The organism is Acetoanaerobium sticklandii (assembly GCF_000196455.1).
In the GTDB taxonomy this organism is placed as follows: Bacteria; Bacillota; Clostridia; order Peptostreptococcales; family Filifactoraceae; genus Acetoanaerobium; species Acetoanaerobium sticklandii.
Genome location: NC_014614.1, coordinates 248,186 through 305,856, shown reverse-complemented (window position 1 = coordinate 305,856; position 57,671 = coordinate 248,186). Strand labels below are relative to the sequence as shown.

The following is a 57,671-nucleotide window of genomic DNA, read 5'->3' as shown; positions in this document are numbered from 1 at the left end:
CTGTATGTTAAAACAAATGGATAAGATTCTTAATAATTTTAAAAAAGCGCTTGCCAAAGTTTTTTTGCAGGAGATGGCATTATTGCTACATCAACTAGCAAGCCTTTTTCCATAGCCATTACTTTTCCTGCTTCTACTGCTTCATTTACAGCCGCAACGTCACCTGTGAATGTAAAATACGCCTTTCCTCCAAGTCCACTGCCAAGTCTAAGCTCAAGCGCTTGTATTTCAGCTGTTTTAAGCGCAGCGTCTGCCGCCATAATCATAGAAGCCATAGAAAAGGATTCCATAACCCCTAGGGCTCCGCTTCCATCTGGAAGTGTAGTTGCTGTTATGGCTGGAAATACAGCCGGATGAACATTTGCTAATATAAAGCTATCTACTAAGTATTCCTCAGAAGCTCTTACTCCAGCATTTATCGAGCTTTCAACTGCTGCTACATCGCCTTGAATTATCGCTATATATTTTCCTGGGCATACTGGAGTTGCACTTACGACTTCAATATTTGCCGCCTTAATCATCATATCAGTTGCATATATGCCTTTCGCAATGCTGGTAAGCTCTATCATTCCAATTGAGTTACTCATAATCTCCCACCTTTATCGCTATAGATTTTTCATCTACCTTTACTACCACCCCGTCTATACTAGCATGAATAGCTGCCCCTAGTGAATTTTCTGGAATCACAGCTATCAGCTGTCCTTTTTTCACTTGCTCTCCAGCGCTTACTATAGGCTGTGATGGCCTTCCTATATGCTGACTCATAGGTATTTCAACGTATGACGATTTGTATTCATCAAAATCAAGAGGTGCTGGTCTGTCATAATCATGAAGCCCTAGTTTGAAAATGAGGCGTTTTGTAGGTATCAATCTAAAATCCCTTGCCACCCTCGGAGTAAATTCAGTTTTAATAGGCTCATATCTTATTCCCTGTTCCTGAAGCTTCTTTTTATATATTACGTTTACAGCTCTTGGGTGGATGTTTACTGGGCAAGCAAATAGTTCGCATACGTTGCACTCACAGCATAGCTGAGAAATATCCTGCTCACTTATATCCTTTAGCTGATAGCCAAGAGTTCTCATCATCTTATGAGGCTGCATATTATGTCCCAAAAGATACCTAGGACATAAATCCGTACACATTCTGCACTGCTCACAAGCAGTTCTGCTAACAACGCTAGCTCTTTCTAAACTCACTGTTTTTCTTTTAATTAGAAAATGGTCTTTCTTCAAAAGAATATAGCCCTTGCTTTTTTTATTTACAAAGCCATCTATATTTTCCATCACAGGTCCCATCATAGGACCACCATCTATTACTGCGTAGCTATCTATATCCTTTATGCCTGCTTTTTCAAATAAGGCTCTAATTGGCGTGCCTACTGGAACCTTGAGCGTCACAGGATTTTCTATGTCCCCAGCTATAGTCAAATAGGTATCTGTTACTGGAAGCTGATTTATGGCATTGTAAATATTTAATGCAGTTTCTGAATTTATAACTACGCACCCTACTCTAAGTGGTATTCCTAGCTCTGGCACTATTTTTTTTGTAAACTCATATACTAGGACATGCTCATCTCCAGCTGGATATACATCCTCAAGAGGAGTTACCTTTACATACTCAGTTAAGTTCAAAGCTTCTATTGCTTCATTTAAAATTTTTATTACTTTTTTATGCTTATTCTTAATTCCTATGATTGCTTGTGACGCCCCTACTTGTTTTCCTGCTGCTTCAAAGCCCAATATGATTTCCTTTGGGTAAATCTCCATAAGCTGCTGATCCACTCTTAGTAGCGGCTCGCATTCAGCTGCGTTTAGAAGGATGTACTCAGCTTTTTCTGTGAGCTTTGCATGAGTTGGAAAGCCAGCTCCTCCTGCTCCTACTATCCCTGCATCTTTTACTATTTGCTGTAAGTCCACTTTTTTCACCTCTGCTTTTTTACCTTGCTAAAAAATGCAATCCTCATCTATAATCCCAACTATGACAGCATCTACTGGCACATCGTCTTTGCCTAGCATCTTTCTTGCTGAGCTTCCACCACAAATCAACACTCTCTCTCCTATACCAGCTCCTATAGTATCTGCAGCTATGATATACTTGCCAGATTCCTTGCCCCCTATAGCTTCTATGAGCATGAATTTAAGGCCTTTTAGAGAATCCGATTTTCTCGTAGCCCAAATATTATCAATTACTTTTCCGGCTATCATCTTACCAGCTCCTTTTATTCCATTATTTCCTGAGTACAATTAAGTGCAATTCCAAGTGGTGTTACGAATAAAGGATTTTTAGGTTTTATTGTAGGTATCTTAATATAATTCTCAATCATTTCTTCTATATTATTAAAGCAGCATGTTCCTCCAACAAGATATACTTCACTTACATCGTGGTTTTTAATATGGGTATTTATTATGGATGAGACCTTGTCAACCACTGGCTTAATTACAGGAGTGAGCTCTTTGTGATTTTTCTCATCTCTTTTGTAGGTGTCAGCTTCTTCAAAAGGCATTTTATATGCCCCTGCTATTACTAGGGAAAAATGCGTGCCTCCTGTAGGCTCATCAGCCACATATATAACCTTTGAATCCTTAAGTATAGAAATCCCTGTAGTTCCGCCGCCCACATCAACTATTGCTCCATCGCTTATTTTAAGCACTGCATTTGCAGCTGTAGGCTCATCTAAAAGTGCAGTAAGTTCGAATCCCGCTCCCTGAACTACATGCTTTATCGCTCCAGAGTCAAGACTCGTGGTCCCTGGTGGAAGCGCTGCTGCTGCATAAACAAGCTTCGCATCTAGCTTTTCTTCTATTTCATTTTTTAATTCTCTTACTATTTTTATTGCTCCCATGTAATCCACTACCATTCCATCTTTGACTACGGAAGCTCTTCTATAGGCTCCAGCAACTGGTTTTTTATTTTCATCGAGCACTGCAAGCACTACATATGCCGTACCCAAATCCACCCCTGTGTAGTATACAGAGGATTTTTCTTTTTTAGGACAGCTTATCACTTTTTCAAATTCATCTACTAGCTCGTCGCAATAGGAAAATATTTCAAGGCAAGAGCTCATAAGCCCTCCTCCTTCCTGATAGGATTTATGAGAAAAAGGCAGGATATTATCCTTTTAATTAGCTAAACGCCAAACCTTTTACTCTATAAATTTTTAAGCTTTACTGCTCACTCCAATTTGCCGGATATGTTACATACATAAACCTAACAGTGGAAGGAGTAGCAAATACTATCTCTGAATCCTTTGGAATAAAAATAATATCGCCCTTTTCCCCTCTTATGGTTTTATCCTTTAACCTGATTTCAAGAACCCCATCTATCACATAATCTATTTCATCGTATTTAAGCGTCCATTCAAAAGCAGAGTTATCCATTTCCATCATGCCACAGCCTAGTCTTGGACTTTCGTCAAGGCTTAGTACATCCTTTAAATAAACCTTGTCATTTATATGACCTGTGTCAAACTTCTCACACACTACCTTTTCTGCTTTAATAGACATTATGCCAGTCTTAGGATCAATATCCTTTTCAAGCTCTGGCATTTTGGCTGCCATAAGCTCTCCTACTACCTTTCTAACTAAAGACTCTAGTACCTTTTCATCTAGATTCATAATACCCTCCTGACAGAGTTTACTCTGAAATCACATTTGGCTGCTCTATTGCAGGCTCTTCTATTTTATTTTTAGGAGTAATAAAGCTAGCTAGAATTACAGCTGTTATACCAGCTACTAATTTTCCTGCTACCATAGGGAAAATCATATCCTTGTTAACTCCAGCAGTAAAGCCCAAGTGATCTCCAAATACAAAAGCCGCACTTACTGCAAAGGCAACGTTTAAAACCTTACCTCTTTCATCCATATCCTTCATAAGTCCAAACATAGGTATATTGTTTGCAAGAGTAGCAACCATACCCGCTGCTGCTACATCTCCCATGCCAAGAAGCTTTCCAACTTGCATTAGAGGCTTATTGAACACCTTGGTGATAAAATGCACCAGAGGAAAAGCTCCAGCAAGTGTAATCGCAATTGAACCAACAATTAAAATACCATCTTGAATAGGCGCCATTCCAGGGATAAGCACTAGCTTTCCTCCTGTCAAGGTCTCAACTATAATCGCTGCAGTACCAATGGTTATAACTACTACTACGCCCTGTCCAAATACAGTAAAGCCTTTTATCATTTTTTCTGGTATAAACCACAGTCCAACAGCAAGCAGTGCTGAAACTATGATGATTGGAACTAGATTTTTAAGTATCATAGTCAAATCAAAGCCTGCAACTAGTCCTCCAACAAAGCATCCTATAGGTATAGTAATCATACCTGCAAGAACACCCTTTGCTAGATATTTATGATCTTCCTTTTTAATTATTCCTAGAGCTACCGGTATTGTAAATACTATTGTAGGTCCCATCATAGCTCCTAAAATCAGCCCTGCAAACAGACCTGCTTCTTCCGTCTTTGCAAGCTGCATAGCTAGAGGATAGCCTCCCATGTCGTTTGCAAGAAGCGTAGTTGCAAACATCGCTGGGTCAGCTCCCAAAAATACATACACTGGCTCTACTATAGGTCTTAGTACATTTGCAAGCACAGGAGCAAGAGAAACTACCCCTACCATTGCAATAGCAAGTGAGCCCATAGCCATAAAGCCTTCGTCAAATTTTTCCCCATAACCAAATTTATTTCCAAAAATCTTATCTACTGCTCCTACTACCATGAAAACAATCATGATATACAGGATGATTTCATTAATGCTTGGCATTGCAAAACCTCCCTTACTCATCCGTTTTTATATCTGGTGTTGAGTTTATTTTGCTCCAATTTTTTTAACCAGTAGCTTTAGTAATGCTTCATCTTCTACGTTATAGTCATTTTTTAGTATACATTTTATTCTGTCTTCTAACGATATTTCGTCTGAAGATTCAGAAATTTCTTTGTAGACTATAGCGTAATTTCTTTCTCTGACCTCATCCTTTGCTCCAGGAGTCAGTATCATATCTGGCCCCATCACTAGGCTACAGGTTTTTGCATCTAGGTACTCATTTATGTTTTTCTTAGTAATGAGTATTTTTTTCATTTCATCACTCCTTTGCAGTGCCTTAGGAGACTTTATTACACTCTTTTTAGCTCTATCCTTTTTTCTTTAATAAAATCTACAGCTAGAGGAGTCAATATGCTAGCTTTAGGTATATTGACTATCTTAGACTCTGATTTTACTAGCTCCTTAATCATTTCCTCAGATATAAGCTTTTTTTCTATAAAGCACTCTTTAAGCTCACTGCTAGTTTCCTCTTTAACTAGAGGCTTATTTTCCAGCTTGATTCTTTCAGAATAAAACACTATTCTTCCTCTGCTATCTGGTCTATGGCCAACAGCATTTGCCTCATCAAAATCTATATGCATAGCAAGGCTGTATTTATCACTGACTCTCACCAGTACATCATCAAATATCAGAGGTCTATCTCCTTCAACTCTTACCTTTACTAAATCCTTGTCCTTCACTCCTCTTAAGACTGCATCTTTAGGAGTCATATGAATATGCCTCTTAGCAATTATAACTCCTTCAGTAAGCTCAATAGCTCTGCCATTGGCACTGATTATAACTCCTGCACTTCCCTTTGTGTCTCCAGAATCACGAACAGGAGGATTAATCCCAAGAACTCTAGCATCTGTAAGAGACAGCTCTATTTGAGTATTATTTCTAGACGGCCCAAGAACAGCTATATTTTGAAGCACTCCCTTTGGCCCTATTAGAGTTACCCTAATATCAGCCTGATACTGTCCTGGCTGAGAAAGCTCCTTTTTTATTCCTATTTCCTGATCCTTGAAAAGTGCCTCAAGATGTTCCTTACTAAGGTGGATATGCCTTGCTGAGACTTCTACTTGAAACGAATCATCAAAAGCTCCAGTTTGGACCTTTTCATCAGGTGAGGCTTCAAGAATAGAAGAATCTTTATTAAAATCTAGCTCTTTCATGATTTTTAATATGAGCTCCTTCATCATTTCTTCATTCATCGCTTATCACCTAGCTTTCATTTCTCATAGGTTGCTTTTAGCATTAATACATACACAGCACTGCTAAGTCTATTGAGATTCATCATTATATCTTTTCTATCTACGGTATTTTCCTTTCTAAACGCTCTTAGTCCCTCTATCTCAAGCTCTCTTAGCCTAGTTCTTAGAATATTTAAAAGCAGTACATCTTTATCCTCTTCTCCTGTTAAAATAAAATGGCCATTTCCAAAATATTTCTTAGGATTATGAGATAGCTCCCTTAACTGGGCCTGATCCATCGAGAGCATAGAGAATTCTTCTAAATGCTCTCCTAAAACCTCTGCACGCATCATTTTTCTAAGATGCAGATATATTTCCTTTAGACCTGCCTTAATCTGCTTTTTTGAATCATCTATAAGGCTAAGTGTGTAGAGCGCCTGAGCTTCAGTTGAATCCAGCTTACCTCTAAAAGCGATTCTTTGGTGATCTTTGTATACCAGTTTGTTTCCTTCAATTTGAGTCATAAATTCTGGTTTTTCAGAAAACCAAGCCCCTGTATAATAACAGACATATTTTTTGGATATTTTATTTTCATCTGCACTTTTTACAGGAGCTTCATCCCATTTAGAGGCTACTTTATCATTCACTGCTTTTTCATCATCGGAGTAGATTAATTCTATTCCTTTGGTTTTGAGATATTCTGAAGCTGAGGGAGTGAGTTTATCACCTTTATTTACGGCATAGACCGTAGCAGTTTTACTTTTTAACTGAGTCCTTAAGGCAGATTCTGTAATTACTGCCATAAATCCACACCTCCCTTTATGCTTACCTTATTAAAAGCTATTCAGCTTGAGGTTTAGTCTGAGGAAGGATAGACTCTACTTCCATATGTGGTCTTGGTATTACGTGTACTGATAGTAGCTCTCCTACTCTATCAGCCGCTGCTGCTCCTGCATCTGTAGCTGCCTTTACAGCTCCTACATCTCCTCTTACCATAACTGTAACTAGTCCTCCACCAACAAGCTCTTTTCCTACCAAGGTAACGTTAGCTGCTTTTACCATTGCATCTGCTGCCTCTATTGCTCCAATAAGACCTTTAGTTTCTATCATTCCTAATGCGTTAGCGTTTGCCATTTTAATTTCCTCCTCATCAATTTAAATATAAAATTAGTGACTAAGCTGTTTCATCAACAAATCCACAACTGTCTTAACAAGCTTTTCAGTATCATTTATTTGGCTTATATTTGGTGTCTGGCATGAGCTATTAACAAGCTCTCTTGGCTTTAGATCCTCTGCTTCACTTTTGCCATATGCTAGGCGCCTTATATTTATTAAGTTCATAGGGCTCACATTGTCTGAGGTAGCACTTCCTCCTACAGCACCGCATCCTAGGGTAAGAGCTGGCGCAAGGTTAGTGGTTGCTCCTATTGCTCCGTGAGTAGTAGGAGAGTTTACAATTATTCTAGATGCTGGCTTTCTAAGTGCAAACTCCATGATTATATCCTTGTCGTTTGAATGGATTCCAAGAGTATGTCCCATTCCTCCATAATCAAGTAGCTCTATGCACTTATCACAGCCTTTTTTCCAATCATCCTCTACATAAAAAGCAAGGATAGGCGATAGCTTTTCTCTAGAAAATGGATAGCCCTTTCCTACTCCAGTTTCTTCAGCAATTATTATTTTTGTATTCTCTGGCACTTCTATTTTTGCCATATCTGCGAGCTGGCTTGCAGTTTTACCTACTATCTTTGCATTCAGACTTCCATATGGCGTATCTATTATTTTTTCCATTTTGAGCTTTTCTTCTTCGTTTACGAAGTAACAGCCTTGATTTATAAATTCTTTCTTAACTTCCTTGTAAATTTCTCTTTCAACTACTACAGCTTGCTCTGAAGCACATATTACTCCGTTGTCAAAGATTTTTCCAGCTATTATTCTGCTAACAGCCATTTTGATATCAGCAGTTTTTTCAATAAAGGCAGGTACGTTTCCAGGACCTACTCCAAGCGCTGGAGTCCCTGAGCTGTAAGCTGCTCTTACCATAGCTGAGCCTCCTGTAGCGAGTATAAGAGATACATCCTGATGCTTCATAAGTGCATCTGTCGCCTCCATAGTCGGAACAGATATACAGGATATCAAATCCTCAGGAAATCCATTTTTCTTAAGAGTCTCTCTTAAAATATCTACCACCTCCATAATGCAGCAAAGCGCTGCTGGATGTGGGCTAAAAATAATGGCATTTCCTGCTTTTAGCGATATCAAAGCCTTGTATATAGCTGTAGAGGTTGGATTAGTGGATGGCACGAGTCCTGCAATTACTCCAAAAGGCACACCTATTTCCACAATACCATGCTGCTCATCTTCATGAATCACGCCTATGGTCTTCATATTTTTGATGTATTCATGTAGTATTCTGCTGGCGAAAACATTTTTTGTAGTTTTATCCTTTACGTTTCCATAGCCAGTTTCAGATACTGCCATTTCTGCTAATTTCACTGAATTTTTTTCAGCTGATTTTGCAAGCTCATCCACTATGAAATCCACATGAATCTGATCATATTCACGAAACATCTTTTGAGCGATTTTTGCTTTTTTTACGAGGTCTCTTACAATCTGCAAAGAACGTAAATCCTTGTCCATTTCATATTCCAAATGATTGTCCTCCTCTCTTTAGCAATTACTATTCTTTTGTCATAGGTTTGGTTTTATAATATTCTATCAATCCGTCAATCAGCTGTTGCTTATTAGCAAATTTGATTTTTTTATTAGGTATTGGAAAATTATCCAGCTTTCTAACATAGTTTCTAAGCAGTACCACCTTCATTGTGTAAAAATGTTTCGGAAGCTTAAATTCTGGTTCTGAAGTTTCAAGCTTGTCAGCTTCCTTTATAGTTTCTATAGCCTCATCAGAATTTAGCTTAGGAACTATTTTGTAAAGCTCACTATCTGGTCGAGCTATTACATGAGAAGATACATAGACTCCCAGAGCCTTGCACTTTTGGACTCCTGCATCAACTGCAGCCTTTACCGCACCTACATCTCCTAGAAGCTGAACAGTCACTAGGCCTCCTTTGACCTTTTCAACTGCACTCAGCTCTACATAGGCTGCTTTTACTGCTGTATCCGCAGCTTCTATAGCTCCTATATATCCATAGGTTTCTATCAGTCCTAAGGCTTTATTTTTCATGGGCCTTCACCGCCTTAAGTTCTTATTAGAACTTTGTAGGATTCTCAGCTACAAACTTCACAGCCTCTGCAAAAGCATCACAAGCAGCTTTACAAGCAGATTGGCTTCCAGTTAACAGTCCTCCTCCAAAGTTAGTTTCAGATGGCGGTCCATAAAAGGCAGCCATTCTTACATCTGCAGCCTTTAGCGCTGCATCAAGAGCGTACATAGCCTCAAGTGGTGGTGCAATAAGATAAGCTATTGCTTCGCCTTCTTGTATACCTGCCACTTCAGAAAGGTAGCTTCCTGTTCTTGATATGCAATAAGCATAATAAGCTATGGAATCATCGTCATTTGCACTTGTGAAGGATACTCCACTTTCTATAAAATCCACTATGGCATTAAGTCCGCTTTTTACTTCAGCTGGGTTAGGACCTGAAATTATTCCTATTACTTCTCCAGCTAGCTTAGTGTTGGCATTTGCAGCCCCTCCATAGAATGATTTTGCATACACTACCTTTACATCAGCTTTTTTAGTAGCTTCATCCAAAGCAGTATAAGACACATCGTCGCAGTCAGCTGTAAACATACCTATACTTTTATGCCCCTGAGGAAGAGTGAATTCTCTTACCATTGATTCATCTACATTTGATATAACTTTCATGCTCAGTATAGTCGTCTTTAGAGCATCATTTTTCATGGTCTTAGCCTCCTTTTACAATTTTAAATCTACACCACTGGCTTTGTTTTCTAATATTTTTTTCAAAATATCAGCTATATGTGCTCCAGCCTCAGAAGATGGCGTTCCACTTTTGTGAATATTTGAAACTACTGTTCTCTTTGCCTCTGGTATACCTGGGTATGCTTTATAGGTCATATAGCAGCTCATACTTTCTCCTGTTGCAAGACCAGGTCTTTCTCCTATAAGCACGCAGGTTAATTCTGCTCCTACTGCCTCAGAGATAGCATCCATAGCTCCTACTCTGCCGTATTTTACAAAGAATGGAGTTCCTACATCTATGCCGTAATCTTTAAGCCCTGCCATAATAGCTGGAAGAGTGTTCTTCACATTGGCTTCTATAGCTGTAGAGCTCAGTCCATCTGATACATAAACCTGAACCTTAGGATTTTTCTTACATTTTTCTTTGATGATATTTATATTTTCTTCATCAAATACTCTTCCTAAATCAGGTCTTGTAAGATATTCATCCTTATCCTTGCATTTGGTCTTTACAGAAAACAATCCAAGCTCTGCTGGAAAATCCTCTGGAACATCGTTAAACACTGCATCCATAGCCACAGCATGGTCAGCTCTGAATCTGAGCATGGTTTCTGTTGTGTATCTACATCCCGCTCTCCAAACTCCCACTCTAGCAGGAGTCTTTGCTTTTAATTTCATATATTCTTCTTTGTTTTCTGGGTTTGGTACATAAAATATCTCTTGGATAGGCTTTGCTGTTATATCCTTAATATCTGAATCGTCTATATTATCTTCTATCTTTGGAGAAGCAGAAGACATATCATTCAGGTTAGAATTTTCCTTTGCATATTCAGTCATAACCTTTTCAATCAAGCATTTTAAATCTTTTTCTGAAATCATAGTTCCACCTCCTATTTTTTCAAGAATATCGAAGCATCCCCAGCTCTACTGCTGAGTTTTCCATTTTCAGTGATTCCCATCTTTTCCATCCATGCTGCGAATTCCTTTGTAGGAGAAAGATCGAAAAGTTCTCTAAGACTAGGCGCTTCATGGTAACCTGTACACTGATAATTCAGCATGATATCATCGCCAGCAGGTATTCCCATGAAATAGTTACAGCCTGCAGCTGTCAAAAGCACAGAAAGACTTTCAATATCGTTTTGATCTGCTTTCATGTGATTTGTATAGCAAGCGTCTACTCCCATTGATATTCCTGTAAGCTTGCCCATGAAATGGTCCTCAAGTCCAGCTCTAGTAACCTGCTTACTGTCATAAAGGTATTCAGGGCCTATAAATCCAACAACTGTATTTACTAAAAATGGCTTAAATCTTTTAGCAAGTCCGTAGCATCTAGCTTCCATAGTAACCTGGTCTGCTCCATGATGAGCTTCAGATGAAAGCTCAGAGCCTTGACCTGTTTCAAAATACATCACATTTTCACCTGATGCAGTTCCATATTTAAGCGCCAATTCTCTTGCTTCTTGAAGCATATCTGCTGTGATTCCAAAAGCTTCATTTCCCTTTTGAGATCCTGCTATACTTTGGAAGATAAGGTCAGTAGGCGCACCTTTTTTTACACTTTCCATAACAGTAGTAACATGGGCCAAAACACATATTTGAGTTGGAATTTCCCATTTATTTTTTATATCATTAAAGAGATTGAGTATTCTCGATACATTATCCACAGTGTCGTCAACTGGATTTAGACCTATAACCGCATCCCCAGCTCCATAGCTCAAGCCCTCATAAGTAGAGATTGCTATCCCATCTAGGTTGTCAGTTGTGTGGTTAGGCTGAAGCCTAATTGATAATGTGCCTGGAAGTCCTATAGTGGTGTTACAGTGTGCACTTACTCTTATTTTTTTAGCTCCTAAAACGAGGTCCATATTTGACATAAGCTTTGCTACAGCTGCTACAACTTCGCTTGTTAAGCCCTTGCTGATTCGCTTTATCTGCTCTCCTGTAGTGTTATTATCGAGGATCCACTCTCTAAGCTCGCTAATCGTCCAGTTTTGGATTTCCTTGTAAATGCTTTCATTTACATCATCTTGGATGATTCTCGTAACTTCGTCCTCTTCATAAGGAACCACAGGATTATTTCTGATGTCAGACACCAGAAGATTGGAAAGTACTTCTTTTGCTGCGACTCTCTCAAGATGATCTGCTGCAGCTACTCCTGCCAGAACGTCGCCTGACTTTTCTTCATTAGCTTTAGCCAGAACCTCTTTGATAGAGGCAAACTGATATACGCTTCCAAACAGCTTGGTTTTTAATCTCATGCTTTTCACCTCTCATTAATAGTTAAAAACTAAGGTTTTTATAACAACGGGCAGTACAGAACCATTTCCAATGGGCTTACCTATATCTATGTAATCTCCACTAGAAACTTTGATTCCATCTATACATACTACCTCACGCTGTTTGTTACTAAGCTTTCTCGATATGGATTGACCAAGCACCTTTGCCATGTCATTTTCGATGACCACTATCACTTCTTCGCCATGAGGATAAAACTCCTCCCAAACCTTGGCAATTACTTTTGAAATTGAAGTCACCTTTTCGAAACTCACATTCCTCTCGCCTTTGAGAAAAAGTGCCACCTTTTGTTTTTGTGTCTCAAGACAGTACCATTGCAGTTTTGCCATGATAGCCTTTTCCAGTTCTTCCTCGTTTACTCTCTCCTCCTTTTCAGTGATTTCTATGATAGGTATATTTTTTAGCGGCAATGCTGCTGATTGTGAATAGCTTATTGTACTGCCGCTTATGTCCATAGTCTGTGTGCCTGCTCCAACTACTGTAGCCATTATAGTTTCCTCAGGCATTATTACCTTTGAAGCAAACTCATTTAAAATAGCTTTTATCTCATAGCCAAGCAGGATTCCAATATCTCCAAATTTATATAAATCTGTTTCGGCTTGGTTGTTGTAAATGTAATCCGCAACTCCACCTGTAAAGCTCACTCTATCTATCTTGTAATCCAGTCTGAGAGCCGTGCTCTTTGGACTTAAGGTGAGCTCAAGTAGTCTCGACCTAGGCCTAACTCCTGAAACTTCGAGTAAAATTTCAGCCATGTATCTGCATATCTTTCTAATTACTTCATCTGGATATTTTTTACCTTTTTCTATGTTTATATTTACTTCTTTGCAAATATCAGCAAGCTTTGGACTTATATACTCTACAAGTCCAGATTTATCAAATCTAAGCAGTCTTCCTCCTAAATCTAGGCAAGTAGTGTCAATAGGCTCCCCTTGGCTAAACACAGCTATATTTGTAGTGCCTCCTCCTATATCGAAGTTTGCAACTATATCGTTGTTTTCATAGGATAGCTTTGCTGCTCCTGAGCCTTTTCCAGCTATTATTCCTTCTAAATCCGGACCTGCTGTTGCAACTACAAACTCTCCTGCATATCCAGAAAGCACCTTGCTTATATTTTGAGCATTTTCTTTTCTAGCTGTTTCTCCTGTTATTATTACTGCTCCACTATCTATATCATCTGGATTTATTCCAGCGTTTTTATATTCTCTTTCTATTATTTCCTTTAAAGCCGTTTCATCTATTTCTGTATTTGAGCGAAGAGGAGTGAAATGAATCTTGCCTTTGTAGAAAATTTCTTTTCCTACAATTTTGAATTCAGGTACTCTAGCTCCTGATGACATATTTTCTATGGTTATATTAGAAAAAATCACCTGAGTAGTCGTAGTTCCTACATCTATTCCCACACTGATTAAGGTCTCCTTCATAACTCCCCTCCTGCTTTATTATCTACATTTATTGATTATTTCTATTTCAACCTGAGTTCCAAAAGGCGAAGATGAAATTTCAAAGCTTCCATCTAGCTTTTCAACCACTAACCCCTCTACTATATTTAGCCCTAGCGACCCTGCAGGTCTTTCAGTTTTGTCAAATCCTACGCCATCATCAGCTACTATAATTTTCGAATACAGCTCATCCTTTTCTATATGTATTCTGATATTTCCTTCTTTTCTGTTTGGGAAAGCGTATTCCATACAGTTTTGAACGAGCTCATTTACAGCTAGAGCTATTGATGTAGCTTTATCTGAATCTATGCTGAAATTATCTCCAGTAATTTCTACTTTTATATTGGTAGAGGGCTTGGAATTATAATAAATTGTATTTTGAACTAGATTTGTAAGAATATCCTTAATATCTACGTCATCTACACCATTTTGAGCTAAAAGCTCGTGAGTAACAGCAATACTTAAGACTCTATTTATACTCTCTGAGAAAGCTTTTTTTGCTTGGTCATCGGTGATTCTTCTAGACTGCATCCTCAGAAGCGAGGCTATAGTTTGAAGATTATTTTTTACTCTATGATGAATTTCTCTTATTGCCACTGATTTTAATATCAGCTCTTTTTCTCTATTTCTAAGCTCTGTCATATCTCTAATAAGAACCACTAGGCGCTGGTCATCATCCTTGTTTTTTAAAACTGAGTACTGAACATTCAAGTTTAGCTTCCCAATATGGATTTCAGGCACTTCCATATAGGTAGTCTCAGTGACGTCCTTAAAGGTTTTTTCATCTAGGGCAACATTGTCAAAATGCATTCCTATGATGTCATCCTTATAGCCTATCTTTTTATAAATGGATATAGCCATAGGATTGGCATAGATTACTACTCCCTCTTTATCAAAAATCATAATTCCATCAGTTACGTAGTTTGTAATATAGTCTATCTTGTGCTCTTCTCCTCTATTGTGAAACATAAGAGCTTGAGTAAGCTGCTGAGCTGTCTCAGATAGAATTTCTATATTTCTTCTTTCCGCAAAATCCTTTGTGGCATCTTTTTCCACAATCAAGGTTCCAACTACCTTATCCCCGTTTTTAATAGCAGTTACGCTTTGCTCTATAGGTATGTTTTCCTGACTTATACCCTTTAGCTCTCTTGTGGTGAGTCCCGTATCCATAGTTCTAAGTACAGCAGGCTCGTTTTCTCTCAAAGCAAATTCGCCTACTACGTTTTTCTTGTATAATGATTTTTTCTTTTTCGCTTCAGCCACAACTATAGCTGTATCAGGCTCTCTCGTCATACAGTCTATAAATACATCTCCATTTGTAACCTGAGATATAAGAGGCAGAAATTCATTTACATTGTAAAGCAGCTGTATGTCGCTTTCGTTAAGGGTTGTGAATTTTTCGCATAATTTTCTTATCAAGTCTCATCATCTCTTTTCATCGAATATAGAAGCTATATGACTGCTAAACTGCAACTGTCTCAGTTTTTACAATAATTTCTGCTAGCGTCCTTAGACTACAGCGTTTTTTCATGCTCATATTTCTGAGCATACAGTAAGCTTCTTCTTCAGAGATTTTTTCTCTATGCATTATTATGCCCTTTGCTTTTTCTATGATTTTTCTATCTTCTAGCTTTTTCTCCAGTTTCTCTACTTCACTTTTCATAGCTCTCATTTCTTCATTTCTGCTAAGCGCTACTTCAATAGCCGGGATTATAGATTTTTCATCAATAGGCTTTATAAGATAATTCATAACCCCTACTTTTTTTGCCTCCTCTACGTATTCCTTGTCGTTATAAGCAGTCAGCAGCACTATGCAGCCTGCGATATTCTCTTCCATAATTATCTTTGAAGCCTTTATTCCATCTAGTATAGGCATCTTAATATCCATGATTACGAGATCTGGTCTATGCTTTCTACATAACTCAATACAGTCAAACCCATCTGAAGCTTCTCCCACTACATTGTGCTGTGCTTCCTTGATAATTTCTGCTATGTCCATTCTGGTAATAAGCTCATCTTCGGCGATGAGGATATTTTTGGATATCATTTCAGAACTTTCTTTCATGAGTTACACCCCTTCTTCAAGTAAGTAGTTTTTTAACTCTTCAATTGTCGTAAGATTCTTTGAGCTTGTATAGTAGATTTTCTTAACTCCTGCTTTTTCAAGAAATTCCACTGCTCTACAAAAATCCTTCTTTTTGTCTATCTTTGTTACTACCCCAATTACCTCTCTGTTAAAAGCACTTGCGAATTCAGGTGGAAAAATAGATGAATCCTCTTCTGAATCTATGACGAGCACTACAGAGTCAACATCGTAGGAAGTAAGCAAAATAGCTCTATATAGTCTAGGATTTTCTATATATTCTCCTGGAGTATCGATTAAGTTATGTAGTCTTTCTATAGATTGAGTTTTTTTTGCGTTGCTTTTTCCATATAAAATATTATGAATAAGCGTTGTCTTTCCGCTTCCGCTTCGTCCTATTATCATTACTTTTTTCAATTTTAAACAACCCTTCCCATATAAATTACGTTCTGGTTATCGTTGTAGGCGCAAAGCTTAAAATATTAAAAAGACCATTTATAATCTCACTAAGTGCTGATTCCACGCTTGCTACATCACCAGTGATTAGCAGTGCTCCACTGAATCTATCTATGAATCCAATATCTATTGATGCTGCCTTACTTGCTATATCAGCAGCTATTATCGTTCCTTCGGCTGGAGTTATGGTAAGGATGCCTATAGCTCCTTTTTGATGCTCATCTAGTCCTAATTTTTTATATACCTCTGGTTTGGGATTTGCTATAACGTGAGCTATAGTTATCTGCTTGCCCGGAACATATTCTTGTATTATTCTCGCTTTATCCTGCATGAAAGCCCTCCCGCCTTGTTAAATCACAATAAAAAAAGAGACATAAAAACATAAGCTGTTTTTAGCCTCTTTGCTAGTAAACATTGACTTCATGTGCTACACGCCTATGTGGAGCACTCACAAAATTTTACTTACCTAATTTTACCATCACAAAGTCAATTCATCAATACTTAAAAGAAAAGTTTTTTGAATATTTTGATTTATCTTATATTATTCTGTAACTGCTGGTATTATAACTGTTACAGTGGTTCCTTCTCCTAGCTTACTATCTATATAGAATTTTGCATCGTGAAGCTTTAGTATCTCGTCTACTATAGAAAGTCCCAGCCCACTTCCTGCCATGGTTTGATTTCCTTTATAGAATTTTTGAGTTACATTTGGAAGATCTTCTTTTGAAATACCTAGCCCTGTGTCTATAAATCTTATTATGATTTGCTCATCCTGACCTTCTGCTTCTATCTGAACACTTCCGCCAGCTGGAGTAAACTTAATTGCGTTTGCTAGAAGATTTATAAAGACCTGTCTTAATCTATTTTCATCTCCCATAATCATTGTATCTTTACCTATTTTATTGCAGCTTAATGTTATATGGGCAGCTCTTGGCTGCAGCTGTCTATATACTTGCTCGAGCACGTGTTTTGGATTAATTTTTCTTTTTACTACTTTCATCCTGCTGGATTCTAGTCTAGAAAAATCCAAGAGCTCTTCAACCATATCCTTTAGTCTATCTGCTTCTCCAGATATGATTCCAAGTCCCATGCCTAGAGCTTCATTTTGAGATACAGACTCCTCCATCATCAAGGTCTCACTCCATCCTTTTATAGATGTAAGTGGTGTTCGTAGCTCATGTGATATAGATGAAATGAAATCCTTTTTAATTTTATCTGTTTTTAGTATTTCTTCAGCCATATAGTTCATAGTTTCTGTAAGCTGACCTATTTCGTCATCGTAGATTTTCTTGGCTTTTTGGTCGAAATTACCTTCTGCCATGCTCTTTGCTACTACATTTAGTTTCATTATAGGGTTTACTATAGATTTTGAAATAATCAAAGCTAAAAGCATGAAAAATATTATAACCGTTGCGCCGAGCGCTAGTCCACCGAGAATGTAGTTTTTTACTTCCCTATCGACCTTTTCCATAGATACAGTATAGCGTATCACTCCATCTATCTGGTTGTATTTTAGAAGAGGTCTAGATGCAGAGAGCATCCTTTCTCCTGTCATTTCGCTGTAGCTTTCATATATAGTTATTTTGTTGTTAAAGGCATCATTTATATCATCAGTTTCTAAAACTGAAAACTCAGACAAGCCATTTGAATCCATAACTACTATTTTTTCTTTATTTAAAATTTGAACTAAAAATTTATTGTCATAAGAGGATATATTATTTTCAAATAGGAATTTAGCTTTTTCTTCTACTGATGAATAAGTGAAGTATCTGTTTAAAAATTCTGCAGATATATTAACTCTATCCTTTAGAATCTGCTCCACACCTCCATAATAGTAGTTTTGGACAAAGGCAACAAATAATACCTCTAAAACCACTACCGTAGCAATTACTATCGCTCCAAAATTTATAATTATCCTGCTTCTGATACTGGATTTAAATCCCATCCTCTTCCCACCTATATCCATATCCCCACACTGTCTTTAAAAACCTAGGCTCAGCTGGGTCATCTTCTATTTTCTTTCTGATTCGTCTCATATTTACATCGACTACCTTTAAATCTCCAAAATAGTTTTTTCCCCAGATTTCGTTTAATATCTGGTCTCTGCTTAGAGATTTCTTTGCATTCTTTAAAAATAGCTCTAATATTTCAAACTCCTTAGGAGTCAGCTCAATTTCTTCATCACCTTTGTAAAATTTTCTATCAGATAGATTAAGAGTAAAAGGTCCGCTTTTTAATACATCTTGTTTTTCTTCTATGTGATTGCTTGTAAGCCTTCTAATCAGAGACCTTATTCTAGCAACTAGCTCTGTAGGGCTAAAAGGCTTGCTAATATAATCATCTGCTCCATACTCAAGTCCTAGCACCTTATCCTGCTCATGAGTTCTCGCCGTAAGCATAATTACGCCCATCTGAGGATTTTTTTCTCTAAGATACTTAAGCACCTCAAATCCATCTATTCCAGGAAGCATAACGTCAAGAATAGCCACCTTAATATCTGGATTGGCATTATACAGCTCTATAGCCTGCTCTCCAGATTCTGCTTCTATAACTTCATAGCCTTCTCTTTTTAAGTTAAGAGTAACAAAACTCCTTATTGCATATTCATCCTCTAATACCATTAATTTCATACTCTATATCCTCCTAAATTCCGCTTGGTTTAGTAACATTCGAAAGATTTAAAATATCTGACCTCATCTTGATATACTGCTCTTTATCTTTTCCAGTGAGCTGATTTGAAAGGTCTTCTACCTTGCCTCCAGTAATATCGTCATTTGTTTCAGAAATTATTTGAAGCACCTCGTCAGTTTCCTGCCATTTTGTCTTGTTTATCATTTTAATTTCAGCCAATTTATAAGCTTTTTTATCACTAGCTATAAAATTAATTTCAATCTTATCAGAGGTTTCATTGCCAGTGATGCTGTAGTTGTTTTCAAAGCTGTCTGGAATTTCAAACAAAAAGCTCATCTTGTAATCTTCGTATATCTGCTTGACAAGGCTCATAGTAGAATCCTTATTTATCTTATAATAGCTCTTCACCCATGGTTTTAGAGGATCATATAGCTGGTCGTTGTCAGGAGGAGAAAAAGGTATACCAACCTCCATTATTCCATCAGAGTCTACATCCTTAGTCTGAACTGGAAATGACTTATCACTAAGCTTAAACCCTTTATAATCTTCGATGTCTTTTATTTTTTTATCCTTAAAGAAGAAAATATCTGTACGCCCTTCATAAATTCCTGAAAAAGAATCTACAAAGATTACTTCCTCATCATCATAGATATTTCCTATCGCTATAGAGTAGGGATCTACTCCTTGAGGAAATATTTTCTCATCTATTCTAGATACTTTGTTTCCCGCCACTCTCATCATTCTAAGTCTATTTTCTATCATTTCTTCATTTTGATATAAAATGGCTATCTCATAGCTATCGTCCTTATCTAAATCTCCTAGCGCCATCCCAGCATAAGGCATTTCCAATATAGGAGTGACCTTATTATCTTTAAAGCTCAGTATTGTGAGCTTTTTCCCATAGCTAATGGACTCATCAGAGTAGGTTCCCAGCACTATTTCTTTATTCTTGTCATTATCTAAATCTAGTACCTTAAACTGAAGTATATCAAAAGAGTTTAGCTTGATATCTGAAATTTTTTCCCATTTATCTCTTTTATTAGATAAAATTAGCATTCCCATAAGCTTAGTATTTTTATCCTTATAAAAAGCTATCATCTCTAATTGACCATCATCGTTTAAATCTATAGGTGAAAATGCCATCTCCTTGTCTACTCCATCTAGATTTGGAAGAGCTGTAGTAGTACTATCCTCAGGCAAGAATTTTTCAAGAGCTTCCTTCATGGATTGTTTTTCCAGATTCAGTTCAGGTGGCTCTATCAATTCCTCTGGCGTGGCTATATTTGTACAGCCAGTGAACACTAGCGCAACTGCCATTGCCAGTAATACGGGCTTTATTTTTTTCACATTCTTTCCTCCATAACATTCGGGGATTGTTTTATCACTTATACCACTATAAGGTTTTTACAAAAAAATGTATTTACAAAAAAATTAAGTCTAAAATCAGACTTAATTTTGAGTTTACTTTTTTGAATTTACACCTAAAGCAACAAGACCGCAAAAAATAACTGGTCTTAATATTGCTTGTTCTAAAGAAAAATTAGTGCCTTGAAGCAAATATATCACTGGAATAAGAGCAGAGGCTCCTAGAAATATATAGTAGCCCGTCCTAAAGCCTCTGAGCATCATACCTATGGATATTAAAATCATAAGATAGCAGATAAAAAAGACTGTACCATAAATTCCTAAATGATAAGCAATAGAATTCCAAGCCGTAATATAAGGTATCAATGTCACAGTATACATAATGAACATAATGCAAAGAACTATTTTAAACCACAATGGGTTAGCTAGCTTCATAATTTAATTATCCTGCCTTTCTAATATTTTCAGGAAATAGCAATTACTAGGTTACCTTGTCTGGACAAGGTGATTTTTTTATAAACTCACTCTGATATAATTTTATGAATAATACAGTGGCAACTAAATAAAGAGCTACTGTGAAATAATAAGGCGTGTTGTAATCATATCTATGCATTATGTAGCCTCCTATTGCGATTCCTATAGCTCTTGTAAGGTTGCTCGAAAGAGACATAAGGCTAGAAAGGTTGGCTCTATCTAGTGGATGCACTAGGTTCATACCTAGATTTTGGATTATGGGTGTTCCCATATTCATAAGAGACGAGCGCATAAAGAAGGAAATCGCAACAAACATTATGCCTTGAGGAAATGCTATGGATATCAAAAATGGTATGGAAAACAGCTGGCATACCACTACTGACTTATGCTCTCCTAGTTTCTTTGCCATCAACGGTATGAGCATGCCACCTAAAACACATCCAAATTGAGAAAAGGACAGTATCCCACCTACTACTGCATCTTGAATATCTAGAGCATATTTAAGATAGATGCTGAAAAAAGGAACTACCATTCCAGCTCCCATTCCTATTACTGCATTAAATATTAGAAAATCTAAAGCACTGCGATTTGCTAAAATATTTTTATATCCGACTAGGTACTGACCTAGGTTTCTTCGCTTTGTTATCTGGTTTTGTTTTATTGTTAAAATCGGAATGAAGGACACTATTGCAAATGCTCCACCTAGTGCTATAACTGCTAAAATCGCTTCTATATACGGTATCTTTATAGAAAGGTAATTCGCCAGTAGTCCTCCAAGAAAATTTGCACTTGTGAAACCCGCATTCATAACAGTAAAGTTAAGACTAAAAACAAGCACCCTTTGAGATGCAGAAGAGTTTTCGCTCAGAAACATAGCCTCTCCAGTGCTCTTCATCGAAAATCCTAGTCCACTTAGTATGCCTGAAAATATAAGCAGATATGGATTCACTGTATTTCCCATAAGCGCAAAACCCAAAAACACAGCTAAAGAGCCTAGCATGAAGCTTTTTTTGCTTCCAATTTGTCCTATCAGAAAAGCTCCTACCAGAGAAAATAGTGCTGTTGATAAAGTATGCACTGAAAGCATATTCCCTACAAAGTCCTCTGCATATCCACTTTCTTTTAGAAAAATCCCCACGTACATGCTGAATACTCCAGCAGAAAATGAAAGCAAAAAATTGGCTGTCAAATAACTTTTTATGTTACTGCTGAGTTTTTCCTTCATCACCGATGTCCCCCGTTTTGTACTAGAACCTTTATAGTCTAGTTATCATCATCAGGCAAAATTTTCATATCAAATTCATCTGCTGGCATTACTTCCTGCGGTACTTCCTCTTCAGGTAATATCTCATCTTCCTCTTTATCTTCTTCTTTTTCATCGTCCTCTAAAATAGGCTGATTTTCATTGTTGCTTTTATCATCAAGTATTTCCTCAGCGGCTTTTTCATCAGCAAACCCAGCTTCAGGACTGAGAAGCTTGGCACTTTCTATCAGCGATGGCAAAAATAGCACAAATGCAATTACTAGAGTTGCTATAATAAAAATTTTTACATTTTCATTCATGTGCATCATCCTTCTATCTTATTTATATTGTAAGATTCATTAGTCCTGCTGATCATCTGTTATAGGCTTTATCCCTAGATAAAGGTTTCGAATTAGCTCCTTGGTGGCCTTTGCATCATGCTTAAAATACCATATTCCGTCTATTATTTCATCTTCTCCTAACACGCTGTAGGCATTTATATTTTCATCCTTAAGTCCAGCTAGCTTTGTTCCAAAATACATAGCTTCTTTCAAATCCATACTCGTCTTCGTATTTTTAAGCCCTATAGTAATAGCCTTGGTCAAGTTCGAAGGCTGAATCCCTTTTTTTATTGCAGATATAACAAATTCCTGCTGTCTTTTAATCCTGCCTATATCGCCCTCTGCTCCTAGAGTTCCACTGTTATTTTTTCTCCATCTTAAAAACTGAATTGCTTTTTCTCCATCTAGTAGCTGCTCGCCTTTTTTAAGATTAATATGAAGCGGTGGCTCTGCGTAAGGGTCATCATATCTCATATTAAATGGAATATCTACCTCTACTCCTCCTATAGCATCGACAACGTCCTCTACCCCATCGTAATCGACAGTAATATACTCGTGAATAGGTACTGATAAAACCTTCGATACTACATTTGCAGTCGCTTTGATTCCACCCTTGGCGCCTGGATATCCATATACTGCATTTATTTTTCTTCTTCCTGCGTCTTCGTAGCCATAATCTACATAGGTATCTCTTGGAACCGATATTATATCTATTATGTTGGCTTCTTTGTCGTAGCTGAACACCATCAAGGTATCTGTTCTTTCGCCTTCTATTCCAGCTACCAAAATATTAACTCTCTTTAGCTTTCCATATTTCTCATCTAATTCGCTTTGTTCTTTTTCCTCTTCTGACTGCTCAGTAGTGTCTACTGCTTCAAATTCTTCATATGAAGTATTGTGGTAATATTGCTGGAACGCAAAAAATCCAGCTGCTGCTATTACAATTAAAATGGTCAAAATAATTATTAGGTATTTCAAGATTTTTTTCAAATTATCACCTTTAAAATTTATTTTATATATTCAGTTATATTCTACCCCTTAGTAAAATATACGTAAAGATAAATAATGATTACAGTAATATAACAAAGCAATGAAAATCTAGCTTATTAATGTAATCAAATCTATTTCACAAGCAATAGAGGCTTGTTTTAATAACAATAGAGGCGGTTTCTGACTATATATATTAGTCAAAACCGCCTCTCACATTTTATCCTCTTTACTTTCTCCAACCCTTAAGAAATATTTCTTTATCTAAGAAAACTTACTGTCCGAAAATGTTTCTTCACTAAATTTAATTACAAAGGATTTATTGAATTTTGAAATGAGAAAGTTTTTCCATAAGCTCAGCAGCAAGGGAACTAAGTCCAGATGCGCTCTGCGCAACTTGCTCTACAGCATCTGACTGTTGTTGCATAGAAGCAGTTACTTCCTCAGATGCAGCAGCTGTTTCTTCAGATACTGCTGAAATATTTTCCATAGTACTTACTATCTTTTCTTTTTCAGTCATAAGGCCTTCTACTTGGCTCGTCATTTCCTCTATTCTCTGAGCAACCTTTCCAATAGACGCTGAAATTTCTCCAAAAGCAGAATTAACCTTTTCAACTGACATCTCTTGCTCCACATATATACCTTTTACTTCTTGCATGATATTTACAGTATGCTTACTTTCATTTTGAATCTTGTCTAATATTATTTTAATTTCTTGAGCTGCATTATCTGAGCCTTCAGCTAGCTTTCTAATCTCATCAGCAACTACAGCAAAGCCTCTTCCAGCTTCACCTGCTCTTGCTGCCTCGATAGATGCATTAAGTGCAAGTAGATTAGTCTGGCTCGCTATAGATGTTATTGTCTCAAGTATAGCATTGATAGAAGTTGCACTCTTATCCAAATCAACTATAGCTTTTTCAACTCTATCGTTGGATTCTAAGCTAACTTTACTTGCTTGTTTTAGCTCTTCTAAGGTCTTAATACCATCTTCATTAACTTCTAAAGTACTTTGAGCATTCATGTTCATTTCTTTACTATTATCCGCTAGGCCTTCAAATTTTTCTGATAGTGAATTGGCTATCTGTACCCCTGTTTCAGTTTCTTCAGCTTGGTCTGAAGCTCCCCTAGCTATTTCATCAACAGTATTTGCAACATCCGTAGATGCAGCACTAGTCTGCTCAGCAAAAGCCGCCAAGTTTTCAGAAGCCTTTAATACTTCTTCGCTTACTCCTATCGTAGCAGTCATAAGGTCTTTGACCTCAGCAATCATGATATTAAAGCTTTTACCTAGACTCCCTATTTCATCATTACTCTTAACATCCATAGTAACAGTAAAATCTCCATCTGCTACTAGCTTCATCTTTTGTTCTATTTCCTTTACTGCTTTTGTTACAAAACCAGTTGCAAAAACTCCTATCAAAATAGCAACTATCAACGAAATTATCCCAATAGTGATAATATTCATAGTCATTTGATCAGTTACTGCTGTAATTTCTTTATAAGATACACTGTTTACCAGTATCCAATCTGCAGTTGTAAATTTCTGATACACTATAAATCTTTCATCCTTAGTAGCTTCATCAGTGTAATCTAATGTTCCGCTTCCTGTTTCAAAATAAGTGTTTAAGGTTTCATCAGTAAACCCTATATCCTTAATATTTTTTCCTATCATTTCTGGATTAGGATGGGCAAATATCATACCATCTTTTGCTATGATATAAGCTTCGCCTGTCTCACCTATTTTAACCTGTCCTACAAGTTCAGAAAAATAACTTAGAAGTAAATCTATCCCTGTTATTCCAGGAGAAGTTCCATCAGTTGATGGAGGAATTTTTATAGCTGCTGTAATTACAGTTTCTCCAGTTCCAGCATCTACATATGGGTCAGTCCAAATAACCTCATCTGTTGCATCTGCCGCCTGATACCATCCTCTTGTAGTAGGGTCATAGTCAGCTGGTAACTCAATATATGGGCTGATATACATCTTTTTCTCTCTAGTTCCTACAAATGAATTTAGTACATTTGGATTCACGTCCCTATAAGCAGCTATTGCATCTACTAAATAGGCCTCTGTTGTCGGATCCACTAATATATTTCTAAGATTAAAGTTCCCCGCATGTAGCTGTAGTGATTTGGCATTTCCTTCTAGCACGTTTTCTAGTGAAGTTGTAGTAGCATTATTTATCTCCTGCATAGAAGCTAGGTATTGCTCCAGCATTTTTTCTTCTGCTAATCTAGTACTTCTTAAGCCCATAACAAACATTGGCAAAGTGATAAGAATAATTAGCATGATTACTATTTTTGATTTAAGATTCATTTTCATTTTGACACCCCTCCACAATTGAATTCCAGAACTACATTTCTTGCTAAAATTGAATAAAAACTATATTCTTTTATCGTCATATAAATAGAAAAGATTAGAGTTTTTATTGAAATTAATATATATACGCTATTTATAACCATTTTTGGAATATTAAAACATTTGCAGTAATATTTCTGTAACTATTTTACTACTTGTAAATAGTTTTTACAATACTATAGCCTATTATTTTATATATTTATTTTTAATTAAGTAAAATTCTAAGTTAAAATTAATTCTATAGCTAAATACCGTAATTATTAATATCTATAACTTTTCTATTGAAATTAAATATTTAGAAAACTTTTAAAAAATCTTACTAATTTTTTCTTTAAAACTAAAAAAGCCGCATTTCATATAAATAAAAAGCGGCAAGTTGATTGATTAAGTTATAAACACTGTTTTATATAGGAAAATTATAAAACAATCTACTTTTTAATCTGTCACTTGAGTCAAGTTCTGTATAGTCTTATTTTTCATAACTACTTTAAACACAGGATACCCTAGCACTGTAACTACTAAAAATTCTCCAAGTGCTACATAAAGCGCTGTAGATACAAAAGGTGCTCCTGTAAATATAGCAAGCTCTAGTCCAATTATAAGTCCGTTTGCAATTGTAGGCCAAAACGAAGCAATAAGCATAGATTTCATCTTTGACATCATGAAAACTGCTATAAAGGTAGCTAGAGTTCCAAAAACAACATCTGGAAGTCCAAATGGACTAAATAAGTTGGCTATAAAGTTTCCAAGCACTAGTCCTGGAATAAACACTGGATCTACAAATGCCAGTAGGGTCATTACTTCTGAAAGTCTAAGCTGAACAGCTCCATAGCTTATAGGTGCCATAGCGACTGTCAGTACTGCGTAGATAGCAGCTGTTGCTCCTATCATTGCCATTTTCTTTGAATTTAACTTTTGCAAAATATTTACCTCCCTTGATTTTTATTTTTTAGAAGTGGGTGCCAAGTAAACACTTCTTTTTTAATATATTGCAAAGCTAGGATATTGTATCACACCTTAAGATATTTTTCTATATCACATATGAAAAATTATAAGATTATATATATCCTAATATATTATTTATAAGCTCTACATAACCTTTTTAAAAATTTCAATTATAGCTATAAAACTATTTTTATTTTCAAACCAATAAACTATCATTTAGAAATTCTTGGATTTTTTCCTTCTTTTACAGTTATTTCATAAAGGTCAGTTCTTCTGTTGTTAAACTGCATCACACTTCCCGTGCTTCTGCTTCTTCTTAGAATTTCCAGATCTAAGTCTCCAACTATAACCATCTCAATATTTGGAGTACATTCAGCCACTATTCCATCTCTAGGGAATCCAAAGTCAGAAGGCGTAAATATAGCAGACTGAGCATACTGAATGTCCATATTTTCTGCTTCAGTTAAGTTTCCAACTGTGCCTGCAATAACTGTATATACCTGATTTTCAACAGCTCTTGCTTGTGCGCAGTATCTCACTCTAAGATAACCTTGTCTATCATCAGTACAAAACGGCGAAAATATTATATTTGCTCCTTTTTCAGCAACTATTCTTGATAGCTCAGGAAACTCCATATCATAGCAGATGAGTATAGATATCTTGCCACAGTCAGTATCGAAAATCTTAATTTCGTGACCAGGCTGAATCCCCCACCAGCGTTCTTCATTCGGAGTAATATGAAGCTTGTACTGTTTGTCTATAGTTCCATCACGTCTGAATAGATATGCAATGTTATATATATCTCCATCTTCTTCTACAAAGTGAGACCCTCCTATGATATTTACGTTGTACTTGACAGCTAGCTCTGTAAACAGCTTGATATAGTCCTCTGTATATCTAGTAAGCCTTCTAATTGCAAGACTCGGAGTTTTTTCTTCAATAAACGAAAGTAGCTGAGTTGTAAATATCTCAGGAAATACTATAAAGTCTGATTTATAATCAGAGCTTATATCCACATAATACTCACACTGATGAGCAAAATCATGAAATGAGTTTATCTGCTTCATCATGTACTGCACTACAAAAACTCTAACTGGAAACGAAGTTTTATAGGTTCTTTTAGTCATAGGTCTATAATCTATGTTTGACCACTCCATAAGAGTTGCATACTTCATGGAATTAAAGTCATCCTTGAGATAGTTGTTATTTATACGTTTTAGTACAAATCCATTCATAAGCTGAAAGGTAAGCACAGGGTCATAGATGTTTTGAGCCATTACCTCTTCCACATACTCCCTAGGTGTCATATCCTCAGAATATTTATGATAGTTTGGAATTCTGCCACCTATTACTATGCTCTTGAGATTCAGCCTCACCGCCAAATCCTTTCTAGCATCGTAAAGACGCCTTCCTATTTTCATTCTTCTGTATTCAGGATGGACCATAACTTCTATTCCGTATAGATTGTATCCCTTTGAATCGTGGTTTCTGATATAGCCCTTGTCTGTAATTTCATCCCAAGTATGCTGGACATCGTACTCGTCAAAATTGACGATAAGGCTAGAGCACGAGCCTATAATTTTATCCTCATACTCTATACAAAACTGCCCTTCTGGAAAATATCTAAGATGGCTTCTAAGCTGTTCTTTAGTCCAAGGCTTCATATCTGGAAAGCAAATTAAAGAAAGCTCTATTATTTCATCAATATCCTTCTCTTCTATATTTCTAAGTACTATTTTTTTTTCAAATTTTGATAAATCCATATCTGCCATACATATTTCCTCCTCGAATAACTTCATGTCTATTTTATCTAATATACCCCAAACTCAGGAATTGAAAAAGATAAAATGCAAAAAGATGCCGTAGGTCTAGTTAAAGACTTACAGCATCTTTTTAGTTAAAATGAGAATAATTTATGTTTTAGGATAGGGGAATTATCCTAGGAAAACCTTCATATCGTCTTCTACAGTTCCGATTCCAGCGATACCAAAGTTATTTACTAATACATTAGCAACATTTGGTGATAAGAAAGCAGGAAGTGTAGGTCCAAGATGGATGTTCTTAACTCCAAGATATAACAGAGCAAGTAAAACTATAACAGCTTTTTGCTCATACCAAGCTATATTGTAAGCTATTGGAAGCTCATTGATATCTTCAAGTCCAAATACTTCTTTAAGTTTTAGAGCAATAACTGCTAGTGAGTAAGAGTCGTTACACTGTCCAGCATCAAGTACTCTAGGAATTCCACCGATATCGCCAAGGTTAAGCTTGTTGTAACGATATTTTGCGCATCCAGCAGTAAGGATAACCGTATCCTTTGGAAGAGCCTCAGCAAACTCAGTATAGTAGCTTCTTTCTTTAAATCTTCCGTCGCATCCAGCCATAACAAAGAACTTTTTGATAGCTCCAGTTTTAACTGCATCTACAACCTTGTCAGCAAGAGCGATAACTTGATTATGTGCAAATCCTCCAACGATTTCTCCTTCTTCGATTTGAACTGGAGGAGCGCATTTTTTAGCTTGCTCTATAATAGCTGAGAAATCTTTAGCTTTTCCATCTTCTCTATCAGGAATATGAACTGCTCCTGGATATCCAGATGCTCCTGTAGTGTACATTCTATTTAAATAAGTGTTGTTTGATTTTAGAGGAACTATACAGTTAGTAGTAAATAGGATAGGTCCGTTGAAAGATTCAAACTCTGGGTTTTGGCTCCACCAAGATCCACCATAGTTTCCAACAAAATGCTCATATTTCTTGAATGCTGGGTAGTAGTTAGCTGGAAGCATTTCACCGTGAGTATATACATCTACTCCAGTTCCCTCAGTTTGCTTTAATAACTCTTCCATATCCTTTAGGTCGTGACCAGAGATTAGGATACCTGGGTTATTTCTAGTTCCAAGGTTAACAGTAGTAATTTCTGGATTTCCGTAAGTTGAAGTATTAGCAGCATCTAGAAGTGCCATTGCAGTTACTCCAAACTCACCAGTCTTAAGTACATAAGCTGTAAGCTCGTCTGCAGACATATCTTCTCTAGTCATTACAACTAGTGCTTCTTCCATAAAGTTATCAAGCTTTTCGTCGTTATGTCCTAGGTTATGTGCATGATGGTAGTAAGCAGCAAGTCCCTTAAGTCCAAATAGGATAAGTGATTTAAGCGCTCTAACATCTTCGTTTTCTATTGAAAGGAATCCAACTTTTTGAGCTAATGAGTTCATTTCATCTAAAGTTGCAGCTGTAAATGTAGCTGTAGGATGATTGATTTCTGCTCCTAATTGCTTTTTAAGTTCTTCTCTTATAACAAGTGCATCTTTTACTCTTTTAATGATAACTTCATCATCAAAGTTAGCATTAGTAATAGTAGCAAATAGTGACTCCATTATGAATAAATCCACTTTAGGGTCAATCTTTTGACCTTTTGCTCTTAATTCTTGAGCATAAAGTGAAATACCTTCCGTTGAATAAATAAGTAAGTCCATCATGTTAGCTAGGTCGTTCTTCTTTCCACATACTCCAACTGATGTACATGCATATCCTTTTGCAGCTTCTTGACATTGATTACAATACATAAAGACACCTCCATGGTTTTTTAAAATATTTTTTAGCTGTGACAAAAACCACAACCTACTATCCTAGTGCTAGTTGATAAGTACCCAATATTTTGAATATAAACACAAAATATCAAAATTTTACGAATATTTATCAATTTATAACCAAAATTTAAAACTAATTATATTTTCTACTAAAATAGTATACTTTTTAAGCAGAAAATAAATTTTATAAAACTTATGCTCTTAATTTACCTCATATAAACAAAGAATACCGTAACATTTGTTACGGTATTCTAAATTAATTAATTTATTTTTTGTAAATTTTGAATTCCTTTTATTGCTAATCCAGTTCCATCGCTCATATTTATTCTATAGTTGTCAAATATAGCTCCTCCAACAACAGGGTTTTCACTGCATAGTACTGGTCCATCTAAATCTATCTTTGTTATTATATTTTTTGCCATTGCAAGATGTACAGCAGCAGTAACCGATACATTTGCTTCTAGCATACAGCCTATCATGCACTCTACTCCATAAAGCTCTCCTAGAGCAGTAATCTTAAGCGCATTATGTATTCCAGCACATTTCATAAGCTTAATATTTACATAATCAGCCGCTCTTAGTTGCATTATTTTTACTGCATCCATAGGTGAAAATACGCTCTCATCTGCTAATACTGGTATCGATACATTGTCAGTTACATACTTTAAGCCTTCAAAATCATGAGCTGCAACTGGTTGCTCAACAAACTCAATCATTAAACCTTTATCTTCCATTTGTCTTAAAACTTTTACTGCCTCTTTAGCCTGCCATCCTTGATTTGCATCTATTCTAAGATCCACTTCATATCCTACTGCATCTCTTATAGCCTGCATTCTTTGCAAATCCTTTTTAGAATCTTTTCCAACTTTGATTTTCAGTGTTTTATATCCTTTATTTACAGCATCTAGAGCATCAGCCGCCATTTCTTCAGGCTCGTTTACACTTACAGTTATATCTGTGATTATTTCTTTTTTGCTACCACCAAGATGCTTATAAAGAGGAATCTCCCACTTTTGTCCAAATAAATCATATAGCGCCATGTCTACAGCAGCTTTTGCTGAATAATTTCCAATTACACTTTTATGAAGCTTTTCCATAATCTCTTCAAAATCCTCAATATCCATTCCAACTATGGCTTTTTCTATATGATTTCTGATAGCCGCTATAATTGAACCAGAAGTATCACCAGTTATAACTCCTGTAGGAGGAGCCTCTCCATACCCACAAACTCCTTCATCTGTATTTATTTTTACTATTATGTCTTCTACTGCATTTACAGTTCTAAGGGCTGTTTTAAAAGGAGTCCTTAATGGCACTGAAATGGAGTATAGTTCTATATCAGTTATCTTCATACTTGCCTCCAATATTACTTGTAGTATTTTTCTTTTACCTCCGCATATCGTTTTACTGCATCCTTATAAGCAGTCGACAATGCTTTTTGAGAAGTTCCAAAATATCTTTGCTCTATCTGTCTGTCTATTTCGCCATAGTACTTATCTAGCTTCTTATTTATAAATAAACTCTGAATAAATTTTTCAGTAGTAGGAATAGTTGAGCTACAGCTTATATCTACAATTTCATCAGTAATATAATCTACTACTACTCCTATAAAAAAACCTTTGAAGTGCTCCGTTATTGCATTATCTGCCTGAGTTCTAGCGTGTCCTATAATATATACTGTAGTATCTGGATACATTTATCATCATCTCCGTTTTTTGATATATTATAGCATAGAGAGGATTTTTCCTACGAACAGTCCTCCGCCTGTACCTACAACGTATCCCAGCATAGCCATAAGCACCCCTATAGGTATAAGAGCCTCTGAGTAAGATGCTGCAAGAATAGGCGCAGATGCTACTCCTCCAATGTTTGCAAGAGAAGCCACTCCACAAGTAAATAAGTCCAGCTTAAATATTTTGGCAATAATAGCAAGCACAACTGCGTGGACAATTAGAATTACAAAGCCAGCAACTATGTAAATAGGCGCTTGAGTAAGCTCAGCAAAATTAGCTCTAGATGCTATCAAACCTATGATAATATACAGCATTACATTTGAAATCTGCGATGAACCTGGAAGCTTTCCAAATGGAGTCAGTGCACATAATACTCCTATTACTGTAGCGATAATTACTGTCCATGTACCTACAGTTAGAAAATCGCTCTGCGGAAGGTGTACGCTAAGTGCCTGTGATAAACTAGAAACCATTAAACTACTTCCAAGCAGAATAATCATGTCAGAAAACTCTATAGTCGTTCTCATATTTTCCTTATCTTTTTCTAGCTCTCTTCCTATTTCATCTATTACCTTAGTATCTGCTTTCGTCCATTTATTAAACAGATGTCCAAAAGGCACTAAAGCAAGTAAAATCATAACCCAAATAGAATAATCTATAGAATCTATCAAAAGAGTGTATCCCATAGCAGAATCCGGAACATTTAAAGCTCCTTGAATAGCTGCCATATTTCCTGTTCCACCCATCCAGCTTCCAGCAAGAGCGGCAAAGCTTTTCCAAGTATCGGCTGGGAAGAAGCCCTTAAAAATTGCATACGAAACTACAAACCCTACTCCTATGCTTATAGAGGCTGAGAAGAAACCAATAAGCATTTTAGGCCCAAGCTTGAAAATTTTTCTAAGGTCACATCTAAGTAGCATTAAGAAAATCATCGCAGGAAGCAGATTGTCTTTTACTCCTTTATAGTAGGTATTTACTGAGTCTGTTTTTTCCCATAATCCAAATGTAGCTAGAAGCATTGCAAAGAAGTAAAGCATTACAACACCTGGTATGTAGTTAAAAATTTTGCTGTTGCTTTTCTTTTCTACAATTACTATAATTCCGGCTAATAAAACTAAAAAAGCTACAAAAGTAAAACCATTTGTTATCATAAAAATCCTCCTTAAAAGTTTTTTAAAAAACAAAAAAAGACCATATGAGATTTTATCACATGGTCCTTATTACGTAGATAATAAAGAATTTGATTCATTGAAAAGAAAGGCCATAAAGACGATTTTCTTTTCGTAAACTGAATTTTCTATATTTTGTTTTTTTTTAATTATACAAGATACTAGTTTTTTTATCAAGTAATTTGCATAAAGTAATTCAGCCTATTTATATTCTTCCTCTTTATCTTTTATCTCCTGCATTACCTCTTGTAGCTCTATATGATGAGTCTCTAGAATTTTTTGAATCTGCTCCTCTGTTTCTTCTATATTGTCTAGAAGTTTAAATGTAACTTCCCATAGAGGATCGTAATCATCTTCTATAGGCTCTACTTTTATGACAAAATCCAGAGCTGATACTCTATCTTCATCATAGTAATCGTATATAGCTGAGTACTCCCAGTCTTTCACTGGAGTTGCAGTAGTGATTCTAAGATGAACCATGTCCTCTTCCTCTTTGTCTATCACAAAAATACTCTCTAAATACTCTCCCATGCTAGGAATATTGTAACTTCCTACTTCAGACTCGAAAAAACCCGTCTCACTATCTTTTCTCATCAATATCACTGCAAATGGCTCCATTATTTTCATCATTCCTATCTATTATTGTTAAAATAACAAGGTTTCAGCACCTATCAGCAATCTTTGATTGCTATATTGCCAGGGCTCTTATTTGTCTTCTTTTATATTATCCATTCCACTGTCACATTTTACTGAGAGTGCCAAAAGTCCAGGTCCTGTATGCACGCCTATAACAGGGCTTACAGAAGTTTCTAACACGTATTTACAGTTTGGCATAGCTTTGAATTTTTCAGCTATTTCCGTGGATTCTTCAGGTGCGTTACCACTTAGAACTATAACCTCAAAGGCTTCTTTGTCCTTTACAAGGTTGTGAATTACATTAAATAATTCTGTAAGAGATTTTTTTCTTCCTCTTACTTTTTTGATTGTAAAGTACTGGCCGTCTCCTGCTTCATCTACGCCTACTATAGGCTTGATGTTCAGTAAATCTCCTACTGTACCTTCTACTCTTCCCATTCTTCCACCTTTTTTAAGGTAGTATAATGTAGGAAGCACAAATACACATCTGGTGTTTTTGATAGCTTTCTTAGCCGCAGCTACTACGTCTTCAAAGCTAGCTCCTGCTTCTCTTGCTTTTGCTGCATCAACTATCCCAAAACCTGAGCCCCACGAAATATTTTTCGAATCAATAAGCTCAATTACAAAATCATCTTTGTAATCATTTGCCATATTTCTAACCATATTGTAGGTACCGCTCAGTCCAGATGAAATAAAAGCACCTAGAATATGAGTATATCCCTCTTGCTTAAGCTGTTCAAAGGTCTTTACCACATCAGCCGTAAGAGGAAGCGAAGTCTTAGGAACTTCTCTTTCCATACCTGAGTAAATCTGCTCTGGTGTAATATCTACCTTGTCTCTATATATTTTGCTTTGATAAATTATCTGAAGTGGCATTACCTTTATATCATATTTGTCTATGATGTCCTGAGTAAGGTCAGATGTGGAATCTGTAATGATAGCTATTTTCTCCATATTCTCTCTCCTTCATAAGGGATTTAAATTAATTATAAACTATAATCCTGAACTATCCCATATTTGATTCACAGTTTACCATATATATTTTACCCTATTTTACTTTTATCTCACACAATTATAAAATTTTAAGGCTTAAATTCCTTTTTATATTACCCTAACTGCCTCTTGAATATCAAACAAGTAAATATAAGCCTCTTTTACAGGTTTGTCTGTGCTTGACTCTAGAGCCTCTTTATAAAGCTCTAGCTGAGGTCTGTACATTTCAGCTTTATCTTTCTTTGAGTCTGTCCCTAGATAGTCCGTTTTGTAATCTACTAGCACCCACTCGCCATCTTCTTCAAAGTAAGAGTCTATTACTCCGCTTACTAGCACCTCGTCTTTTTTTAGCATAAATGAATTTTCTCTTATTACATTTTTAGACCTACGCATCCTTTTTCCTAGCTCGGAGCAGAAAAATTCATAAAGCATCTCAGAATCTAAAGAAGCTCTCTCTTCTGAGGTAAGAAGCTCATTTACATGCATCATATCAAGCTGGTCTTCTATTTCACTAGGACTTGCTACTTGATTTAGGTTTATATTTTGCATAGCAAAATGCATGAGGGTTCCTCGTTGTGAAGCACTAAAGGTTTTTACTTTCTGCATGAACCTAGGCATGCTTTGGATTACTACTGAGATTTTCGAAGCATCTAGTACTGATTTTGCAAGCATAGTTGCGCTCGTTTTGGACACCTGCATAGTCTGCTCTTTATATGGATATTCATAGCTGAATCTAGAGTTTATCACAGATATCACTTCAGGATTTAGGGTTTCACTAGAGTCAGCTTTATAGTCTCTTAAGATAGCCTCCATATTGTCTATATCCTCTCGCTCTCTTTGAGACAGCTTAAGCAGGTCGTATTTTGCTACTAATGAAAGCTTAAAGCTCGATTTATAAGATGTATCATCTTCTATTACTTCTCTTACAGCGTAATCTCTAAGAGCCGATGCATCTCTATGTTTATACAGGGCGATGAGCATCCATGAAAGATAGTTGCTCTGTGACAGTAGATAGCTAGTGCTAGTTGATTTACTTGCCCTTGTCGCTAGCTTTTCTATATCCTTTACACTTCCCACCATTATCAAAGTATCTACTGCTCTAGTAAGAGCAACATAAAGGATTCGCAGTTCCTCAGATAGCATTTCTTTATTCGACTGGATTTTTATGGCTGTCTTTGGAAGAGATTCTCTGTAGACGTTTTTATCGAGATCTACATATTTAGGTCCTATACCTAGGGAATTGTGAAGCATGATATCTTGCTTAAAATCAGCTTTATTAAAGCCTTTACTCAGTCCACATACGAAAACAACAGGAAACTCAAGTCCCTTGCTTTTGTGTATACTCATGATTCGAACTCTATCCTCGCTCTCACTGAGAGCTTTGGCTTCCTGAGTATCTCCTTTGTCCTTTAGAAGCTTGTCTATATAATGCAGGAAGTTGAAAAGTCCATTTGTAGTGTTTGACTGAAATTCCGAGGCTTTATCGAGCAGAGCTTTTAGATTTTCCTGCCTCATCTGTCCTCCTGGCATAGCCGCCAAATCACTATAATAGCCTGTGTCATTCATCAGATACCATAAAAATTCATCTAGTCTTTGGAGCTTTTCCTTAAAGCGATAGGTCTTAATTCTGTCTAGGAAAGTATTTATTTTTATTGAAAGCTCATTATCATTGTCCGCCATATAAGAAAGCAAGGCCTGATATATGGCTCCTTTTTTATAAGCTACTCTTATCTCGATGATTTCATCTAGACTAAAGCCTCCTATAGAAGAATTCATAACAGCTAGAAGAGCTTCATCTTGCTCTATATTGTCTATGATTTTAAGCAAATCTATAAAGAGCTTTACCTCTAGCACATCGTAGTATGAAGCACTGTAATCCACATAGCAAGGTATCCTATCGTCCTTAAGGACTTTTTCAAAAGCTGCAATACTGCTTTTGGGTGAGCGCATGAGAATCACAATATCTCTATAGGTTATTTTTTGAAACTCCTTAGCTTTTGGATTGTAATGCTCCTTGCCTAGCAGCTCCTTGATTCTAGATGATACATACATCGCCTCTAGCTCAGGGTTATCCATATCTGCATCCTCAGCTAGCTCATCGTCTTCTTCTAGCTTATGATTTTCAAGCACTACAAGCTCCACTTTGTTTTTCTCAACAGGAAAATCCATTCCAGGAATTAGCTTGGCTGAATCGTCATAAGCCACCTCTCCTAAGTCTTCATTCATAATAGCTGAAAATATATCGTTGATAAATTCGAGTATTGCCGGTCTACTTCTAAAGTTGTTTGATAAATCAATTCTTTTATTGGGCCTATCGTCAGCTTTTGCATAGGAATGGTATTTATCTATGAACAAGGTAGGGTCAGCTAATCTAAATCTATATATGGACTGCTTTACGTCTCCTACTAAAAATAAATTATCTTCTCTTTTTATTGCCGAGATTATGGTCTCCTGAACAATATTACTGTCTTGATATTCATCAAAGAAAATATAGGTGTATTTAGCTCTTAAATCCTCTCTTACAGCTTCATTTTCCAGCAATCTAAGAGCATAATGCTCCAAATCCGAGAAGTCTAAGACTGAATTTGCTAACTTTATCTCAGAATATAGCTCGTCATATCTTGCTACAGTTTTGTAAAGAGCTTTCATAAGAGGATAGAGATTTTTGATATCTTCTAACTGAAATCCCTGAGATATGTTTTTTATTGATTTTTGGATGGCTTTGATACCGCTAGCTTTTATATCCGTATCTCTTATAGCCTTTACTTCATCAACTAAAGCAACATCTAGCTCTTCCTTCATTTTTTTAGAAATTGCTGCAAATCTGCTGTGCTTCACTTCTGCTATAGCCTGTATAAAGTCTGCAAAGGACTGCTCTAGCTTGGATTTCAAATCATCTATAAGTAGCAAATCATCTTCAATAGCCGCTAAATAAGGAAGGGGCCCTCCTTCTAATTTACAAAGCTCTATAGCTTTCTTGCCTGCATCATAGGCTGCATCTAGCTTGATTCTTATGTCGTCTTTAATTACCTGCATCCACTTACTTGTAGAAAGCTCATCAAAGCTCGATATATTAAAGCTTTCAGCTTCACTTTCTAGCCATTTTAGTGGATAGGGCTGGCTCTGGATGAAATTGTATACCTTATCTATGAGGTCGCTTAGCTTCTTATCGTCTTTAGTTCCCCCGTAGCTATCAACCAAGGATAAAAACAGAACATCATCTGAGTCGTAGGCTTCATCAAACAAGCTCTCCATAGCTTGAGTTTTCATAATAGAAACAAGGGCGTTGTTTGCTATTTTGAAAGAAGGATCTAAGTCTAGCATATGAAAGTTACGCCTTAATATATCTATACAAAATGAATGCATAGTGCTAATAGAGGCTCTAGGCAGATTTTGAATTTGTTTGGTTAGATAGTGGCTCTCCTGTGGATTATCAAGCATCCTCTGCATGAGCATCTTTTGTATTCTATCTTTCATTTCAGCCGCCGCTGCATTTGTAAAAGTAACTATGAGGAGGTTTTGAACATCTACTTTTTCATTTAGCACTATATCTATGATTCTTTGAACCAGTACGGCTGTTTTTCCTGAGCCTGCCGCCGCTGACACTAGAAGATTTTCTCCTCTACTGTCTATTGCACTTTGCTGAGCATCTGTCCATGCCATCTAGATTCCCTCCTTCTTCATTAATAATTCTTTTACTTCCTTGTCCTTTAATGCCTTTACAGTCTTGTGGGTATTTCCTTCAAACAAAGTATCGAATTTGCACATACTCGAATACTCACAGTAGCTACACTGAGCTTTTTGTTTATCGCTGTAAGGATGTATAGATATATTTCCAGCTAGTATCTCCTTCGACATATCCTTTACAAGCTCCATAACATGGTCTAATAAAGCTGTAAATTCCTCCTCGCTAAGAGCATTTTCACTTTTTATATCCTCATCCTTTACCCTTACATCTATTACGCTACCTTCGTTTTCTATATCTGCATCTATGGCTTTAATTATATTTATATCCTTTAAAACTATGCCCTGCATCTTTAGCTTGCCTGCAATTTGCTTTTCTATTTCCTCTACATCTGTTAAGTCAGACTCTATGAGCTTATCCACTATAGGGAAATAAAAAGCTCCTGCTGGATAGGCTTTGGTCTTTTTAAGGCTAGGCAGATGCTCTAGCACCGATTCCAAATACACTATGAGCTGAATATCTAGCCCATTGTAAGCATCTGAAAGACTAAATTTCTTTTCTCTGGATTTATAATCTATGATTTTGACATAGGTTTTTTCATTTTCATCTAAAATATCTACCCTATCTATTTGACCAGTTAGCTCTATAGTGCCATATTCACCTAAATCAAGCACTATAGGTGGCAATTTCATCTCAAAATCATAAGGCTCAAACCTACCCTTGCTCATTTGGTTTACCATAGTCCAAGCGGCACGTCTTCCTACTTTTTTTATTTTCTTCATCATATAGGCATTTCGTTTTGAGTTATCCATGAGTATCTTGATATGGTCAGATACACAGTTTTCTATTAGCTTATCAATTTGCTCGTCACAGGTTTTTTTGTCTAAAAGTAGTGGCAGGCTAGCCTTGTTATTGGCAAGCTTTGCAAAATCCTCTATAGCACTGTGAAATATAGTCCCTAGCTCTGGTGGTCCTATCTCATGAACTTTTCTAGGCTCTGGCTTTAGACCATACTGCACAAAATGGTCAAACGGACATTTTGCAAACCTTTCTAGCCTACTTACGCTCGCTTTAAACGGAGCCTCGTAAATCTGCTTTGCTTGAGTAGGAGTGATGTATTCCTGCTGATTTTTATAAAACAAATTATCGAGAAGTCTTTGTCTTCTAGCTTCCCAGCCATCGTTATCTATATACCAGCTATATAGTGATAGCCAGTCCTTATCAAGATGTTTTTCTTCTACTAAATCTCTCAGCTCTCCTGCTAGCTTTCCAAAGCTGTAGTCAGGAGTTGATATATAGCTAAAAACACTAGTATCTGACAAAGATGAGCGTTCATGTAAGTTTGGAAATAAAGTCTTGAGCCTATTTATTATAGTGGAAGGTCTAAGAGCCTTGTTATCCTCTCCTCCTGATAGACTGTAGCTTAGAAATAGCTTGTCATTTGGCTTTGACAGTGCACTGTAGATGGAGAGAGTCTCATCTGACATGGCATTGTCTAGCTCAGATGGTAGATTTACTCCGAGGTCTTTTAGCTTTTTCTTGTCATCATCTAGAAGTATAGGGCTGTCCTTTCCCACATGAGGTACATAGGTGTCGTTAAGTCCCATAAAAAACAGAGCTTTAATAGCTGTGCTTCTGCTTCTATCTAGGGTTGCAACTATAACCTGATCTAAGGCAGGCGGAATTATGCCTATCTCATGCTGCTTGATGCCCTCGTAAAGTATATTTCTAAACTCCTCTAGGCTCATAGGTTTTTCACCCATAATTTCTACTAGCTGGTCTAGAGTATCTAGGATTATATTCCATATTTGGGCGTTTTCATTGGCATAGTCAAAAGCATTTTCTTCTCTTAATCTATTTACGAATATCTCAAGCTGGTCCTGAGCTTTTATTTCAGTCAAAAATCCAAATAAAGCCTTGGCATAGCTAGGTCCCGTTCCCGAGCCTTTAAAGCTTTTTTTGTTTAATTCAAATAAGCTCACAAGATAGTCTTTAGCTGTTTTGATTTTTTCTTTATACTCACTTGAATCATACTGGTCGAAAAATCTTTCTTCGCTGAATCTATTTTCATCTAGCCACATTCTGCCTTTTATGCCCCACTTTAGAACAAAGTTTTCAAGGGGCATATACTGGCTTTCGTCTAGCTGAGTAAAGCCAGACTTGAGAAAACTAAATACATCCTCATAGCGAAGATTTTTGATATGCATATCCAGATAGGAAAAAATCAGAGTGATAAGAGGACTGCTCATTATATCTCTTTTTACATCTATAAAATGAGGTATCTCAAGCCTAGTAAAAACTCTGCTGATAGGACCTGCATAGAGGTGAGGCATAGGAGTAATGATTAAGATATCCTTAAATCTATAGCCAAAGTCCCTAACTAATGACAGCACCTCAAGAGCGCAGTGCTCTGCTTCCTTTTCCATATCAAGAGCCTCAAACAGCTTCACATCTTTAATTTTCTCTTTATATGAAGGCGCTTTATAATCGTAAAGAGCCTTTTCTATATATCTTATTTCCTTAGACTTAGTGCTTTCATTCACTAAAGCTTCGATTTCAAATTCACTGCCTGTAGCTTTTGCTATAGCCTTTAGCTGATTTATGGTTAGGCTAGTAGGAGAAAATACATCTTTGTCAGCTGAAGTTTCATCATAAGTCAGGGCAAAGCAAAGAGAAGTGCCCATTTGAGCTAGTTGCTCTATCACTGATAGCTCCAAAGCTGTAAAGCCAGTAAAGCTATCGAAATAAAAACTAGCATTTGAAATTTCTTTATAGAGATTAATTTTTTCAGCTAACAGACTTATTCTGTCTTCATTATCTATATACTGGTCCTGCATGTAATTCAAAAACTCATTGTAAATAAAGCCTATCTCAAACAATTTTTGCTTTAAAAGGGCATTGTTTTCTATTTGATTTGATTTATCTAGTAATAACGAAGGAGGTACAGCCATCTTTTTTAGCTCTGAAAGCGTATGGGATAGCTCACTTAAAAAGCCCTCTTTTTTGTAGGCCGTTTTATACATTGGAAGACTATCCTCATGCTTATCAAATATAAGTCTAAGAGCCATATGCTTTCCTATTTCATCTATATATGGTCTTTTTAATCCGCCTACCCTCGATAGTACTAATCTAGACAAACGCTCAAAGCTCATAACTTGTGCGTAAATTAGTCCTTTTGAGTCTACTTTATCCATAAGAGCCAGCTCACTTTGAAGAGTAAACTGCTCAGGTACCATAAGATAAGCTACCTCTGCATTTTTATCCTTTTCTAGTATTTCTTTATATAAGCTGCTGGTCTTTCCATAGCCAGCTCTTGAAGTTATTATTTTAATCATAATCTTCCTCCTATGGCTCATAAGCAAAACATTTGTTTCTTCTATTTATTATATCATAGCTGCTTAAGATATATTTGAGACTAATAATCTTATAAGCTATATTTCAAATCTCTAGTTTAAAACTAAACGATGTTATTTGTATTATAAAAGTATATACAAGCTAATAGTTATATATTTGTAATATTTTGTTAATAATTTTTAAACATTTCAAATACTCACAGTGCTATAATCGCATTCTAGGCAGCTTAGCACTAAGCTGTTAGTTTTACTAAGTAATGGATATATTTATAAGGTAAGTGTAACCATTATCAAGGTGAATATCACCTATTCTTTTAGGAGGAATGACTGATGAAAAAAGGTATATTAGGAGTAATTATTGCTCTAGTTGTGATAGCGGGGCTTTTAGTAATGCCACTGATTGGCTCATACAACAATCTTGTGACTCTCTCAGAAAACGCTGATCAGCAATGGGCTAATGTGGAGACTGTGCTTCAAAGACGTTATGATTTGATTCCAAATCTAGTAGAATCTGTAAAGGGAGCTATGGCCCAAGAGCAAGAGGTGTTTGGACAAATAGCTGATGCAAGAGCTGCTATGGCTGGAGCATCTACTGTAGATGAGCAAGTAGAAGCCTCAAATCAGCTTGAAGGAGCCTTAGGAAGATTGTTAGTAGTTATGGAAAACTATCCTGAGCTTCGTTCTAACGAAAACGTTACTAGACTTATGGATGAGCTTGCAGGCACTGAAAATCGTATCAGTGTAGAAAGAGGAAGGTATAACGAAACAGTTGCTGACTACAACAGAAAAATCAAAAGATTTCCAACTGTAATAATAGCTGGAATGATGGGCTTTGACGAGCGTGCATACTTTGAAGCAGCTGATGGAGCGGAAACAGCACCAAAAGTTGATTTAACTAATCCATAAATTGGAGTGAGAAGCCTTGAATGAAATTGATTATAGAGCCATATATAAAAGTGATTTGTATAAAAAATTAGTATTAAGACTTCTAAGCCTGACAGCTGCTATACTTTTAGTTTTTACTAGTACTAGCTATGCTCAGATGCCCTCCCCTACTACAGAGTTTTATCATGCAGACTATGCAGGGTTATTAAGTGAGGATGTAAAAACCTTCATACGCTCAGTGAATTTAAACTATGAAGCACTGGAAGAAAAGCCTCAGGTAGTAGTAGCTACAGTCCCTGACATGGGAGGCCTAGATATAGAAACCTATGCTGTAGAGCTATTTGAAAAATGGAAAATAGGAGATTCCAAGCTCGATAACGGAGTCCTTATTGTTCTGGCTTTAGAAGAAAGAAAGATAAGAATCGAAGTAGGCTATGGACTAGAGGGCGCTATAACCGATGGAACCGTCGGGCAGATACTAGATAGAGCCACTCCATTTTTATCAGAGGGTGACTACAACAAAGGACTCCTTCAAATATTTTACGATGTAACTGATAGAGTCAATCTAGAATACGGATATGACAGCGAAAAAATATACACAAATATCGTCGAAAGACCAATAGCCGAGCCTATGTCAGATGATGATGACAGCAGTTTTTTATCTACTGGGATAATCCTTTTCATTCTCTTTTTAATTATAGTCGGTAACGGAGGCGGAAGAGGTGGAAGACGCAGATCCTACAGAAACTCAAGCCCATTTGGTGGTGGAGGTTTTGGAGGCTTTCCTGGTGGTTTTGGAGGAGGCGGCTCTGGCGGTGGTTTTGGTGGCGGAAGCTTCGGTGGTGGTGGAAGCTCCGGCGGCGGCGGAGGAAGCAGAGGTTTTTAAATGAAAAAGAAAAAAAGGCTATACCCCTTACTTTCATTGATGCTATTATTGCCTTTTCTACTTTATCATGGTAATAATGCCCTTGATATAACTACATTTGAAATACCCTATGATGAGTTATCAGGGCTTAGGATACTTCATCTTAGTGATTTGCACAATAAAAGCTTTGGAAAAAATCAAGAAAAAATTATTGAAAAAATAAATGAGATTAAACCAGATTTGATAGTATTTACAGGAGATTTAGTAGACGGCAGAAGAAAAGGCCATCAAAACGCCCTCACTCTTATGGATGCATTATCCAAAAACTATACTGTCTATAGAGTAAATGGAAACCATGATTTTGGTGATAACGGCTATGCTTTAAAGTCAAAGCTCGATGAGCTTCATATCGTCACACTAGAAAATGCTTGCGATACCTACTATTATAACGATATCCCTGTTCAGATAAAAGGAGTGGACGACCCTATATCCTATGACAGAGCAAGCAGAGAAACAGAATTTAAAAACAGCTTGGAAATCCTAGATGACATGGTATACAACATCTTGCTATCTCATAGACCTGAACATTTTAATGACTACGTAGAATCTGGCTATGACCTAGTTTTAACTGGACATGCCCACGGCGGTCAGCTAAGACTCCCTATGCTAGGTGGTGTAATAGCTCCACATCAAGGCATCCTGCCTGCTTACGATGCAGGTGCTTATACCTCAGGGCCAACTACAATGATAGTCAGTAGAGGACTTGGAAACAGTTTGTTTCCTTTTAGAATGTTCAACAATCCAGAGCTTGTAGTTATAGATTTTAAATAAGTGCATGCTTAAATTTAAAAAGCCTCACTCGTCCACATGCTACATTGTGTGAAGAGTGAGGCTTTCTTAATCATCTACATAAACAAATTGAGATAAAGATTTACTATCTCATCCCCATAAAGCGAAACTAAGAACGCAGCTATACATATATATGGTCCAAAAGGAATCTCCTGCCTAAGCCCTGTTTTCTTTCCAAATATTTTCATTATTACTATTATGATAAGAGCTACATAAAAGCTAAGTATACTCGTTAAAACAGTATCTCTAAATCCCATAAATATGCCTAGTGCTCCCATAAGCATGACATCCCCAAAGCCAAAGGCCTCCTTTTTATAAATCAGCTTTGCTACATAATAAATTGCAAAGTAAAAGCCAAATCCAAAGGCAAGTCCATAGACTCTAGTGAGTAATCCTGCTTTCATTCCTAAAATCGAAACTAATCCTACTACCGTAAATACAAGAAGTACCGCATCAGATATTATCATTTCATCGTAATCTATCATTGCTGTAATAAGTAGCATGGACCAAAGGCTGACATAAAATAAAAACTCCCATATAGAGCCTGAGCTGGCATAGGCAATATAAAATAATAGTCCTGTAACTAGCTCTATTATAGGATATCTCATAGATATCTTTGAACCGCAGTAGCGACATTTTGCTTTTAAAAATACCCAGCTAAGTACAGGAACCAAATCCTTTGCAGCTAATGTATGGTTGCAGCTACCACACATCGACCTGCCTTTTGCTATGCTTTTGTCTGCAGGTATCCTATATATCACAACATTATAAAAGCTCCCAAATATCAGTCCATATAAAAACACCAATATACCCATTGCCCCACCTCACATGTAGTAATTTCATATCCCAAATATCAATCTTTTTTTATCACCTCTATAATCGCTTTTTTAGTTGCTTCGTTAATTATTTCTATTTGTCTCTATTTCTACTTTTCTTCTTGCCAAAATTGTTCCAAGCTATTTTTGATTTCCAAAGGACTGCTTACTCTTTCAAAATCCAGCCACTCTCTAGGCATGAGATTCTGATAGCTAGCTTCTAAAAATCTATCATCAAGCAGAAGTATAAAGCCTTTATCCGATGAAGTCCTAATGACTCTGCCTGCGCTTTGCATTACTTTGTTCATGCCTTGATATCTATAGGCATAATCGAAGCCATTTTTCCCTTCGTTATTAAAATATTCCATAATCAAATCTAGCTCATATGAAATCCCTGGTAGTCCTACAGTTGCAATTATTGCTCCAGAAAGTCTATCTCCTTTTAAATCTATTCCTTCAGAAAAAGCTCCTCCCATAACTGCAAAGCCTACCATCACGTGAGTATTCTGGTCTACAAACCGCTTTAAAAAGTCTTCTCTTTGAAGCTCAGTAAAGCTTCTTTCTTGAACTATGCATTCAATCTCTTCGTAGGCTTTTGAAAACTCTTCATAAATTTGATTCATGTATTCATAGGAAGGAAAAAAAGCTATGTAATTCCCATTTTTAGAGCTTACTGCTGAGTGAATTCTCTGCACTACCCTATCAATAGAGCGCTGTCTATGGGAGTACCTAGTAGATACGCTTGAATCTATCATAACCTTTAGTCTCTCAGGATTAAAGGGACTGTCTAGCATAAGATATACTGCGTCCTCTAGCCCTCCCATCATACTTATATAGTAAGATGCTGGAATAAGAGTGGCAGAAAATGCAATAAGGCTAGTGCATCTGCTAAGTGCATCCTTTACAAGAGCTGAAGGATCTATGCAAAACAACTTGATTCTCAAATTTTTATCATACTGATATCCTATCATAGTGTATCTTTCATCATAAAGCTCAGCAATTCTTATAAATGCATGGGCTTCAAAATATAAACTCAGTAAATCCTGATAAAAAGCCTCTTCATTTGCATTTGGATACTCACTAAAATAATAATCTGAGTTTTCTATAAAGCCCCTTATTGCCTTTATTAAATTCTCTGGCAAAGCTTTTTGAGAAAACTCTGTCTTCGCTTGCTCTGGCTTAAGCTTTAAAAACCCTGCATTGATATGTCCTATTGATTTTAAAACATCAGAAAGCTCCTTAGGAATCATAGTATGGTCTTTAATTGCTGATTTTATAAGCTTTCTAAGGTCTAGAAAGGCTGTTTTTTCTATAGAAGCTGAAAACATATCTCTAGCTCTATCTATGAAATTATGAGATTCATCCATAAGAAATATATATTTTCCCATTTGCTCGGCAAAAAATCTTTTTAGGTAAACAGCAGGATCAAAGGCATAATTGTAATCCCCTATAATCACATCGCAAAAAAGCGAGATATCAAGGGCAAATTCAAAGGGGCATACCTTATGAGACTCACTGTAGCTGAGTATCACATCCCTAGTTATGATATCTTGAGTTTCCAAAATATCATAGATAGCCGAATTTATCCTGTCAAAATGCCCTCTTGCATAATCACAGGCATTTAAATCACAGCTTCCATAAGGACAGATTTTGTCCTTTGCAGTAAGGGCTATGGCTCTTACGCTTAGCCCTGCATCTTTTAAGAGCATCAAGGTATCCGATGCCGCCTCGCGATTTATGGTCTTTGAGGTAAGATAAAATATCTTTTCATTGTCTTCATATATTAAGCTTTTAAGTGCAGGATAAATGGTTGATATTGTTTTTCCTATGCCTGTAGGTGCTTTTACAAACAGTCTCTTTTTCTGACTGATAGCTCTATATACGTCATTTATCATTTTCTTTTGACCCTTTCTATATGAATCAAAAGGAAATTCTAAAGTAAGTATGCTTTTATCTCTTTCGTCCTTTAGCCTTTCAAGTAGCATGCAAAACAAGCTATAGCTATGCAGGATATGAGTCACATAGGTTTCTAGCTCTTCTCTTTCGTATTCATGCTCAAAGGTTTTTATATCCTCATCATGGAGGCTGTAATAGGTTACATTTGCACCTATATTATCTAGCTTGTTATCTAGAGCATAAATATAGGCATAGAATTTAGCCTGAGCCAAGTGAACCTCTTCCTCTTCACAATTGCTCAGGCTTTTAGCCGTGCTTTTGATTTCATCTATGATATAAAAACCCTCATCCAGCATCAAGCCATCAGCTCTCCCAGATATGCGAAAGTCTATATCGTTTACTTTGATATCCAGTCTAAGAGGTAGCTCTTTTTCAATGTATCTCCCCTTAATCTGCTGGAGCTGTTGATGTATCCTTATGCCTTCTTGCATTCTAGTTGGCGAAAAGCTACTGCTCGCTCCCAAATCTCCGCTTCTAAGCACAAACTCTACCAAAGAGCGCACAGAAATTTCAATTCTACTAGGCATACTATCCCACGCCCTATCCAATAAATACTGTATCGTCTATGATAAAAAGGTCCTCGCACTTTCTGTCTTCTTCTATTTCATACATATCCACTATTTTTAGAAAGCTCCCTGAAAATTTATCCTTGCTCTTAATTACCCCTATCACTAGGTATCTGTGGTTGAATAAATCGTAGAAATATTCCTTTGCCTCTATATCAGATACATCCTTTTCATACTCAAAAGAGAAGCTATCTCCTCTTGTGGATGCTATTTTAACCTTTTCATCGTCCTCTTCTATCTCATATACCGTCTCATCCTCAAATGCAAGCAGGCTCTTATCCCCAAGCTCCATTATCTTTGAAATATTGAGGGACTCCTTATCAATAGAGAAAATTTCTTCTTTGCCCTTTAGTCTTCTCTCATTAAAATCACGGCTTGATTTCAGGACATGCTCATGCTTGTTTTTCTTGTAGTAAAGCATGTTTGGTGTTTCTCCTACTATTCTGATTACGCCGTCCATAAATATGCTGTCTAGCACCTTGTACTCATAATATCTGCTACCTGATTTTACTAGGTTTAAAAAGTTTTGAAACGGCAATATCCTAAGGCTGTTCTTAAATACAAAATCCTCAGTCATCTCTTCTGGTATATCTATAGCAAGCTCTACATCATCTGATAAAAGAAGCTCTAGCTCCTCTTCCTCTGATAGATAGACCTCTTCAACTAGCAGGTATTTTACTTCCTTGCCTATTACTTCTCTTTTTCCAGCTGTGAGCTTAAATAACAGGTCGTGAATCTCATAAATTCTTCTTTCATCTACATCCACTAGGTAGACCTTGTCATACTGGTTGCTTTCAAAAGGCGTCTTGGCATCCGAAAGCGTAAATATAAAATAGCCCTCAGTCAATATCTCAAGTCCCTTATAAACATACTCATCCTTTGAAAAGCTAAAGTTAATTATGTCATCTTGGGTATCTGACTCAAGATTAAGCCTAAAGAAACTCAGTATCTGCTCTTTCTCTGCTTCAGATGATACACAGTAGTAGATATAATCCATATCCTTTATCGCTAGTACATCTTCATATGAGCCTGGCACCTCTATATCATACATGGACGGATTATTTGAATGCTCTCCAGTATCCACCCTTGTCAGCTTTTGCTCAGCTATATCATATCTGTATATACCTTCTGTCCACTGCTCCTCTAAAGTGCCCTGAACCTTTTCAAAATATATTCTATCTTCTAGAGACTTAACCGGTCTGTATGCAATTTTAGGCACATCCTGACCTTTTATTATCCCTTTCATATCTATAATTCTCAAATATTTGTCCTCCAATTAAACTTCATAATAAATCATCTCATTAGATTATGACATAACGCGGCTAATTTTTAAAGAAAGATTGGATAATTATCTCTCTCTTCTTTAAATAGTGTATAATAAAACTATCTATTTACAAAAAAGGTGATGAAAAATGAGTAGAAAAGAAAAGCTTGAAAAAATTAAGAAAAAGCTTACCAAACGAAGAATTTCTTTCATAATAATAGTTATGTTTATGGTTTACAGCTTGGCAATGTACGGCAATATTCAGCTTCAAAAAGATAAAAAGGATGAGGTTTCATATATTCCTTACACTCAGTTCCAGCAGATGATTGAAAAAAATCAAGTAGAATATGTATTTTTAAGCTCAAATAACAGCAATATGCAATTCCTCCCTACTTTAGAATATCTAAATTCTCAAAAGATAACTCCTGATGAGGATTACGAACTTCTGCTTGAGGACCTTGATAAAACCAAAGAAACTTCTGTGGATGCTAAAATACTCCCTAAAGATGGGAAATTTAAGTTCATAACAGAAAATCCTGCCTATCCAGAATTTCGCTCAGAGCTTCTTGCAAAGGGAATAAGAGTATTTAGCTTTAATCCTCCAAATGATTTGGTTTATTTTCTTTTATCCACCTTCCAGATTATGCTCCCAGTGGCTTTAATCATGGGCTTTTTAGTATTTTATCAGCGAGGCATGGACCCAAAAGAAAATGAAATCACAACCAAGGTGCCTGATACTAATTTTAGCAATATAGCAGGCTATAGCTCACTTAAAAACGATTCAAAATACATTTTGGACTTCTTAGAAAATCCAAAAAAATATAACGATATAGGGGCGCGGCTTCCTAATGGTGTAATATTTTACGGTCCTCCCGGTACAGGTAAAACTTTAATGGCAAAAGCCATAGCCGGAGAAGCTGGAGTTCCATTTTTCAAGGTTAACGGTTCAGACTTTGTGGAGCTATACGTAGGTCTGGGTGCTCGAAGAGTTAGAAAGCTTTACAAGACAGCTAGAAAAAATGCTCCCTGCATAGTATTTATAGACGAGATAGACTCAGTCGGTGGTGCTAGAGGTCAAAACAGAGGAACCTCTGAGGATGACAAAACTCTAACCGCACTGCTAAATGAGCTCGACGGTTTTAGTGGCAATGAAGCTGTAATTACTATAGCCGCTACTAATAGGCTTCAAGATTTAGACCCCGCACTTACTCGTCCAGGTAGATTTGACAGACAGCTTGCTGTTCCTCTTCCTGATAGAAATGAGCGTATGAGCATACTTGAGCTTTATGTAAAAAGTAAAAAAATATCTGAAAGTGTAATAATAGAAAACCTCGCAAAAAAAACCATAGGCTTTAGTCCTTCTGAGCTTGAAAATCTCATGAATGAGGCCGCTATAAAGGCTGTAATTAACGGTCATGAGGTAATAGAGCAAACTGATATCGATGAAGCCTACCTTAGAATCCTAATCAAGGGAGATAAAAAAGACAAGCCTTTGGAATCAGATAGCCAGCGTAAAATCGTAGCCTATCATGAGGCAGGTCATGCTATAGTTGGTCACCTTCTAGGACAGCCTGTACTAGAAGTCAGCATCATCCCTACTACTTCAGGAGCTGGAGGCTATACTCTAAATGAACCTAAAGAAGGCCTAGCTAGCAAAGCCGATATGAAAAATAGAGTAAAGATGCTCTATGGTGGAAGAGCTGCAGAGACTATCATTGCTAAGAGCGAAGACGATATAACAACTGGAGCAGTAAACGACATCGAGCAAGCCACTATGATTATATCCTCTATAATTAAATCTTGGGGAATGCACGATAGCGTTATAAATCTAGATGTGCTAGGCATGTCTAGACCAAACGATGACTATATAAAGGACGCTAAAGCCTTAGCCGAAGAGTTATTTAACGAAACTAAGCAGATGCTCACTAAAAACAGAGAGAAGCTTGACCTTATAGCAGAAACTCTCCTTGAGGTGTCAATAATAGATGGGGAGCACTTTATTAAAATAATGCACGAGAATAAAATAGAACATGAAAAAATCACAATAGAAGAAGAGACAATTGAATCTAATATCTCAGAAGCTTAAAATAGTAACCGTATACAATAGAGAACTTTTGTTTTACCCACAATTATACTATTAATAAAAGAGTCAGTACGAAGTCCCTCCACCTAATTTTTGTGGAGATATCATTCATACTGACTCTTTTTAAAATTTTATAATTTCATCATTTTATTTTAAACCCTTATCACTAACTTATAATATCTAGTTTGAATGTGACTTTCTTCCATGGCTATTTATTATTACAGCAAGCAGTACAAATATTGCCACTCCTGCCACATACCCTACTGGCATGAGATTTCCATCCAGATATCTGGCATATACTATTCCTGCTAGTGCCCAGATTCCCACAAATCCAAACGCCTTATCTTTTCTCATAGTTATGAAGAAGAGATTTACAAGCACAGCCACTGCTATTCCTATAGATACCCATAGAGCCTCAGGAAGATTAAACAGGTTCCAGTTCATATACTTAACAAAGGCAGCAAAGTTTGCTATTGTTGCAACTGAAATCCACCCTGTATATAGAGAAAACGGAAGTAAAAATCCTTTTTTCTCATCGTTGTAAAGATAGGCTTCTACTGTATATACTCTAAAGTAGATGAGATAAAGCACTATAAGCAACGCTATCATAGCTATCATGCTTAGTCCTATCATATCAAAAGCCCAGAAAAACAACCAAAGTCCGTTCAATATACAAGATACTATAAACCAGAGACCTATTTTTTCAGTTGCTTCTTTTCTAGCTCCATATCCGTTTTTCCCTAGCTGGTAAAGCACAAAATAGCCTAGCATAATATATATAACGCCCCAAATGGCAAAGGTTATGCCTGCTGGAGTAAATAGATTGCTGTATTTTGCTGATATTTCTTCAGTAGTAGCTTGACCGAATATATTTGTGTTTGCTAAGGCATTGGCTCCTATCATCAATAAATAAAATAATAAATTAAGGATTTTTAGACCTTTTTTCTCTCTGGAATAGTGCTGCATGTGATCCTCCTTGCAATTATTTGGAAAATTTCTTATATATTAAATATACTCTACCTTCTATTAATATGCAATAAAGAAGCCACACTTTTCTGATAACTATACCAGTTTAGTTTAGTATTTCACTTTCTTTCCTTCCTCTAGCTGAGCATCATTAGGATCTAGTATTATAAGGTCGCCCTCACTTAAGCTCTGAGTTATTTCGTAGTCAAAATCAGATTCATAGCCAGTTTCTACCTCTTGTTTTTTTAGGGTTTGCCCATCTATTTTCCATACGTATTTCTTGTCATCTATTTCAAAAACAGTCGTTTTCGGAAGGGCTATGACAGAATTTTTTCTCATAGTCTCTATAGTTAGGCTCAAATCATATCCTAAAAACAGCTTCTCCTCACTTTGAAAAGCCACATCTACCTCTACCCTTTGCTCCTCAAGTCCAAGTGGAGACTGCATTGTATTTGCATAGTCGCTTATTTTTACTATAGTTCCAGGATAATGCTTTTCTTCATTTCTAATTTTTTGAGTCACTGTGACATTTTGCCCTAGTTTTAGAGCAGCTGCATCTTGAACTAAAACATTTGCCCTAGCAACAGTTTGTGTTGCTGAGGAAAGCTCGATTATAGGAGTCATAGTGGATACAAAGGCTCCTGATTTTGCATTTGATTTTGTAATTACTCCACTAGCAGGTGCATAGATTTTTGTTTTAGCTAGCTTTTCATCGATTGTGCGTATCTGAGCCTGTAGAGCTTCTTTTTGGCCTGAATAGTAAGTGCTTGTTCCTGGCTTTTCTGCCGCTGATTCATATATGAGGGCTAGCTCGCTTTCTTTTAGCTTCACTTGATTTTTTGCATCGTGAAGAGCATTTTCAGCAGCTTCAAACTCCACCTTAGGTATAGCTCCACTGTCATAAAGCGCCTTTGCTCTTTCATAGCTCGTCTCTAGCCTTGCTATTTGGTCTTTTCCCATTGCTATAGCTATATTTAGACTCTCAACTTGAGAATCATAGACTGGAGATTTTGACATTGCCTGCTGACCACCTACGGATTTTAGCTGAGCGCTGAGCTGACTTTTCTGATTTTTTAAATCAACATCATCCATACTCGCAATAAGCTCTCCTGACTTCACATTCGCGCCTTGCTCTACTATGAAGGTGAGCTTTGCATCATATGGCGGGCTTATAGTATAGCTGTCCTCAGATACTACTATAGCATCCTCTTTGAAATCACTGATTAAATCAGCCTTTTCAACTTTAGTGGCTTTCACTTCTAATGGCTTTGTCATTGAGTAAACTGTATAACCTATAGCTAGCACTGCTATTATGCCTATTAGTATAAATTTAATGGATTTTTTCATAAGTCACCTCTTATTCATTGGATTTTAGAGCATCTACTATATTCAAATGCTTAATTTTTCTAGATGCCATGACCTGAGCCAGTACTATGGCAATAATAGTTACTACAAATGCTATAATTAAAGAGTTTAGGTCCAGCTTCACAGCTAGAGAAAACATATCCGTACTAGCTGATTTTCCCATGGCAGTTACAGCACTTTGTGATAATGGTATTCCAAACAGCATCGCAAATATAGCTATGAACCACTGCTCAAAAGTAACTATAGAAAGCACTTCCTTTTCACTCATACCTAGCACCATAAGTGAAGAAAGCTCTCGTTTTCTCTCCGATAGTATTATTACATAGGAATTGTAAATTATAGCCACTCCCATAACTATAGCTATAAGAGCTACATAATACATACTGCCCATAAAGCTTCCCATAAATTTCTTCAGCTTTTCAATCATTTCGTTCGTGTCATTTATGCCTGTAATTTTAGGGCTCTCTTCATAAATATCTTTTAGCACAGCCGCTGTATTTGGCTTTGCTCTTAATAAAACTGAATTTGCCGCAGGTGAGTAGCCTAAAACCGCGGATAGATACTCAATATCCATATAGCCGTTTATTCCTACATTTTGCTTTACAGTAGATATTACCCTCACGCTTTCCTTCTTATCCTTGTCTCTCATGTAAGGGCTTTCCATGGTGAGATAGTCTCCTGTTTTTACTCTTAGCTTGTCTGCTAGTCGTTCTGATAGGACTACTCCACCTTTATATATATTTACTGGATTTTTATCGTCATCTATAACTGTATATAAATTGCTATTTTCTTTTAGTCCTATAACTGATACAGGTTCTTTGATATGCTCATTTGTAAAAAAAACTGGAATCTCGAGCATTCCTTCTGCCCTGTAAACTTCTTTATGTCTAGTAAGTTCTGTTTCTACGCTCTCCAAAGCATTTAAATCAGACAAAGCTACCTTTACATCGTATTTTTCCACATCGTCATAACGCTCAAAAAGCATGGAATCGACTTGCCCCATAAAGGTCCACGGAATAACTGAAAGCGTAAAAGTAAAAGCTATCCCAACAAATACAAAAAAGCTTCTTGCTGGATTTCTAGATATATTTCTAAGAGCCATTTTGCCTTTTGTCGTCAAAGCCTTATATAATAGAGGTATTTTTTCAAATAGCGAGCGACTTCCAAGCACAGGCTCTTTCTCTCTCATAGCCTCACTAGGAGATAGAAGCAGAGCCTGAGTACTTCCTCTATAACCAGCAAATATAGCAAATACTACTGAAATGGCTATACTTCTAAACAAATAAGAAACTAATATCTGTCCCTCTAGGATAGGCATATTAAAAAACATCATGTAAAGAGACATAAGTGGCTGATAAAATATTAGGCCAAACAGTCCTCCAATTATACCTCCAAGTAGTCCTATCACTATGCAGTAGCTAGTGTAGTGCATCCTAATGCTAAGTGAAGAATATCCAAAGGCCTTTAATATTCCTATCTGTCCTCTTTGCTGCTCAACTATCCTTTTTATCATGATATACAAAATCATAGAGGAAACACTTAGAAATACTAGAGGAAGCATAGTTGATGAGACCTCAAGCTGTTTCATTTCATTTGTAAGAAGCAGATTGCTTTCTTGATCCTTCTTTTCTACTATAGATATAAATCCATAAGGTCTTAGCTCTCTTTCTATCGTTCTTTTTATATAGTCAAAATCTGCATCGTCCTTTATAGTAAACACTACATTAGTATAGTGCCCTTTTCCTGTTAATTTTTCTAAAGATGTAATATCCATAAATCCTACCCCAAATATAATAGGGTCTGGATAAATTTCTGATGAATTCCTAAGTGCATAGACATTTTCTGCGCTTCTTCCTATCGCACTGATAGTCAAGTCTACATTTTTTCCATAGGCGATAACTGGAATCTTGTCTCCTACCTTCAAATCATTTGCATCTGCAAACATAGGGTCAACTACAGTTTCCATATAGCCTGCTCTAGGAGATTTTCCTTCTTCTATTATATAGGTGCCTACAGATTTATTTGAGCTCACTAGCCTTAAGTACTTGGTTTCAGTCGAAAACGTCCCAAAATTATCAGCTATCCTTATATCCTCTCTTAGCCTTCCTTCAGCCTGGTCTATTCCTTCTATATCCTTGATATCAGCTATCTTGGATTTTGGCATAGTAAGCACAGTCACAAATCCATCAGGAAACTTGCTATCTGAGTAAAATTTATCTATAGAAAGCTCTAGAGTCTGCATTACCATAGCAAAAGCAGCGTACATCATCAGACCTATAGCTATTACCACTATAGCCGCTATATTAGCACCCTTATGCTCCATCAAATCCCTAAATAGCTTTTTGTATAGAGTCATAGCACTATCTCCTCTACAGGTATAGGATTTTTATTTACCTCTACCTTTTCAATCTTTCCATCCTTTATATACATAACCCTATCAGCTGTCTGAGCTATGGATGCATTGTGAGTGATAACTATAACTGTTTTTTCAAAGCTTCTGGAAAATTCCTTAAGTATGCGAATGACTTCTCTGCTAGAAACTGAATCAAGAGCTCCTGTAGGCTCATCACAAAGCAGGATTTCAGGATTCTTTGCAAGTGCCCTCGCTATAGCAACTCTTTGCTGCTGGCCACCTGATAGCTGAGATGGAAAATGGTCTTTTCTATCCAGTAGCCCTACTTTTTCAAGCATATCCTTTGAATCTAGCGGACTTGAGGAAATCTCTCTTGCAAGATCCACATTCTCAAGCGCAGTTAAATTTGGCATGAGGTTATAGAACTGAAATACAAATCCAACTGCATCTCTTCTATACTCAGTAAGAAGCTTCTTTCCCCCGTTGTGAATAGGCTTGCCTTTATAATACAACTCCCCTGAAGTAAGAGAGTCCATTCCTCCTACGATATTCAGTAATGTACTTTTTCCTGAACCAGATGGTCCAAGCAGAACGAGAAATTCACAGTCATAAATTTCAAAATCAATTTCTGACAGCGCCCTTATATCCACTTCTCCCATTTTATAAATCTTAGAGACATTTACACCCTTGATAAGCGTATTCATAGCCTCACCCCATTTCAAATTAATCCCTATCAATATATATGCTACTTAAATAAGCTGAAAACAATATATCCATAGTAATATTATTTAATTTTACTCTTCACCAGCATATGTGACTATATAGTCATATTATACTTTGTGCTTTAAGCCGTCAATATAAAATTATATATTTTAATATATTTACCCCTTTTCAAATAGGTTTATAACTATAAACAGAGGGTATGTAAAGTATATGGGATATTTTTCTAATTTATCTCATAATTAAGCTACAGGAGGTAACATTTATGGAAGTAATGAAAATTCAAGACCTGCGTTATCTACTTGAAAATGCCGAGCACCCTAGTGTAACAATTTACTTACCTACCATACCTGGAGACAAGGATACCAATAGAATCCTAATTAAGAATTCGATTTCAAAAGCTAGGGATGCAATTAAAGAAAAAGATTACGATGTAAGAGATATAGAGGAGAATTTGAAAGCCTTCACCCTGATGGGAGAAGATTTAAGTTTCTTGAATGCTCAAAAAGAAGGCCTAGCTGTATTTATAAACAAGCACGAGCTAAAAACCTACAGACTTCCTCATGCATTTGAAGAAACAGTTATTGCTGATAATATCTTCCATATCAAGCCACTGCTTCCAGTTCTTACAGAAAATATAGACTACTATATACTAGCTATCAGCAAAAATACCCTTGCGCTTTACAGTGCAAATAGATTTGAAATAAACCCTATAGACATCCCAGATATGCCAAAAAATATGGATGAGGCTCTTCAGTATGATATAGATGAATCTCATCTAGGCAGAAGACCTGCGAAGGTAAGTGGTGGAAGCCTAGGCGCTGCAACTCATGGCGAAAATATAGGAGATGAAACGGAAAAAGAATTTGTGCTAAGATATTGCCAGATAGTAGAAAAATATATATCAACATTTTTAAATAGCAAAAATAAAACCTTAGTTCTAGCTGGGGTTGATTATATTTCTTCTATATATAAGGAAGCTAGCTCATACAAGAATATAAGCGAGAAAACCATCTCAGGAAATCCTGAGACTATGACTACTTCTTCACTAAGAGACCAAGCATGGCATATAGTAAAGCCTCAGCTTCTCATTGATTCTGAAAAGGCTGTAGCTCACTATGGAAATCTTTCAAATACAGATAGAACTGTAGACTCCATCAGCCAAATAGTAAAAGCATCTCATGTGCAAAGAATAGATACTCTGTTCTTGTCAAAATCAGCTGAGCCTATTCCTGGAGTATATGACAAGGAAAACGATAGAGTAAACACTGACTACGCTGACCCTCATGAGGTTCAGGACCTCATAGGTATAAGCGTAAGACA

General features: G+C 36.6%; 49 protein-coding genes and 1 pseudogene (1 of these 50 cut by a window edge). 5 read left to right on the top strand and 45 right to left on the bottom strand.

Annotation, left to right across the window (positions count from 1 at the left end):
- Positions 1 to 38: 38 nt before the first annotated feature.
- The 38 genes and pseudogenes from CLOST_RS01470 to addB form a co-directional block, all read right to left on the bottom strand.
- On the bottom strand, positions 39 to 587 hold the full coding sequence (locus tag CLOST_RS01470; protein ID WP_041487067.1) for a BMC domain-containing protein: 549 nt from the start codon (positions 585 to 587) through the stop codon (positions 39 to 41).
- On the bottom strand, positions 580 to 1,917 hold the full coding sequence (locus CLOST_RS01465) for a 4Fe-4S dicluster domain-containing protein (protein WP_013360483.1): 1,338 nt from the start codon (positions 1,915 to 1,917) through the stop codon (positions 580 to 582). The genes CLOST_RS01470 and CLOST_RS01465 overlap by 8 nt, the downstream gene beginning before the upstream one ends.
- 27 nt (positions 1,918 to 1,944) lie before the next feature.
- Complete coding sequence (locus CLOST_RS01460) at positions 1,945 to 2,205, bottom strand: EutN/CcmL family microcompartment protein (protein ID WP_013360482.1); 261 nt, start codon at positions 2,203 to 2,205, stop codon at positions 1,945 to 1,947.
- A 14-nt stretch (positions 2,206 to 2,219) separates the two neighbouring features.
- A complete protein-coding gene (gene eutJ / locus CLOST_RS01455; protein WP_013360481.1) occupies positions 2,220 to 3,065 on the bottom strand; it encodes an ethanolamine utilization protein EutJ in 846 nt (281 codons plus the stop codon).
- A gap of 100 nt (positions 3,066 to 3,165) precedes the next feature.
- On the bottom strand, positions 3,166 to 3,615 hold the full coding sequence (locus CLOST_RS01450; RefSeq protein WP_013360480.1) for a cupin domain-containing protein: 450 nt from the start codon (positions 3,613 to 3,615) through the stop codon (positions 3,166 to 3,168).
- 19 nt (positions 3,616 to 3,634) lie between these two features.
- Positions 3,635 to 4,762 (bottom strand): ethanolamine utilization protein EutH, encoded by a 1,128-nt coding sequence (gene eutH / locus CLOST_RS01445; protein ID WP_013360479.1) that lies wholly within the window; start codon positions 4,760 to 4,762, stop codon positions 3,635 to 3,637.
- Positions 4,763 to 4,807: 45 nt separating this feature from the next.
- Positions 4,808 to 5,077: a hypothetical protein gene (locus tag CLOST_RS01440; RefSeq protein ID WP_013360478.1), complete on the bottom strand. Its 270-nt coding sequence runs from the start codon at positions 5,075 to 5,077 to the stop codon at positions 4,808 to 4,810.
- Between the two features lie 35 nt (positions 5,078 to 5,112).
- Positions 5,113 to 6,015 carry a phosphate propanoyltransferase gene (pduL, locus tag CLOST_RS01435; RefSeq protein WP_013360477.1) on the bottom strand — a complete coding sequence of 301 codons (903 nt, stop codon included), beginning with the start codon at positions 6,013 to 6,015 and terminating at the stop codon, positions 5,113 to 5,115.
- 17 nt (positions 6,016 to 6,032) lie between these two features.
- Positions 6,033 to 6,797 carry a cobalamin adenosyltransferase in ethanolamine utilization gene (locus tag CLOST_RS01430; protein ID WP_013360476.1) on the bottom strand — a complete coding sequence of 255 codons (765 nt, stop codon included), beginning with the start codon at positions 6,795 to 6,797 and terminating at the stop codon, positions 6,033 to 6,035.
- Between the two features lie 37 nt (positions 6,798 to 6,834).
- Complete coding sequence (locus CLOST_RS01425) at positions 6,835 to 7,128, bottom strand: BMC domain-containing protein (protein WP_013360475.1); 294 nt, start codon at positions 7,126 to 7,128, stop codon at positions 6,835 to 6,837.
- A 33-nt stretch (positions 7,129 to 7,161) separates the two neighbouring features.
- On the bottom strand, positions 7,162 to 8,646 hold the full coding sequence (locus tag CLOST_RS01420) for an acetaldehyde dehydrogenase (acetylating) (protein WP_013360474.1): 1,485 nt from the start codon (positions 8,644 to 8,646) through the stop codon (positions 7,162 to 7,164).
- Between the two features lie 265 nt (positions 8,647 to 8,911).
- Positions 8,912 to 9,181: pseudogene (locus CLOST_RS14280) on the bottom strand (BMC domain-containing protein); the annotation flags it as partial.
- Between the two features lie 25 nt (positions 9,182 to 9,206).
- Entirely contained in the window at positions 9,207 to 9,860 is a 654-nt protein-coding gene (eutL, locus tag CLOST_RS01410; RefSeq protein ID WP_013360472.1) for an ethanolamine utilization microcompartment protein EutL, read from the bottom strand.
- 15 nt (positions 9,861 to 9,875) lie between these two features.
- Positions 9,876 to 10,760 carry an ethanolamine ammonia-lyase subunit EutC gene (gene eutC, locus CLOST_RS01405; protein ID WP_013360471.1) on the bottom strand — a complete coding sequence of 295 codons (885 nt, stop codon included), beginning with the start codon at positions 10,758 to 10,760 and terminating at the stop codon, positions 9,876 to 9,878.
- Between the two features lie 11 nt (positions 10,761 to 10,771).
- A complete protein-coding gene (locus CLOST_RS01400; RefSeq protein WP_013360470.1) occupies positions 10,772 to 12,139 on the bottom strand; it encodes an ethanolamine ammonia-lyase subunit EutB in 1,368 nt (455 codons plus the stop codon).
- Between the two features lie 15 nt (positions 12,140 to 12,154).
- Positions 12,155 to 13,600 (bottom strand): ethanolamine ammonia-lyase reactivating factor EutA, encoded by a 1,446-nt coding sequence (eutA, locus tag CLOST_RS01395; RefSeq protein WP_013360469.1) that lies wholly within the window; start codon positions 13,598 to 13,600, stop codon positions 12,155 to 12,157.
- Positions 13,601 to 13,618: 18 nt separating this feature from the next.
- Positions 13,619 to 15,037, bottom strand: a complete 1,419-nt coding sequence (locus tag CLOST_RS01390) for a sensor histidine kinase (protein ID WP_013360468.1) — start codon at positions 15,035 to 15,037, stop codon at positions 13,619 to 13,621.
- 43 nt (positions 15,038 to 15,080) lie between these two features.
- Positions 15,081 to 15,683 (bottom strand): ANTAR domain-containing response regulator, encoded by a 603-nt coding sequence (locus CLOST_RS01385; protein WP_013360467.1) that lies wholly within the window; start codon positions 15,681 to 15,683, stop codon positions 15,081 to 15,083.
- A gap of 3 nt (positions 15,684 to 15,686) precedes the next feature.
- Positions 15,687 to 16,118, bottom strand: a complete 432-nt coding sequence (locus tag CLOST_RS01380; RefSeq protein WP_013360466.1) for a EutP/PduV family microcompartment system protein — start codon at positions 16,116 to 16,118, stop codon at positions 15,687 to 15,689.
- 25 nt (positions 16,119 to 16,143) lie between these two features.
- Positions 16,144 to 16,488 carry an ethanolamine utilization microcompartment protein EutS gene (gene eutS, locus CLOST_RS01375; RefSeq protein WP_013360465.1) on the bottom strand — a complete coding sequence of 115 codons (345 nt, stop codon included), beginning with the start codon at positions 16,486 to 16,488 and terminating at the stop codon, positions 16,144 to 16,146.
- A 210-nt stretch (positions 16,489 to 16,698) separates the two neighbouring features.
- Positions 16,699 to 18,102: a sensor histidine kinase gene (locus tag CLOST_RS01370; RefSeq protein ID WP_041487066.1), complete on the bottom strand. Its 1,404-nt coding sequence runs from the start codon at positions 18,100 to 18,102 to the stop codon at positions 16,699 to 16,701.
- Positions 18,092 to 18,787 carry a response regulator transcription factor gene (locus CLOST_RS01365; RefSeq protein WP_041487065.1) on the bottom strand — a complete coding sequence of 232 codons (696 nt, stop codon included), beginning with the start codon at positions 18,785 to 18,787 and terminating at the stop codon, positions 18,092 to 18,094. The genes CLOST_RS01370 and CLOST_RS01365 overlap by 11 nt, the downstream gene beginning before the upstream one ends.
- Before the next feature lie 13 nt (positions 18,788 to 18,800).
- Positions 18,801 to 20,135, bottom strand: a complete 1,335-nt coding sequence (locus CLOST_RS01360; RefSeq protein WP_013360462.1) for a hypothetical protein — start codon at positions 20,133 to 20,135, stop codon at positions 18,801 to 18,803.
- Between the two features lie 114 nt (positions 20,136 to 20,249).
- Positions 20,250 to 20,588 (bottom strand): hypothetical protein, encoded by a 339-nt coding sequence (locus CLOST_RS01355; protein WP_013360461.1) that lies wholly within the window; start codon positions 20,586 to 20,588, stop codon positions 20,250 to 20,252.
- Between the two features lie 46 nt (positions 20,589 to 20,634).
- Positions 20,635 to 21,852: an MFS transporter gene (locus CLOST_RS01350; protein WP_013360460.1), complete on the bottom strand. Its 1,218-nt coding sequence runs from the start codon at positions 21,850 to 21,852 to the stop codon at positions 20,635 to 20,637.
- A 38-nt stretch (positions 21,853 to 21,890) separates the two neighbouring features.
- On the bottom strand, positions 21,891 to 22,190 hold the full coding sequence (locus CLOST_RS01345) for a hypothetical protein (protein ID WP_013360459.1): 300 nt from the start codon (positions 22,188 to 22,190) through the stop codon (positions 21,891 to 21,893).
- Between the two features lie 39 nt (positions 22,191 to 22,229).
- Positions 22,230 to 23,201 (bottom strand): LCP family protein, encoded by a 972-nt coding sequence (locus CLOST_RS01340; RefSeq protein ID WP_013360458.1) that lies wholly within the window; start codon positions 23,199 to 23,201, stop codon positions 22,230 to 22,232.
- Between the two features lie 316 nt (positions 23,202 to 23,517).
- On the bottom strand, positions 23,518 to 25,521 hold the full coding sequence (locus CLOST_RS01335) for a methyl-accepting chemotaxis protein (protein ID WP_013360457.1): 2,004 nt from the start codon (positions 25,519 to 25,521) through the stop codon (positions 23,518 to 23,520).
- 471 nt (positions 25,522 to 25,992) lie between these two features.
- Positions 25,993 to 26,478 carry a QueT transporter family protein gene (locus CLOST_RS01330; protein ID WP_013360456.1) on the bottom strand — a complete coding sequence of 162 codons (486 nt, stop codon included), beginning with the start codon at positions 26,476 to 26,478 and terminating at the stop codon, positions 25,993 to 25,995.
- 236 nt (positions 26,479 to 26,714) lie between these two features.
- A complete protein-coding gene (locus CLOST_RS01325) occupies positions 26,715 to 28,274 on the bottom strand; it encodes a bifunctional GNAT family N-acetyltransferase/carbon-nitrogen hydrolase family protein (protein ID WP_013360455.1) in 1,560 nt (519 codons plus the stop codon).
- A gap of 162 nt (positions 28,275 to 28,436) precedes the next feature.
- Positions 28,437 to 30,068 (bottom strand): hydroxylamine reductase, encoded by a 1,632-nt coding sequence (gene hcp, locus CLOST_RS01320; RefSeq protein WP_013360454.1) that lies wholly within the window; start codon positions 30,066 to 30,068, stop codon positions 28,437 to 28,439.
- Positions 30,069 to 30,352: 284 nt separating this feature from the next.
- Entirely contained in the window at positions 30,353 to 31,444 is a 1,092-nt protein-coding gene (locus CLOST_RS01315; RefSeq protein WP_041487064.1) for a dipeptide epimerase, read from the bottom strand.
- A gap of 14 nt (positions 31,445 to 31,458) precedes the next feature.
- Positions 31,459 to 31,788 carry a DUF3870 domain-containing protein gene (locus CLOST_RS01310; protein WP_013360452.1) on the bottom strand — a complete coding sequence of 110 codons (330 nt, stop codon included), beginning with the start codon at positions 31,786 to 31,788 and terminating at the stop codon, positions 31,459 to 31,461.
- Between the two features lie 27 nt (positions 31,789 to 31,815).
- Positions 31,816 to 32,976 (bottom strand): DUF819 family protein, encoded by a 1,161-nt coding sequence (locus tag CLOST_RS01305; protein ID WP_013360451.1) that lies wholly within the window; start codon positions 32,974 to 32,976, stop codon positions 31,816 to 31,818.
- A gap of 219 nt (positions 32,977 to 33,195) precedes the next feature.
- Positions 33,196 to 33,624 (bottom strand): DUF6762 family protein, encoded by a 429-nt coding sequence (locus CLOST_RS01300; RefSeq protein ID WP_157858275.1) that lies wholly within the window; start codon positions 33,622 to 33,624, stop codon positions 33,196 to 33,198.
- Positions 33,625 to 33,699: 75 nt separating this feature from the next.
- On the bottom strand, positions 33,700 to 34,584 hold the full coding sequence (locus CLOST_RS01295) for a DegV family protein (RefSeq protein ID WP_013360449.1): 885 nt from the start codon (positions 34,582 to 34,584) through the stop codon (positions 33,700 to 33,702).
- 147 nt (positions 34,585 to 34,731) lie between these two features.
- Positions 34,732 to 38,286: a helicase-exonuclease AddAB subunit AddA gene (gene addA, locus CLOST_RS01290; protein WP_013360448.1), complete on the bottom strand. Its 3,555-nt coding sequence runs from the start codon at positions 38,284 to 38,286 to the stop codon at positions 34,732 to 34,734.
- Positions 38,287 to 41,643, bottom strand: coding sequence for a helicase-exonuclease AddAB subunit AddB (gene addB / locus CLOST_RS01285; protein WP_013360447.1), 3,357 nt, complete (start codon positions 41,641 to 41,643; stop codon positions 38,287 to 38,289).
- 348 nt (positions 41,644 to 41,991) lie between these two features.
- Here addB and CLOST_RS01280 point away from each other — a divergent pair, with 348 nt between their 5' ends.
- The 3 genes from CLOST_RS01280 to CLOST_RS01270 are packed head-to-tail and all read left to right on the top strand — an operon-like array spanning position 41,992 to position 44,242.
- Positions 41,992 to 42,567 carry a LemA family protein gene (locus tag CLOST_RS01280; RefSeq protein ID WP_013360446.1) on the top strand — a complete coding sequence of 192 codons (576 nt, stop codon included), beginning with the start codon at positions 41,992 to 41,994 and terminating at the stop codon, positions 42,565 to 42,567.
- Positions 42,568 to 42,583: 16 nt separating this feature from the next.
- The gene (locus CLOST_RS01275; RefSeq protein ID WP_013360445.1) at positions 42,584 to 43,432 is read left to right on the top strand and encodes a TPM domain-containing protein; all 849 of its coding nucleotides are present in this window, start codon (positions 42,584 to 42,586) and stop codon (positions 43,430 to 43,432) included.
- Positions 43,433 to 44,242 (top strand): metallophosphoesterase, encoded by an 810-nt coding sequence (locus CLOST_RS01270; RefSeq protein ID WP_013360444.1) that lies wholly within the window; start codon positions 43,433 to 43,435, stop codon positions 44,240 to 44,242. It begins immediately after the preceding gene.
- A 74-nt stretch (positions 44,243 to 44,316) separates the two neighbouring features.
- Here CLOST_RS01270 and CLOST_RS01265 read toward each other — a convergent pair whose 3' ends face one another.
- The 3 genes from CLOST_RS01265 to CLOST_RS01255 form a co-directional block, all read right to left on the bottom strand.
- On the bottom strand, positions 44,317 to 45,075 hold the full coding sequence (locus tag CLOST_RS01265; RefSeq protein WP_013360443.1) for a prepilin peptidase: 759 nt from the start codon (positions 45,073 to 45,075) through the stop codon (positions 44,317 to 44,319).
- A 110-nt stretch (positions 45,076 to 45,185) separates the two neighbouring features.
- The gene (locus CLOST_RS01260) at positions 45,186 to 47,558 is read right to left on the bottom strand and encodes a helicase C-terminal domain-containing protein (RefSeq protein ID WP_013360442.1); all 2,373 of its coding nucleotides are present in this window, start codon (positions 47,556 to 47,558) and stop codon (positions 45,186 to 45,188) included.
- Between the two features lie 13 nt (positions 47,559 to 47,571).
- A complete protein-coding gene (locus CLOST_RS01255; protein ID WP_013360441.1) occupies positions 47,572 to 48,858 on the bottom strand; it encodes a hypothetical protein in 1,287 nt (428 codons plus the stop codon).
- Positions 48,859 to 49,009: 151 nt separating this feature from the next.
- Between CLOST_RS01255 and CLOST_RS01250 the strand changes: the two genes are divergently transcribed.
- On the top strand, positions 49,010 to 50,947 hold the full coding sequence (locus tag CLOST_RS01250; RefSeq protein WP_013360440.1) for an ATP-dependent metallopeptidase FtsH/Yme1/Tma family protein: 1,938 nt from the start codon (positions 49,010 to 49,012) through the stop codon (positions 50,945 to 50,947).
- A 177-nt stretch (positions 50,948 to 51,124) separates the two neighbouring features.
- Here CLOST_RS01250 and CLOST_RS01245 read toward each other — a convergent pair whose 3' ends face one another.
- The 4 genes from CLOST_RS01245 to CLOST_RS01230 all read right to left on the bottom strand — a co-directional run bounded on the left by CLOST_RS01245 (position 51,125) and on the right by CLOST_RS01230 (position 56,332).
- Complete coding sequence (locus tag CLOST_RS01245) at positions 51,125 to 51,910, bottom strand: TspO/MBR family protein (RefSeq protein ID WP_013360439.1); 786 nt, start codon at positions 51,908 to 51,910, stop codon at positions 51,125 to 51,127.
- A gap of 111 nt (positions 51,911 to 52,021) precedes the next feature.
- Entirely contained in the window at positions 52,022 to 53,257 is a 1,236-nt protein-coding gene (locus CLOST_RS01240; RefSeq protein WP_013360438.1) for an efflux RND transporter periplasmic adaptor subunit, read from the bottom strand.
- Between the two features lie 10 nt (positions 53,258 to 53,267).
- Complete coding sequence (locus CLOST_RS01235; protein WP_013360437.1) at positions 53,268 to 55,631, bottom strand: ABC transporter permease; 2,364 nt, start codon at positions 55,629 to 55,631, stop codon at positions 53,268 to 53,270.
- A complete protein-coding gene (locus CLOST_RS01230) occupies positions 55,628 to 56,332 on the bottom strand; it encodes an ABC transporter ATP-binding protein (RefSeq protein WP_013360436.1) in 705 nt (234 codons plus the stop codon). Before CLOST_RS01230 ends, CLOST_RS01235 begins: the two co-directional genes overlap by 4 nt.
- A gap of 281 nt (positions 56,333 to 56,613) precedes the next feature.
- On the opposite strand from CLOST_RS01230, the gene CLOST_RS01225 reads away from it, so the two are divergent.
- On the top strand, positions 56,614 to 57,671 hold the 5' portion of the coding sequence (locus tag CLOST_RS01225; protein WP_013360435.1) for a baeRF7 domain-containing protein. It continues 88 nt past the right edge of the window; the window shows 1,058 of its 1,146 coding nt (coding positions 1–1,058); its start codon is at positions 56,614 to 56,616; its stop codon lies off the right edge, out of view.

Coding starts and splice junctions, on each gene's coding strand:
- addB (WP_013360447.1), bottom strand. CDS start 41,643: ATGATTAAAATAATAACTTCAAGAGCTGGCTATGGAAAGACCAGCAGC.
- CLOST_RS01370 (WP_041487066.1), bottom strand. CDS start 18,102: ATGGGATTTAAATCCAGTATCAGAAGCAGGATAATTATAAATTTTGGA.
- addA (WP_013360448.1), bottom strand. CDS start 38,286: ATGGCATGGACAGATGCTCAGCAAAGTGCAATAGACAGTAGAGGAGAA.
- CLOST_RS01430 (WP_013360476.1), bottom strand. CDS start 6,797: ATGGCAGTAATTACAGAATCTGCCTTAAGGACTCAGTTAAAAAGTAAA.
- CLOST_RS01300 (WP_157858275.1), bottom strand. CDS start 33,624: ATGATGAAAATAATGGAGCCATTTGCAGTGATATTGATGAGAAAAGAT.
- eutH (WP_013360479.1), bottom strand. CDS start 4,762: ATGCCAAGCATTAATGAAATCATCCTGTATATCATGATTGTTTTCATG.
- CLOST_RS01230 (WP_013360436.1), bottom strand. CDS start 56,332: ATGAATACGCTTATCAAGGGTGTAAATGTCTCTAAGATTTATAAAATG.
- CLOST_RS01325 (WP_013360455.1), bottom strand. CDS start 28,274: ATGGCAGATATGGATTTATCAAAATTTGAAAAAAAAATAGTACTTAGA.
- CLOST_RS01265 (WP_013360443.1), bottom strand. CDS start 45,075: ATGGGTATATTGGTGTTTTTATATGGACTGATATTTGGGAGCTTTTAT.
- CLOST_RS01385 (WP_013360467.1), bottom strand. CDS start 15,683: ATGAAAGAAAGTTCTGAAATGATATCCAAAAATATCCTCATCGCCGAA.
- eutJ (WP_013360481.1), bottom strand. CDS start 3,065: ATGAGCTCTTGCCTTGAAATATTTTCCTATTGCGACGAGCTAGTAGAT.
- CLOST_RS01280 (WP_013360446.1), top strand. CDS start 41,992: ATGAAAAAAGGTATATTAGGAGTAATTATTGCTCTAGTTGTGATAGCG.
- CLOST_RS01440 (WP_013360478.1), bottom strand. CDS start 5,077: ATGAAAAAAATACTCATTACTAAGAAAAACATAAATGAGTACCTAGAT.
- CLOST_RS01335 (WP_013360457.1), bottom strand. CDS start 25,521: ATGAAAATGAATCTTAAATCAAAAATAGTAATCATGCTAATTATTCTT.
- eutL (WP_013360472.1), bottom strand. CDS start 9,860: ATGAAAAATGATGCTCTAAAGACGACTATACTGAGCATGAAAGTTATA.
- CLOST_RS01355 (WP_013360461.1), bottom strand. CDS start 20,588: ATGAAGCTAGCTAACCCATTGTGGTTTAAAATAGTTCTTTGCATTATG.
- CLOST_RS01295 (WP_013360449.1), bottom strand. CDS start 34,584: ATGGAGAAAATAGCTATCATTACAGATTCCACATCTGACCTTACTCAG.
- CLOST_RS01260 (WP_013360442.1), bottom strand. CDS start 47,558: ATGCCTAGTAGAATTGAAATTTCTGTGCGCTCTTTGGTAGAGTTTGTG.
- CLOST_RS01315 (WP_041487064.1), bottom strand. CDS start 31,444: ATGAAGATAACTGATATAGAACTATACTCCATTTCAGTGCCATTAAGG.
- CLOST_RS01250 (WP_013360440.1), top strand. CDS start 49,010: ATGAGTAGAAAAGAAAAGCTTGAAAAAATTAAGAAAAAGCTTACCAAA.
- CLOST_RS01240 (WP_013360438.1), bottom strand. CDS start 53,257: ATGAAAAAATCCATTAAATTTATACTAATAGGCATAATAGCAGTGCTA.
- eutC (WP_013360471.1), bottom strand. CDS start 10,760: ATGATTTCAGAAAAAGATTTAAAATGCTTGATTGAAAAGGTTATGACT.
- CLOST_RS01425 (WP_013360475.1), bottom strand. CDS start 7,128: ATGGCAAACGCTAACGCATTAGGAATGATAGAAACTAAAGGTCTTATT.
- CLOST_RS01345 (WP_013360459.1), bottom strand. CDS start 22,190: ATGAATGAAAATGTAAAAATTTTTATTATAGCAACTCTAGTAATTGCA.
- CLOST_RS01350 (WP_013360460.1), bottom strand. CDS start 21,852: ATGAAGGAAAAACTCAGCAGTAACATAAAAAGTTATTTGACAGCCAAT.
- CLOST_RS01235 (WP_013360437.1), bottom strand. CDS start 55,631: ATGACTCTATACAAAAAGCTATTTAGGGATTTGATGGAGCATAAGGGT.
- CLOST_RS01270 (WP_013360444.1), top strand. CDS start 43,433: ATGAAAAAGAAAAAAAGGCTATACCCCTTACTTTCATTGATGCTATTA.
- CLOST_RS01305 (WP_013360451.1), bottom strand. CDS start 32,976: ATGATAACAAATGGTTTTACTTTTGTAGCTTTTTTAGTTTTATTAGCC.
- CLOST_RS01310 (WP_013360452.1), bottom strand. CDS start 31,788: ATGTATCCAGATACTACAGTATATATTATAGGACACGCTAGAACTCAG.
- eutS (WP_013360465.1), bottom strand. CDS start 16,488: ATGCAGGATAAAGCGAGAATAATACAAGAATATGTTCCGGGCAAGCAG.
- pduL (WP_013360477.1), bottom strand. CDS start 6,015: ATGAATGAAGAAATGATGAAGGAGCTCATATTAAAAATCATGAAAGAG.
- CLOST_RS01470 (WP_041487067.1), bottom strand. CDS start 587: ATGAGTAACTCAATTGGAATGATAGAGCTTACCAGCATTGCGAAAGGC.
- CLOST_RS01245 (WP_013360439.1), bottom strand. CDS start 51,910: ATGCAGCACTATTCCAGAGAGAAAAAAGGTCTAAAAATCCTTAATTTA.
- CLOST_RS01400 (WP_013360470.1), bottom strand. CDS start 12,139: ATGAGATTAAAAACCAAGCTGTTTGGAAGCGTATATCAGTTTGCCTCT.
- eutA (WP_013360469.1), bottom strand. CDS start 13,600: ATGAAGGAGACCTTAATCAGTGTGGGAATAGATGTAGGAACTACGACT.
- CLOST_RS01450 (WP_013360480.1), bottom strand. CDS start 3,615: ATGAATCTAGATGAAAAGGTACTAGAGTCTTTAGTTAGAAAGGTAGTA.
- CLOST_RS01460 (WP_013360482.1), bottom strand. CDS start 2,205: ATGATAGCCGGAAAAGTAATTGATAATATTTGGGCTACGAGAAAATCG.
- hcp (WP_013360454.1), bottom strand. CDS start 30,068: ATGTATTGTAATCAATGTCAAGAAGCTGCAAAAGGATATGCATGTACA.
- CLOST_RS01365 (WP_041487065.1), bottom strand. CDS start 18,787: ATGAAATTAATGGTATTAGAGGATGAATATGCAATAAGGAGTTTTGTT.